The sequence below is a fragment of the Vibrio sp. 947 genome, from assembly GCF_033339115.1.
Taxonomy (GTDB): domain Bacteria; phylum Pseudomonadota; class Gammaproteobacteria; order Enterobacterales; family Vibrionaceae; genus Vibrio; species Vibrio alginolyticus.
In genome coordinates this window covers 227,399-283,326 of the sequence record NZ_JAWOTX010000001.1, presented here as the reverse complement: position 1 = coordinate 283,326, position 55,928 = coordinate 227,399, and the positions used below count along the sequence as shown (strand labels likewise).

Here is a 55,928-nt window from a genome sequence, read left to right as displayed (position 1 = left end):
TTTTGTGGACAATTCGGTCTACTTTGAGGTGTTTATGAATAATTTAATTTTATCGTTGGTTGCCGGGCTTGGCGCTACGTTGGCTATTGGCGTATTGTCCTACGCTGAGGTATCACTGACGGAGGTTGTACTCCTGATGGCACCATTTGGTGCTACCGCAGTACTGGTGTTTGGGGTGCCTAGCAGCCCTCTCGCTCAACCAAAAAACGTGATCATTGGTCACTTCATTACGGCATCTATCGGTATTGCGTTTAGCCAGTATGTTGACGTCACGCCGGTCACGCTCGCGATTGCGACGGGGCTAGGTGTGTCTGCGATGCTGATTACGAAGACCACTCATCCACCTGCGGGGGCAAATCCAATTTTGATCATGGCGTCTGGGCAGGGATGGAGTTTTCTCTTCACGCCTGTCCTGATTGGCGCGGTAGTGATTGTTCTGGTCGGTAAAGGGTTACAGTTGCTACAAAGTCAGTACTTAAACCCTCGACTGAATGGTCAGAAGACCTAGTCGGATTGTAGTTAGAGCCGCGAAAGGGAGTGATCTCTTTTGCGGTTTTATCTTTTGTCGGTTTGCAAAAACAAAATCTGATTCTCTCTTGGTATTCAGTCGTATACATCAACATGGTAGTTAAATTGGTACAATGCGATGAACAGAATCCACCCTAAGAAACTATTGCACAGTAAATGGACGGCAATTTCACCTAAAAACAAAGAGAAGCATTTTGTCGTGACGGAAATGGAACTAGATGAAGATGGTAACGTTGTGAGATGTGTCATCGAGGCAGTCATGAGTAAACGCGACCGAGAGATGAACTGGCAAGACCTAAAAGACTCTGAGCAATGGATGCAAGGGTGGAAGTGAGTGACGCTTCGTTGTTGGGCGAATCAAGCAGAAACGTGCGTTGCGAGTAGGCAAAAGTGGTGCTATCTGATACGTTGATAATTCGTTCTAACGCCCACTCAAAGGATTAATTATGATTGATTTCGACAATTCCTCTGTATTTAAGCTTAAGCCGATTGACGTTTCTAATGCCAGAGAAGACTTCCTTAAGTTCTTGATTGATGGTGAGACTATTTTCGCTGCTTTTAAAACAGTTCGTGACCAAGTGGTGTTTACGAACAAGCGAGTGATAGCGGCAAATGTGCAAGGGATTACCGGCTCAAAAGTGGATTACACCTCTTTGCCTTACAGTAAGATCAATGCATTTTCTATCGAGACCTCTGGTACTTTTGATTTGGATTGTGAAATCGAGTTCTTCATGAGTGAGGTGGGAAGAGTGCGTTTTGAAATTAAAGGCTCGTTTGATTTGATTTCTTTCAACCGTATGGTTAGTGAGTATGTACTAGGTTAAGGGATTAGAAATGAGAGCTTCGCTGAGAGACAAAATTATAGAGGTCTGTGACAAAAAGATCGCGAGTAAAGGTGAATTGGTTGGTCTCTCATTTTATGCGTTTTTCGCTAATAAAAATGACGACCCAGAGCTGTTGATGGAAGCGGCTACGTGGTGGATTCAGACTCATCAGCTCGACCACTTCGAAAAAGCAGTAAAAATAAAATCAATGGTCGAGTCGGGGAGCTAAATTAAAAAAAAGAAGTAAAGAAAGCAGACAAATGCTAATAACGTTGCGGACAAAACAGGGTAGATAATGTAAGAGTCCTGCTTGTTGGTTCGTTGAAAACATAGCGAAACAAGTAAGACGTTATAAACAACAAGTAACAAGCTGATCATGGTTCCGCTGTTTAGTGTCATACTTGATAGCTGAGTTAAGAAAAACGCCAATAAAAGGTAATCGAAGACAATGAGCCATAAAAAGGCTTTCTTTAGTAAGTCGCTTTTTCTTTTTTCGGATGATGTTATGTGCATATAGAACTCAACTAAAAAGTCACAGTAACAGAGGCTTTGGTTAGAGAGGTCACCATCAGAGTGGTGACCTTTTAAGATTATAATTCTTGAATTTTTACTTCGCTGGTGGCGGTATCGCCGGAGTAATTGATGACTTCTTGACGAATGACTGGTTGGTTGAATTCAGCCTTATCTTTCGCTTTTTGCAGTTCGCTTTCTTGGTGGTTGCCAAAAAGGGTCTCAAGCACTTTAGCGGCAGGAGTCGTTAAAACAAACAGCTCAATACGACGGTTTTCGCTAGAATCTGGCTCATCAGGATTAAGCAGCGCTCTATCTGACATACCCGTTACCTGCATTACTCTATCATCCGGCATACCGCCTTCAACTAACGTATTTCTTGCTACGTCTGCTCGAGAGGCTGATAACGCCCAGTTAGATTGACGACCAAAACGCTTTTTAAATGGAATTGCATCTGTGTGTCCGCTGATGATCAGAGGGTTGTTAACACGATGAAATACAGGTGCTAGTGCGAGCAGTAAATCTTCAAAAAAAGGAGTAAGTTCTGCACCACCACGGCTGAACATATGCTGTTTGTAATCATCTTGAAGGACGATACGCAAACCTTGTGGTGTCACCGTGACGTTTACATTTCCCTGCGCATTAATTTGGGCAGTCATTTGCTCAATTACTTTCGCTAGTGCGGCAAGTTGCTCTTGAGTATCGAAGTTACCAGGAATCAAAGAATCAATTTCTGGTCCATCCCCATCACCTTTAAAGTAAGAGCTTACCACATGGTTGGAGTTGTGTTTACTTGGCACAGAAGAGTCCTGTGCCAAGTCGATAGGAGAAATACTTTGTGACGTATCAAATGGGTTGCCGTAACTCTTGTCGAATACGCTTGAACTATGCAAGTGGGCAACAATCGCTTTACGCTCTTCTTTGTCTACCACCTGCATAACCCAAAGTACAAGAAACAGCGCCATTAGGGCGATCATGAAGTCAGCAAACGCGACTTTCCACGCGCCGCCATGAGACGACTCATCATGGCTGTATACTTTGGCACGTTTGAACACTACATGCTCTTGTTTTTGCATTATCCCTCCTGTTCAGCTAACCACTTCTCCATTTGGTTGAATGTTGGTTTGATGTCTAGCTGAATATGTTTACGACCAGCGTCAATGGCGAGCAATGTCGGCTTTTTCGCTACGTAGGCAACCAAGGTTGCACGAACGCACTCAAAAGCAGTCATATTACGTTTTACTCGCTGAGCCATGGCGTTACTTAGTGGATCTAAGCCACAGTAACAACCGAAAATACCAATGAATGTACCAACGAGAGCTGCCGCAACGTGATACCCAATCATAGCGATTGAGCCATCAATAGCTTGCATGGTGATAATGATGCCACCAACTGCTGCAAGAATACCGAAGCCAGGTAGTGCTTCTGCTGTACGCTGTAGTGAGCGTGAAGGTAAAAGCATTTCGTTCTGTATTGCTTCGATTTCTTGCTCTAGCAGTCCCTCTAATTCATGAGGCGACATCTGTCCCATTGCCATTAAACGTAAATTGTCAGTAATGAAAGAAATTAGGCGATGATCTTCTGCGATCGTCGGGTAAGCGAGGAACATAGAGCTTTGCTCCGGAGCCTCAATATGAGAATCCAGAAACTTGTATCCGCGGTTTCTCGCTGTCTCTAGCAAGTTGTTGAGTAGTGCCATTAATTCCATGTAGTACTCATGCTCTTCTGTTGGACCTTTAATGGTCGCTGGCACTTGGCGACGCATTTCTTTCAGTACATGAGGCGGATTACCGATGATCAAAGAACCAGCAGCGGCGCCAATAATGATAAGGAATTCGGCTGGCTGCCAGATAGCACCTAAGCTACCACCGGCCCACATATATCCACCGAAGACGCACACCAGGATAGTGAGCACTCCAAAAAACTTTTGCATCTTGTGACTCCTAAGAGGACATTAATTGGTTGAGTTGTTTCAGCGCTTGTTTGTGAAGCTGACATATACGAGGTGGTGTCAGATCCAATACCAGAGCTATTTCGTGTAAGTTGAGTTCATGTTGATAGAACAGAGTCAGGAGCAGTTGATCGCGCTTAGGTAATTTACCCAAAGCACTGTCTAAACTACGACGAATATGTTCATGTTCCATGCCATCGTATTGCCCGCCAATGTAGCTATCACCGCTGCTCTCCATCAGTTGGTCAAGGCTTTGCATCTCGCCTGCGAGAGCGGCATTTTGGCGGTTGTAATAATCTTGCTCATTCGTCCCTAAAGCCTGGATGATTTCGGCATCCGTTGGCATTCGACCTAACGTTCGAGTGAGATCTCGAGTCACGTCGTTGAGCTCGTGGGCTTGTTGACGAGTCTTACGTGAACGCCAATCTAGTCGGCGTAATTCGTCTAAAATAGCTCCCCGAACTCGACAAACGGCGAAAGCAGGAAAGTGAGGATCGTCAACATCGCCATATCGGCGTCCAGCCTCGACTAGAGCGATAAGGCCTATCTGCTGCATATCTTCAATACTACAGTGAGAAGTGGCATGAACGCGCAGCTGGTTAACTACGCGTTTTACCATGACCTGATGACGTTGTAGCAATGCGTTTTCATCAATTGGTCGTGACGGTGTTGTCACTTCCTCTTCTGTGGTGTAAGTGTCTTGTACATTCATGTCTAACATGGTTGTGCTCCGTTATTGCACAACATATTTAGTCAACAAAACATCGTCGATTTCTCGGACGATGTCTGTTTTAGCAAAAGCGAGTAGAAGCGTTTGCTTCACTTCGTCTTGCAGAATATCGATGGCACCCGCTTGCTGTAACTGATCAAACGTTTTGTCGCTAAACAGTTTTAATAGAGAGTTTTGTACCATAGGCATGTATTCATCGATCTCTTTGATACGCTCTGGACGGCGTGTCTCAATTGCCAGTTCTAGCATCACAAAGTGAGTCTGTTTCTTGCCTTTAACGGTCAAAACGACTTTGTCCAAAGGATGGAAGCTAGGACCTTTACTTGTCGGTTGTTCTGTGACCAAAAAAGACAGTGGAGAGTCTTCGATCAGTGAACCAGAGTCAGGTGACTCTTGAGCGTGTTTGTTTAAGTACCAGATTCCGCCCATAATTGTGACGGCCGAAACGAGGGCACTGGTGATGATCATGGCGATAAACAGGGCGATCATTTGTTGTTTGGTCATAACCTTTTTCCTCGAAGATTCACTAAGCTTGAGTGCTTAGCCAGTGTTCTGAATAGTTAGTTGTTGTCGTGGTTTGGAATGCACCAGATTCTCGTGCGGCGAAAATATTGGCGTCTTCTTCGTTTGCATGTGGGTCATTTCGACCTTGGTTTTGATCAGAGCCAACATTGACATCGACATGAACGAAGTTTTGCTCTTGTAACTCAGTACGCAATCGTTCCGAAACTTGCATTAAAGCTTCTCGTGTTGCTGCGGCATTGGCGTTGATGTGGACACTCAATCGGTCACCTTCAACACGTACAAGTAAATCCAATTTCCCTAAGTCTGGTGGGTCTAGGCGGATTTTTGCTTCTTGTACATTTTGTTGAGCTTGGAGCGTCACGCGATCATGTAATACTTGCATCATTTGCTCCCCCCACTTTCCTGCAGTGGTATCAACACGCACCGCTGCCCACTCAGAGCCTTGAGCTTGAACATGACTCGTCGCAACCGGTGAATGTGCAGGTTGTGTTGTAGGAGCTTGTGCTTGAAGTAGAGAGGCGGTTGGTTGCCCTTGAACAGGTTGATTCAAAAGAGTTTGAAACTCAGCACCGGAGATAGGCAAACGCGAACTCGATGAAGTTGGCAGACTTTGCTTCACATCTTGTTTTGATGATGTGTTTAACATAGCGTTAGACGAATCTTGAGTAACAGACTTAACTTCGCTCGCAGTCATTAAAGATGACGCTTTTCCTAGTTTCTCAGCCTGCTTCTCTGCCATGGTAATCATACCCTGGGTTAAAGCTTGAGCTTGCGCTGCAAGATCAGTCGATTCTGTTAACCCTGGTGTACTGGTCAAGTTGGCATCCGGATCTGAAGCTGAGCGGTCATCAGTATCAAAACCATGACTTTGTACTTTGTTTGCGCTGTTCAAAGTAGAGGCCGTAAGGTGAAAACTCGGTACCGCTGACGCAGAGTTAAAGTCTTGCTCACCATTCTGCTTGTTCCCTGATTTAAAACCATGAGAAAAGCCGTGTACCGAGTTCGCTTGCTTGATGTGACCCTCATTGTTAGCTGGCGAATTACCCGAGTGCTGAGTTGAAGAAGGTATGATCATTGAGTTAGCTCCATGGTCATTGCTAATTGATAGGCCATAGCGCGTTCTTGATGGTCATTGACCATGTTCATCTCTTTTTTCAACTCGTTGGTCGACTTCTCTAATACTGCGAAGGCATTAGCGTGCACTGTTTTCGCTCGCTGGATTTCAGGGGCAAGCTTAGGATCTTTCAAAAAAGGCTTGTGACTGATCAAAAGCTCTCGCAACTGCAAGTCGTACCGCTTGAGCGCATGCCAATCGGCCGTTTTTGCGGCGAACTGGATGAGCTGAGATAAATGACGGAATCGCTCTGGCGATACTTTATGCTTGTTGTCCAAAATTCATCCAACCTTCACGAATGTTACCCATTACACGCTCAACGTTAACCAAGCGATTTGCATCGTTTTGCACGCTAGCGTAATAAAGTTCGACTTGGCAGAAGTCATACAGCTGGCGTAGGTTTTCCGCAATTTCACCGCCGTTTTCATCATCTAAAGCACTTGTTAGTCCAATCAAGATGTTCATGCATTTGTTGATTCCATTCCCTTTCTCGGCCAAACGATTTGCGGCTAGGTGGCCGCGAATACGTTCAACTTCATCGAGTAGGCCATCGATTAACATGATGACCAATTGGTGTGGATTTGCTGCTGCCGCTTGAGCGTCGAGATCGACTTGTTGGTACGAATCGTAACCAGAATCCATAAGCATGAATATTTCTCCTAAATTTGGAACCAAATGTCTTATTTTTGAGCATTAAACATGGACATGGTTTGGTTCATTTGGGTCATAATTGAATTCATTTGAGTGAATTGTTTGAGATAGCGGTTGTACGACATTTCGTACTTACGCTCTAAATTGGTTTGTTTATCTTTGATTCGGTCTAAGCTTGACTGTATTGCGTCTTTACGCGTGCTGAAGGTACCTGATGAGAACTTCAAGAAAGGCTCTACCATCGCGTCAAGAGAATCTAGCAAAGCGTCATCCCCATTAAACAACGCCTCTAAGCCTGCGCTATTTGTTTGTTGAGCTTCTTTGAACTTTTCTTGATCAACTTTCATTTTACCGTTGCGGTCTAGGCTCACGCCGATTTCGCTTAGGCGCATACCATTGTGTTCACCTCGGATTAACCCCGTTAACTGACTCTCAATAGAACGCAATGTCGAGTCGCTAGCGAGCACGCCGCGTTTCTGATCTTCGCCGCCAATTTGGGTGTACTGATCGATAGTCGAAACAAGGGCATTGTAGGTTTCCACAAACTTATCTAGTTGTTCTTTAGTGCCTTCGCTATCAGCTCCAATTTTTAAACCGATTGGCGAATCTCCCGCGGCTTGCGGTTTAGATACGGTAATGTCAACACCGTCGATGACACCTTCAAAAGTATTACTTGCGTTGGTTAGTTTCAGGCCTGAGTCTTTTGCACCTAGCCACATAACCGCATCTTGCGGAGCGTTGATTTGCTTGAGGTTGGTGAAGGCGTCTTCAAACCACGCTTGGCCAGTACCCGATGCAGATACGTTGATCTTATTTTCGACACCAGTCTCAGTGCTCGATAGCATAAAGTGTGTTTGACCATTCGAGCGAACTAGAGTGGCGTTAACGCCAGGGTTATCCGTGTGATTGTTAATCGCACTGGCTAAATCGCTGATCGTTGCAGTGCCGTCACCATTAACATCAACGGAGGACAAGTCTAGAGTCATTGTTTCACCGTTGATGGTGAATTCTAAAGATCCAGTTGTTGGTACTTCTGTCGTTGCCTCAAGGTCTGCAGGCATACCTGTAGATACTTGATGCGCCGTTGCCACTTTTTCTACAAAAATCTGATAGTTACCCGTTAGCGCTTTAGCATCCGCGTTTGCAGTAAAGTTACCTTCTTGAGAGAGTGTCGCACTGTTTTTGATGATGCTGTTTGTGCTGTTATTCATCTCTTTCATTGCAGTACGAAAATCACGTAGTGCGCTTTCAACTTTATTAAAAGCTGACAGTTGTGACTGGTACACATTAGCTTGCGCTTGGTAACGGTTTTTGAATGGGTTTGTGTCCAATTGTGCGAATTGGGTTGCCATTTTTACTGGGTCTAAAGAACTCATGAGGTGTGCTCCTCTCATCTCTTATTGGCTTGAATACTTTGAATGCTACGCCTTAGTTTAATTATCAGTGGCAAGATACGTGCCGTATATTAAATTCAATTAAAACAAAGGTTTAAAGCTATTTTGTTTTCTTGGGAGGAAGTGGTGTTTCCACCTTGTTTGTTCCGCCTTCCTCCATGGAAAAAGTAATTTCCTTATAAGAAAAGGCGACCTAAACAAAGAAAATATTTAATTGTATTGACGGTTCTAATTAGGAGAGATGTTTTAATTGGACGTTATATTCAGCCTTTACTTCAGCTTGATTCAGATAATTCTTACAGAGTGCATTAATTGCGTTCTGATATTATTTTTGATAGTGCGAAGTGCAAGTGTTCTCACTAAAAATTAAATTTTTTACGTTTCAAAGAATGTCAGTTATGAATGAATTTGCGTTGCGATTGATGAAATGTGCTCGTGCATATGAAGAGTTCATTAACAAAAAACTATTAAGTAAACAGAGCATCAATTCTGATGAGATAGCTAGTATCTTAAAGGAAGCTAAGTTCAATTTTCCTGAACTTAGAGATAGTAAAATAGGAAGCAAATTAGAGACGATAGAATTAGAACTGTTTAATAAGGTTTTATTTAATATTATGTTGAAATTCGGATTCAGAGTGCCTGAATCTCACAAAGATAATACGAGCTCTATTTATATTCGTAGATAAAAATAAAGCCTTCCATAGGAAGGCTTTATAATTAAGACGATTTAAATTAAGCGCACTATTAACTAAGTAATTAGCGTAGTAGTGACATTGCCATGCTTGGAAGCTGGTTAGTTTGAGACAGAACAGTTGTACCTGCTTGCATCAACATTTGGTTCTTAGTCATGTTTGAAGACTCTACTGCAAAGTCTGTATCCATGATACGACCTTTAGATGCTGTAACGTTTTCTACCATGTTACCAAGGTTAGCCATAGTGTGCTCAAGACGGTTGATGTTCGCACCGAAGTCTGCACGAGAGCTACCAATTTTTTCTACTAGACCGTCAGCGCCGCTGATTTTGTCTAGTGCTGCTTTTGCTTTAGTCGCGTCATCGATACCATCTGTAATTGCTGCATCAGCAAGGATAGTAGTGATTTCACCGATACCTGCGCTTGCGCTTACAGTCAATGTTTCAGCAGAAGATGCACCGATTTGGAATGTTACGTCACCTGCACCGAAGCCGCCGCCTTTAAGAAGGTTTTGACCACCGAACTTAGTGTTGTCTACGATGTTGTTTAGTTCTGCAGTAAGCTGTGTGAACTCTTTGTTAAGAGACGCACGGTCTGTTGCACTGTTTGAACCGTTCAACGATTGTGTAGCAAGGTCGTTCATACGGTAAACGATGTTTGTCATTTCATCCATCGCACCTTCAGCAGTTTGCATCATAGAGATGCCGTCTTGTGCGTTACGCATTGCTACTGACATGCCGCGTGTTTGCGCTTCTAGACGGTTAGCAATTTGAAGACCAGCAGCGTCATCAGCAGCTGAGTTCACACGGTAGCCTGTGCTTAGACGTTCCATTGCTGTATTTAGAAGTCCGCTTGTTGTGTTCATTGTGTTTTGAGTTACAAGCGAAGCGTAGTTAGTGTGCATTGATAAAGCCATCTTAGTCTCCTTAGTTAGTCACTATATCTTTCAGGCCTCGGGATATTCCCTTGTCACTAACTAGAGGCGGTCGGTCGGCTTTAATGATTAATTTGAAAATTAAAAAATTTCTAAAAAAGATAAAAATTGATGATTTTTAGTGATTTGTATTCCATGAAAACCGGGAAAATCATCATATAAGCCTAAATTTTTTAGTTAAGTTAAAGAAACTATTGCCCAATGATCTTGTGGTTATCCGTTATAAATAAAAAAACAGCACGAATAAATCGTGCTGTTTTAAATATAAATGGTTGAGTTTCAACTATTCCTCATCAAAAGACTGAAAGGAGAGAGAGGTTGGGATATCGCTGAAATAACCAAAATAATAACTGGCACCCAATAAACGATACCGGTTAAGTTCCGTTTGACTCGCTACACGTCCGGCAACCCAAGTATATTTATGCTTTCTTAAGAACTTAGCAATAGGTAGGAAAGCGTGTCTTTCTTCTTTATCTTCTAGTGTGACTGACAATTTGATCATATCGGGACTAAAGTCTGCGACGCGCTCGAAGTTCACTTGCGATGTCGCGACTTCAAACCAAAGTGAATATGCATTCTCTTTTAACTTTTTGGTGAGTGTGGCGACTTTATCACGATCACATAACGTTTCATCAGCTTGAAGAGAAGGAATCACATGTTGAAAAGCAGAAGAGTGGAATTGAATCGTCTGTTCGAGAAAATAAACCCCAGGCTCCCACAGTAATGCATCCACGCGAATCGGCACGACAACATTACTAATCAAGTCGTGATGAAAGGCTTCTAACTGAAATTGTGTTTGTCTTAGTGCAAGGTAAAGACTGAACAAATCCAGGCAGTACTGCATTTGTTCAGAGAGTTTGAATTGATAGACACTTTGTTCTCCACGCATACCAAATCTCAACGTCAGGTGTTGGAATTCTACTTCCCCTGATTGAGCTTCCCTAATTGCTTGGCATGCGTGTTGGACATCATTGTGTTTTAAAGCATCAAAGACTAATTGATCGTCATCCGTGACGATGTGTTGTACTGCGAGACCAACCAAATGTTCGTACATCGCATGTGTTGAAATAAGATTAACCAAGGTTTCCTACCACATTGATTTGTTTGTTTTCTGGGATTTCGTTGTAAGACAATACTGCTAGCCCTTGTGTAAATGTGCGAGCGTAACGCGCTAGAAGAGGGCGCAGCTGTGGCATAACGAGAAGGATCGGAGGTAGCCCCTGTTGTTTAAGCTGTTGTCTGATCAATGGCAAGTTTTGTTGGAACTGACCAAGAATGTTTGGCTCAATTGGGAAGCTATCTAGTGTTACCGTACCAGAGGATTGTGCTTGTTGCAGTGAAGTTAGTAGCATTTGTTCTAACTCATCAGACAGTGCGTAGACATTTAATTCGTTCTTTTGTCCTGCAATTAAGTTAACAAGCGTACGCTTTAGTGCACAGCGTACATCAGATGCAAGTAGGATCGGGTCCTTTGTATTTTCCGCGGATTCCAACATTGTGTTGGCAATCGTGCGAATATCTTTTAGTGGCACTTGGTCCAATAAAAGCTGACGATATACTTTCAGCTGCTGCGCTGGATTAAGTGCTGCTGCTAATGCTTCTGCTAGTTTCGGGGCTTGTTGTGTCAAACGCTGGGTTATTGCTTCCACATCGTCGTGCGTAAACAACTCTGCAAGGTTTGTCTTCATGATTTTACTAATATGAGTGGCAATAACAGTGCCATCATCGACAACTTGGTAACCCATATTAAGTGCTTTTGCTTTATCTTGATGCTCAATCCACACAGCTGGCAACTGATAAGCAGGATCGCTACCCAAAATGCCATCTACCTCACCGTAAGTTTCGCCAACCGCTATCGCCATTAAACGCTCTGGTTCAATAAAGCCTTGCTCAATGACTTCGCCATTTAGAGAAATTGTGTATTGGTTTGGCTTGAGGCTCAGGTTGTCACGAATACGAACTTCAGGTAATAAAAAGCCAACTTGTTCAGAAAGGTTTCGACGCACACCGCGGATACGTTGTGATAAAGGAGCCCCTTGTTCTTTGTTGACTAGATGGACGAGTCGGTAACCAAGCGCAAGTGATAATGTTTGGACGTGAGGAATATCATCCCATGTCAGCGGTGTATCATCGTCTTGCATCGCTTGTGAAAGTGCTTCGACCTCTTCAATCTGGGAGTCTTGCACTGGCTTCTTGGTTTGACGCCACCCTGCGAACGCTAATGCGCCAGCAAACGCAAAAAAGGCTAGGTGTGGCATACCCGGTACCATACCGATTACCGCCATAATACCTGCGACAGTAAATAGCGTTGCAGGAGTTGCCAGTAATTGCTTTTGCATGGTTTCCGACATGCCATTATCGCTATCATTAATTCGCGTAACGATAATCGCGGCAGCCGTTGCCAATAGTAGTGAAGGAATTTGAGCAACTAGACCATCACCGATTGTGAGTAGGGCATAAGTTTTAAAGGCGTCAGACGCAGCGAGTCCATGCTCGAAGACACCAATACTGATACCACCAATGATATTGATAAACAGAATCAACAAACCTGCGATGGCATCGCCACGCACAAACTTTGATGCACCATCCATCGAACCATGAAAATCGGCTTCGTTGGCGACTTCTTTACGGCGTAAGCGAGCCGTTTCCTGATCGATAAGGCCAGCGTTTAAGTCGGCATCAATTGCCATTTGTTTGCCTGGTAAAGCATCCAACGTAAAGCGGGCTGAAACCTCAGAAATACGTTCACCACCTTTGGTGATTACGACGAAGTTGATGATCATCAAGATGACGAACACCACCATACCAACGACGTAGTTACCGCCAATGACGACTTCACCGAATGCTTGAATGACCTTACCCGCTGCGTCACCACCATTATGTCCTTCTAGGAGTACAATTCGCGTAGAAGCCACGTTCAATGTGAGACGTAATAATGTTGCGACCAGCAAAATAGTTGGAAAAACAGAGAAATCTAATGGTCGCTTTGCGGTTGTGCTGACCAGCAATACTAGGATTGCTAAGACGATATTAAAGGTAAACAGCGCATCCAGTAGCAGAGGAGGCAAAGGAAGAATCACCATTGCTAATATCATTAGCAAGACGATTGGAATGCCAACGTAGCCTTTGGTTGATGTTTGAAGTTGTTTTAACCGGTTAAGCATACTTTCGTGTCCTTGGATAAACGCGGGTTAATCAGTGCTGCAAATGTTTTGGAATCGAAAAATGAGGTAAAGGAATTGGCTCTTTTCCCTCACCTTTACGAAAGGCTTTCAATTGCAAAACGTAAGTAAGGATATGTGCCACTGCGATGTACAGTTGGCTTGGGATTGCTTGTTCAATCGCCGTCGTGTGATAAATCGAACGTGTAAGTGGCGGGGAGTTAATGATTTCCACTTTGTTTTCTCGGGCGATACGTTGAATGTGCATAGCAGTTTCGTCTACGCCTTTTGCGACGACAAAGGGCGCGTCAGAAAGCGAAGGCTCGTATTTCAGTGCGACTGCGTAGTGCGTTGGGTTTGTGATGATCACGTCAGCCGTCGGCACCATTTTATCGATCTTACGGCGCGCAAACTGTTGCTGTATTTGACGAATACGTTGTTTTACTTCCGGACGACCTTCATTATTTTTAAATTCCTCTTTCAATTCTTGTTTCGTCATGCGGAGTTCTTTTAGGTGTTCCCAACGCTGATAAGGAATGTCGATAACCCCAAATAACAACAAGGCGAAGCCCATTAAGAGTAAGCCTTCAAACAGAATTGACATTACTAGAGAAAAACCTTGGCTGAGTGGGAGGTTTTGCATGCCAAGTAATGGCTGTAAGTGGTTGTCTAAATAGCCATATAAGATGCCGAAGATCACGGCTACTTTGAACGTCGACTTTAAGAGCTCAACCACTGAGCGGGTCGAAAAAATGCGCTTTATCCCGCTCAAAGGATTAATTTTGCTCAGCTTTGGCATCACGTTCGCGGGACGGAACATCCAACCGCCTAACACAAGGCTACTACCACAGGTCACGATAATAATGACGGTAAACAATGGTAATAGCATGTCGATGATGACCGCTAAACTTTGTCCCAATTGCTCGACAAGTTGTTTAGGGTTTTCTAGGTCGGCTCGTGTCAGCATCATGTTGTAGCGAAAGATCCCCGACATGCTTTCCCAAATACTATTAAGCTGAGAGTAAAAGTAGAGCGCCACCGCTAGAAATATCACCGCAGTAGTAAACTCTTTCGCGCGAGGAATTTGTCCTTCCTGGCGGGCTTTCTTTACCTTCTGCGGTGAGGCTTTTTCAGTTTTGTCTTGAGAAGATTGATCGCTCATGCTCCCCCCAACATAAAGTTACTCAAGTGTCTAATGGTGTCGTGAACGAGCGCCGTGTAGCGACCAGGAACACCAGAAACTGAGATTAATACGCTGAATAGACCCAGCAGCATCGTCATAGGAAAACCTAACGCATAGACATTAAGTGATGGTGCGGCTCGGTTCATTACACCAAAACTGATGTTGGCTAGAAGCATGGAAACAATAGCGGGCAAAGCCAAAGCGAGTGAAGAGGCAAACATCCAACCGAAAATATTGACAACACCTTGCAGAGAAAGCGATGTGATACCAGATCCGACTGGCCAAACAACAAAGCTTTGAATCACGATATCTATGACGAGTAAGTGTCCTTCTAGCGCAAGAAACAGCAAGGTTGAGAAAATCAGAAATATGCGTCCCAAAATGGCGACAGAAAGCCCGTTAATAGGATCATTCATCATCGCCATACCTAAGCCCATTTGTAGAGAAATCACCTGACCAAGCATGGTGAAAACGTTAAAGAGCATGTGCAAAATTAACCCAAACATTACCCCCCAAATAGCTTGCTCAAAAGCAAGGAACAGGGAAGTCATAGAGAATAACTCGACTTGTGGCATGGGTGGCATTAACGGTCCAGTAATGACAACGATCGAGAGGGCCAGTAAAGTACGAACCCAAACAGGAATAATTGCATCACCGAAGAAAGGCATTGAAATAAATACGGCTCCCACACGAAAAAACGGCCACCAGAGTTGACCGAGTATCGCCGAGAGCTCTGCAAATGTGATGGCCATTAGCCAATCATCCCTGGTATGTTGTGGAACAAGAAATCAAACAGTTCCATGATCTTACGGAGCATCCAGTGACCTGCAAAAATCACCATTAACAAGGTAACGAGCAAACGTGGCAAAAAGCTGAGTGTTTGCTCGTTGATTTGTGTGGCAGCCTGAAATACGGCGATACACAAACCGACAATTAAGCCTGGAACAACCAATACGGCAACCATCAAAATGATCAGCCATACTGCATCGGAAAATAACGTTACGGTTAGTTCTGGGGTCATAACAGCTCCTAGTTAACCGAAGCTGGCAGATAAGGTGCCAACTGTCATTGCCCAACCATCCACGAGTACAAATACCACCAACTTAAAGGGAAGTGAGACAATCAAAGGTGATAGCATCATCATACCCATTGCCATCAGGACACTGGCGACAACCAAGTCGATGACCAAAAACGGGATGAAAAGCATAAAACCAATTTGGAAGGCGGTTTTCAGTTCACTAATGACAAATGCAGGCAAGACAACGGCAAATGAAATATCCTCAACGTTTTGGTCGAGAGGCTCATTGGCAATACGTAACATTTGTTCAAGAGAGCTTTGGTGCGTCTGTGCCAACATGAACTCTCTCACTGGTTTCTCTGCAACAGAAAAAGCCTGTATTAGCGTGATTTCGCCGTTGTCGTATGGCTGAAACGCATTTTCATAAATATCGCTCCAGACAGGGCGCATAATCAGCAACGTCAATGCGAGAGCGATCCCGACCAACACTCTGTTAGGTGGGCTTTGTTGAAGACCAAGAGCTTGGCGCAAAATCGCAAGGACAACGACAATTCGAGTAAAGCTCGTCGCCATCAAAATAAATGCTGGAAGAAAACTGAGCGCCGTCATCAACAACAGAATTTGCAGTTTAACGCTGTATTCTTGTTGTGTGTCGCCATCAGAAACGGACAAGATAGTTAAGCCGTTGTCAGCCGCCATTGTTGGGAAAGCAAACAAAAGTGACACCAATACCAAAAGAGGTAACCAACGGTGCCAAGCGCTCAGATTTTTCATTGTGATGCCTACCTAAGATTATTGACCAACGCCACTCAATGCAGAGTCATGTACATCGATCAGACGAAGTCCATACTTATCATTGACAACGACAACTTCAGCGTGGCCCATAAGAGAACCGTTTACTTTCACGTCTAAAGGCTCGCCATTGAGCTTTTCCAACTCGATAACCGTGCCTTCACCCGCTTTCATTAAGTCCCCAAGTGGGATCTCCTTACTCGCAACTTCCAGCGTGACTGTGACAGGAATGCTTTTGAAAAAGCTAAGGTCACGTTCCGCAGTGGCTGGTTCTTGTTGGAGCGTATCTTCGGCTTCAAAGTCTTCTAATTGAAAATCATCAAAGTTCAGTTCTTCTGCGTCGAATGCATTAGTTTCTAGCGCTTCGCTCATCGCTGCGGTTCCTTATCAGGGTTAAAGATCAAAACAAGTTGGCCGTCTTGCTCGGCAATACGACCTGTAAATAGAGATTGGTTGCCAATGCTTACTGGAACCGTGTTAAGAAGCTCAATAGGTAAAATATCGTTGGGTTGTAAGCCAACCACATCACTTAAAGGCATCTTCTTTTTACTTAGAACAACGTTCAGTCGAACGGGGGTCGTCTCTAAAGAACGACAGAAAGGTTGAAACAAATCGGTATCAGGTTGCAGTTCAAGCTGCTCGATCAGCGTTTGAATAAGATGACCATCTAGCTTGAGATGAATTGAGCCTTGATGATCGTCAAACGCAATGTTTAATTGAACGTTAATGCCAATACCTCTAGGGGTCTCATACTCACCCGTGTCCCACATTTCACCAGGAGCAAGCCAACCGATGATGATTCGACTGATGCGCTCTTGTAAACGTAAGTCACTGGCCGTCAGAGTAGCGGCTGAGCGCTCTGCACTTGCACCATAAAATCTATCAGCCAACTTTATGAGCGTGTGAGGGTTACCATGGATGAATACCATGCCGCCTTCCTGATGTTGATAGGTCGACGTTTGTTCTTTGTCCATCTCAACCGATGTAAAGCGGTGCAAGTCTACTGAGGTTAAGCTAGCTTCCACTTTTCCTGTGCTGAGCCAATTTTGTAATTCAGTCGTAAGGTTTGAGCAAGATTCTGAAATTAAATTATCGAGCTTCTCACGAATGATATGAATAGGTTTGCCTAATAATTCTACATCAAGTAGTTGACTATCAGAAATAGGCTCGCTAACTCTATTTTCCATTTATATTTTACCGTGCGTTAACAATCGAAAGTGTTTTAACTTAATGGCGTGTAGTCTACACAGAAATTTTAATGATCTTTTAGCTCCAAACTCTAAGATTGTGACTTTAGTTCACATGTTGCTTTGTTCATATAGTCATAATCTTTTAATGAAATTTAAAAAGAGTTAGTTTTCTTTATAAATCGCTTAATAAATAAAATAACAATGTTGAGCGTTTTAGTTGTTATAGATTTTTTAAATTGCCTTTATGGCGTAACAACAACTTCAAATAAATAAATTATAAGATACTGTTTTTTATGCTTAAAGCTTCCACTGGAGGCTAAGCGTGCTCTCTTGAGCGTTTTGTAACCAATTTTAATATTCAGAATAGGTAATTAAAATGATTAGCTATGCCAGTTCTCTCGGCTTGGTGGCATATTTAATTAAACGGTTTAAGTCATGGGAATGTAAGATATACATGAATTATGTCCGTTTGATAATTTGTAACACAATTATTGTTATCAGTTTTATTCTTTCAAAAGTGTCATATTCAGAAGAAGTCTTAACAATCCCTATGGACCTCTCTAAATGGACATATGAGGGAAATAAATTCAAATGCAACTTGTTGCAATCAAATAATGACTATGGGAAGTTTTATTTCCTAGCGGAACCTAATAATAAATTCTATTTTATTTCCGACATAGAATATGAAAACAATAAATGGAAAACGATTGCTTTAACAACTCAAAATGCTCCTTGGAGTGATGAGCTTTATAGAAAAGAGTTTGACTCCCTTGAATTTACTAAGCCGTCTCAGCGTTTCATCTTTAATAAAGGCGCTGAAGAATTCATGGATTCAATTGCTTCGGGTAGTTGGGTGACGCTGTCACTTAAAGGAAGTAATGCTTCCTCTGTTTCAGAGATTGTGATTCCTACTCTTCAAATTCAAAACGCATTGAAATCATTTAATGCGTGTCGCGCGCGATTGCCTAAATTGTCTTTTTCAGAGGCAAGGGATATGGCGCTCTCATTTGAGTTTGGTCAGAAGACGTTAAGTCGTGGACAGAAAGCAACACTAGAAGCGCTGTATAGCTATGTATCTGTGGATGATCGAGTGACCAAAATCCTCATCGACGGTCACACCGATAACGTTGGTTCAAGTTTAACGAACCTTTCTGTGTCACGTACTCGAGCAGAGCAAGTCACCAATGCTTTGATTGAGCTTGGGGTCGACGAGTCGATGATCGAAACACGAGCTCATGGTTCACGTTACCCAATTGCCAGCAATAACTCGGTTAATGGCCAAGCAAAAAACCGACGTGTCACCCTGCGTTTAGTGAGGGACAACGAGTATACGGCTACGAAACACCACCCAGCTCTACAATCACAAAATCAACAAACGAAAGTTAAGGTTCAATGATGACGAAAACGAAAATTTTGTTGGTTGAGCCAAATGAAGCTCTTGCTCAACCAGTATTGGATGTGTTGCAAAATGCAGGTTACACCGCGAAACACACTCGTACTGGTCGAGGCGCTTTGCTTGAAGAGCGAGCAGAAATCACTTTAGTGAGCTCTACGCTGCCGGATATGTGTGTTCGTGAGTTTGTCGCGTGTCACCAAAAGCAGCGAAATTCGGGTGTTGTTATTGCGATTGTCGATCAAGAACAAGGCATCTTGGCTGCTGAGACGATGAAAGCGGGCGCTACTGATTATCTATTACGCCCATTTGAATCTAATCAGTTGGTTAATCTGCTTAAACGTGTTGAAGCGTTAGGTAAGCCAATGGCCAACATTGTTGCGGAGTCTTGGAGAAGCAAACAAGTTCTGCAATTGGCGCATCGTGCAGCATGTACTAACGCGAGTGTGCTTATTACAGGTGAATCGGGAACGGGTAAAGAAGTGCTGGCGCGATATGTGCATGAGCACTCTCCGCGTATCAATGGTCCATTTGTGGCGGTTAACTGCGCCGCCATTCCAGAGTCAATGTTAGAGGCTGTGCTATTCGGTCATGTAAAAGGCGCGTTCACCGGAGCGACAAATTCTCAAAGCGGTAAGTTTGAAGAAGCAAATGGCGGGACGATTCTGCTTGACGAGATTGGTGAAATGTCACCTGCGGTTCAAGCGAAATTGTTACGCGTCCTTCAAGAGCGTGAAGTAGAACGTGTTGGTAGCCATAAAGCCGTTCAGCTCGATATTCGTGTTATTGCGGCAACCAACAAAGACTTACGTGAGGAAGTTCAAAAAGGCACGTTCCGTGAAGATCTTTATTATCGATTAGATGTGCTGCCTCTGCACTGGCCGCCTTTGCGTGAAAGAAAAGAGGACATTCTACCAATTAGCCAATTCTTTATTGAAAAGTATCAAGATAGCAGCCGCTGTCACCTATCCCAAGATGCGATTAGTGCGCTGAGTCAGTATCACTGGCCGGGCAATATTCGTGAGTTGGAAAATGTCATTCAACGCGCTTTGGTCATGCGTCATGGTGATTACATTACAGCCCATGACCTGATGCTGCCTATTGAGCTTGTCGCGTCAGTTCCTACAGCAGAGCCAACTGCAAGTTTTGGTCATGTAGAAGCGAAGAAGCAAGCTGAATATCAGTTTATTTTGGAAAAGTTACGTCAGTTTGGTGGAAACCGAACGAAAACCGCAAACGCGCTTGGAGTCTCTACTCGAGCGCTACGCTACAAGCTCGCAGCAATGCGAGAACATGGTATTGATTTACAGTCGGCACTAGGCTCGGCTGCCTAATAGGAGAAAAAATAGATGGCAAGTCAACCTACTCATGCGGTCTCGGCAGAGCAACTTATGTTGTCAAAAATGCAGGCGATGCAGGCACAAGTGCAGCCGCCAGAGTTTATCGTGAGTGCAAATCCTTTAGATCAACAATCACTAAACGCACCTTTATCGTTCTCACAAGCGATGACAAATGTGTTGGATACAGTGAATCAACATCAATCAGTGGCTAGTCAAAAAATGACGGCCGTAGAAACAGGAAAAAGTGATGACCTAGTTGGTGCAATGGTCGCGAGCCAAAAAGCCAGCTTGTCCTTTAATGCTTTGATGCAAGTGCGCAACAAAGTCGTGACCTCATTTGAAGATATTATGAAGATGCCGGTGTAATTCATGTCAGAACTAACCCCCCAAGTCGCCGGAAACACAGCTATGGCTACCGGCACAGCACAGACATTTTCTACTGCCAACGGCATGGACGATGTGACAACGAAGCTGAAGCAAATCTGGTCTAGCAGTCAGAGAAACTTAGTGCTATCTGCGGTGTTAGCTGCGATTGTTGCAGCGATTATTGTGGTTGCACTATGGAGTTCCTCGCAGAGCTTTCGTCCGCTCTATAGCCAGCAAGAGCGTTTTGATATCGGCGAAATTGTGTCGGTATTAGAAAGCGAAGGCGTAAGCTACCGCATGCAAGAGCAAAATGGACAAGTTCTTGTACCAGAAGGTGAGGTTGCGAAGGTGCGCATGTTGCTTGCATCAAAAGGTGTTAAAGCTAAGCTGCCGACAGGTTTGGATTCGCTCAAGGAAGATAGCTCTCTTGGTACGAGCCAATTTATGGAAACAGCGCGTTATCGTCATGGTTTAGAAGGTGAGTTAGTACGTACTATCATGTCTTTGAACTCAGTAGCGAACGCGCGTGTTCATTTAGCAATACCTCGTCAAACTCTATTCGTCCGCCAAAACAGTGAGAATCCTTCAGCATCTGTCATGCTTGAGCTCAAACCTGGTGAAGACTTAAAGCCTGAACAAGTTGAAGCGATCATTAACCTAGTGGTCGGCAGTGTCACGGCAATGAAGCCAGAATTTGTTTCTGTCATTGACCAGTATGGCCGTCTTCTTAGTGCGGATGTCGCTTCTGCGGAAGCTGGTAAAGTAAATGCGAAATATCTTGAATACCAGAAGAGTGTTGAAAAACAGATCATCCAACGCGCAGCAGATATGCTTACGCCGATTGTGGGGCCGAGTAACTTCCGAGTACAAGTCGCTGCCGATCTGGACTTTAGCCAAGTTGAAGAAACACAAGAAATTTTGGATAACGCACCGGTTGTGCGTAATGAGCACACCATTCATAACAACTCGGTTGATCAAATTGCGTTGGGTGTTCCTGGTTCTCTAAGTAACCAACCGCCAGTGACAGGATCTGGTGAAGTGGAAACGAACGATAGCCAAAACACGAATGCGCGATCTGAAGTGAATCGTCAATATGCTGTAGGGAGCAGTGTTCGTCGTACTCAATACCAACAAGGCCAAATAGAAAAGCTTAGTGTATCGGTTCTGTTGAACTCCAAAGCTTCGCCAGATGGTGTGGCGTGGAGTGAAGCCGATAAAGAGCAAATCTCAAACATGATCATGGATGCTGTTGGTATCTCTGCCACACGTGGTGACAGCTTAAGTTTAATGAGTTTCAACTTCACCCCAATTGAAATTGATGCTCCTCCTGCACTGCCGTGGTGGCAAGACCCTACAGTACAGCAGCCAATACGCTACGTTATTGGTGGCTTGTTAGGCTTGGCGATGATCTTCTTCGTACTGCGTCCATTAATCATGCACCTAACTGGCGTTGATAAACCTGTGCCTGAGCTAAATTTTGCTGAGCCTCAGGAAGAACCTGACTACGAAAACTTGCAAACGCGTGAAGAGCGCGAGCATGAAGAAGTACTTGATCGCCGCCTATCTGAAAAAGGCATCTCAGCCTCTTCAGGTTTAGATGTAAACAGCGACATGCTACCACCAGCAGGTTCGCCATTAGAAATTCAATTGAAACACCTACAGCTTATTGCTAATGAAGAGCCAGAGCGCGTAGCCGAAATACTGAAACAATGGGTAAACATCAATGAACACAGTTCTATCAAAGCAGACGCTTAGTTATGTTGAACAAACCGCGCTCGTGCTATTAGGCATGGGCGAGGATGCCGCAGCGAAGGTTTTGCAACACTTTAGCCGTGATGAAACCCAGCGTGTGACTCGTGCAATGGCGAAGTTAAATGGCATTAAGAGCGATTCTGCTCGTGGTGTTATTCAAACTTTCTTTGAAGATTTCCGTGAGCACAGCGGTATTCGAGGAGCCTCTAAGGAATACCTATCTAATACATTGCGCAAAGCGTTGGGTAACGATTTGGCAAAAGGGTTATTAAATACCTTATATGGCGATGAAATTCGCAACAATATGCAGCGCTTACAGTGGGTGGAAGCAGAAACTCTCGCTCGTTTCATTGTGAATGAGCACCCACAAATGCAAGCAATTTTTCTAGCGTATTTGCCAGCGGACAGCTCTTCAGCGGTATTGAAGCACTTGCCACAAGATTACCATGACGAAATATTGTTCCGTATTGCTCAATTGCAAGATATCGATCATCAAGTTGCCGTTGATTTGCATGAACTCGTTGAGCGTTGCATCGAAAAAGTATCCGCAAGTCAAAGCACGCCGTTATCAGGTGTTAAGCAAGCAGCAGATATCATTAACCGCTTTGAAGGTGACCGTGGTTCATTGATGGAAATGCTGAAGTTGCATGATGAAGATGTTGTTAATGCAATCGAAGAAAACATGTTCGACTTTATGGTTCTTGGCCGACAACGCGAAGAAACTATGGACATGTTGGTGCAGCAAATCCCGCTAGAGTTGTGGGCAGTTGCGCTAAAAGGTTCCGATATTACCTTACAACAAGCTATTAAGCGTTCAATGCCGCAACGTATGGTGAAAGCGCTAGAAGATGACATGGACGCACGCGGCGCTGTTGCGTTAAGTCGAGTTCAAAAAGCACGTCAAGACATCATGCAAATGGTACGTGAGCTGGATGAATCTGGTGAAGTTCAGCTGCTTCTCTATGAAGAGCCAACGGTGGAGTAAGGTCATGCTAGAGACAAAATCAAGTACTATGCGATTGCCTCCGAGCGGGTATCGTTTACACCGTTTTCCGCCTTTAGCGCAACCTAAGACTATCGAAGACGAATTCGGGCTAGATAACCAAGGCTGGCAAGAACCTCAAATAGATATCCAACAGCAACTTGAAGAAGGTTTTCAACAAGGTTTGCAACAAGGACATGAGGAAGGCTTACGCCAAGGTATCGAACAGGGCAAGCAACAAGGTCTGTTGGAAGGCCAAAAAGAAGGTTTCCAAAAAGGCTTTGTTTCCGGTGAGCAGTCTGGAAAGCAAGGCTTTTTGGAGGCGGCGAAGCCTGTCAATGAACTTTTTCACGCCCTTTCTCGTTGGCAAGATGAAAAAGAACAGCAACAACGCCATATGATTTGTGAACTGGTACAAAAGGTAGCTCAGCAAGTGATTCGTGCCGAGCTCACTTTAATGCCTCAGCAGATCCTAGCTTTGGTGGACGAGACATTGTCTGCCATGCCTGGTAAAGCGGAAACAGTAACTGTGCATTTAAATCCGCAAGATTTAGAGCGCATTACTCACATCAATGCTGATTTGCCGCAATCTTGGAAACTGGTCCCTAATACGGAGCTTCCTATTGGTGGCTGTCAGTTAGTGACTGATGACGCAGAAGCGGATGCGAGCTGCGACTCTCGTTTGGAAGCCTGTATGGACAATGTAAAGCAACACCTTTTGGATGAAGTCAGTATTCCACAGGTAGAGTCTGAGCATGAGTAATACCCTAAGCCATGAACTATTAAGTGAGCGTTTGAGCGAAGCCTTGGCTTCGCTCGATTCAATCCCTGTTGCTCGCGTAACAGGGCGATTGATAAAAGTAAACGGCTTAATGTTACAAGCCGTAGGGTGTCGGTTTAAGCTTGAGCAGCGTTGTCTCGTAGAAACCGCGGAAGGCGATATGATCGAAGCGCAAGTTGTGGGCTTTGAACACACTATTGCTTACCTCATGCCTATCCGCCGTTTAGGCGGTCTGTTTGCAGGTGCAAAAGTCATCCCTCTTGATGGTGACAGTACCGTGCAGCTAAGCTCTCAGTGGTTAGGACGCGTACTGAATGGTTTAGGTGAGCCGTTAGATGACGGGGCACCGCTTAAGGGGGGAGAGCGAGTTTCACTTGAACCAAAACCGATTAACCCACTGAAGCGACGCCCAGTTGATACACCACTCAACGTAGGCGTGCGTGCGATTAATGGACTATTGACGGTAGGCAAAGGCCAACGTATTGGTTTGATGGCTGGCAGTGGCGTCGGTAAAAGTGTGTTAATGGGGATGATCACCAAAAACACGGAGGCCGATGTAATTGTGGTCGGGCTTATCGGTGAGCGAGGCAGAGAAGTACGTGAGTTTATCGAGAGAAACTTAACCCCAGAAGCGCGCAAGAAAGCGATCATTATCGCGGCTCCTGCTGATGAATCCCCGCTAATGAGGTTAAGAGCGACACTACTTTGTCATCGCGTTTCAGAGTATTTCCGAGACCAAGGCAAAGACGTTCTACTACTGATGGACTCTCTAACCCGATACGCCATGGCACAGCGCGAAATCGCTCTTTCGCTCGGTGAGCCTCCAGCTTCTCGTGGTTATCCGCCCTCAGTCTTCAGCGTGTTACCTCAACTCCTAGAGCGAGCGGGTAACAGTGAAAATCAACATGGTAGCTTAACGGCAATTTATACCGTATTGGCAGAAGGGGACGACCAACAAGATCCTGTCGTGGATTCCGCGCGCGCCATCTTAGATGGGCATGTCGTTTTATCGCGTCAACTGGCTGAGCAAGGGCATTATCCCGCGATAGATATCAACGCGTCTATTAGCCGTTGTATGAATACTTGTACGCAGGACGCACACAGCACGATTGCGAATAACTTCCGTCAAATGTACTCCAACTACCTTCAGGTTAAAGAGTTACTGCCATTAGGGGGTTATCAACCAGGACAAGATCCTGAGTTAGATCAATCTGTTGCTATGTATCCAAATTTGCGTGCATATCTACAACAAGCTGCCAACGAGTCTGTAGATTACCCAACCAGTTTGACCGAGCTCGCGCAGCTTTTTCAAAGTGCTTAATCAAATGGGAGTGACAAGGCTGAAATGAAATCCAAGTTAAAAGCCGTAGGCAAGTTACAGCAAATGGAAGAAAAACAGCGTGACCGTGTGGGTCAACAACTTGATGCCATGCGTCAGCGTCACTCCCATCTTTCAATGCAATTGGAACAGTTGTCGGCGTTGAAAGGCCACGCTGGACAATCAACCCGAACCGGCCCGACGCTGACGAGCGCGGCTTTGATGAACTTTAATCGTGTTGACCAAATGCTACAAAGAATGCTTCGTCACCACGAGCAAGAGCAAGCCGTTATGCAAGCGGAATGTGCATCTGTACAGAAAACGCTAGAACACAAGCACGCACGCGTTCAAGGGTTAGAAAAAGTGCTTGAACGTTGGCGTACTAAGCAGAACTATGAAAAAGCGAAAAAAGAGCAAAAGATGATTGAAGACATCATTAACTCTCGCGTTAAGCGCAAGATATTATGATGTCTTGTTGACGCTACTAGGAGCGCGAATAATTTCTGCGGTGTCTTAGCCAACCAAACCAGCCTCCAAGCATGATCAACCCTGATCCGAGAGCACCGCCGCCACTGCTGCCGTTGTTACCAAAGCCAGATGTGTTGGTATCGACAGGCTCAAAGCCAGAGTCCCCTTCGCTATGATAATCTTCCGAACTTGCTAAGAGGGCGTTATAACTGGTTTTTACACCTGAGCTGGTTTGGGTCTCAATCCATGTTGCATAGTTCAAAATCTCGGTAAACACACTTGGAATCGCAGCGGATTCGCAAACTGAAGAACCGTAGCTCACAATGCCAATTTGCTGATACATGCCATTATTGTCTTGATAGGTGAGAGGACCGCCTGAGTCACCACGACAGATGCCAGTGTAGCTTCGTTCAGGAAATCCATTCGCACATAAACTTTCCTGAGCGTTAAACCCTGTTACCAACGAAGCGCATTGGGTGTCGGTAAGGGGTTTTACTTCTGCCCAGCGTAAATAGTTAGGGGAGCTTTCATCATTGGTTGAGGTCTGACCTAAACCGAATATCTGATAAACTGACTTGCTGCTGTAGTCTCCAAAGTCTTGCGGTAAAGTGATGGATTGGACGTTATCGGTGATAGGTCTAGTCAATTCAAGGACAGCGATGTCATTAATCCATAAATCGCTAGGCACATAATCAGGATGAATCGTGATAGAGCGAACATCTTTGAATTCTTCAACAAACACGTCATTCATCGTAGGGTTTTTGACTAGCACTCGTAGATCGTTGATTGTCCAGCCATCAGTAAAAACGCTTGGTTCTACGCAGTGGGCCGCAGTTAAAATGAAGCGGTCGTTTACAATGGTTCCCCCACAAATATTGGCAAACTGATTAGCGCCAGTTTTATGTAGAATAAGACGTGCAAAAAAAGGAAGTTGGTTTTGGGTAGCCTGCTGACCCCCAATAATTGCCGTGGAGATCCCTTGTTCTGAAAGGCGGTTATCATTTTCTACTTCAGCGGTCGTACTCAAAGATACTGCAAAACAGAGTGCGCTTAGCCATATTTGATACTGCTTCATAAACCATCCTTGGATGAAAAGTGCTCTTCTAACTTTATACTAGTTTTTCAGTGAATGTGCTTAACAAAAGTTTCTAATAGTTGAATGATTGTTGTAGCCAAGATCGCAACAGATGAAACGATTCAAGCTTTAGCTTGTGTGGCGGGCATACAAAGTAAAGCTGTTGATGAGGATTAATGACGGGTTCACCCAGCTCGATTAGCTGACCATATTTGATGTCATCCTTCACAAACAAGCGATGAGTGACCAATAACCCCAAACGACGAGTTGTGGCCTGGACGGCTTGTATCGACATGTTAAAAGTGATTGGTTTTTTATTTTTAGGTCGCTGGATACCCGTCGCGTCCTGCCACACGTTCCAGTCATTTTTTCTTCGCTCGTTAGTAACTTCAATGATGGGATATTGCTTTAAGAGTTGAGTGATGTTTGAGTCCTTTGTCTTCGCTATCAATTCAGGACTGCACACCAAAACCAGTTCATCTTCACTGAGCTTTTCGCAGTAGTAATCCTGCCATTCTTCGGGATTTCCATGCACCAAGGCCGCGTCGATACCTTCTTGTTCTAAATTGAATCTGCCAGACAGGTTTGATAAACGAACGTCTAATTGAGGAGCAAACCCTTGTAAATCTGACATTCGAGGAATCCACCAGTGAAGAGCCAATGAATTCACCATATTGAGCGTAACACGCTGCAAGTTCTGATCTTGGATGAGTGCTTCCGTTGCATCGACAATTTGCTCTAAAGCGGGTGCCACCTTCCTGTAATACTTTTTACCGTCCGCGTTGAGTTGAACTTGTCTGCCTATGCGATCAAATAGAGGCTTGTTGACTTGACTCTCCAGCGATTTAATTGCCTGACTTACGGCTGAGTGGCTCACACTTAATATCTGTGCTGCTTCTGTCATGCTGCCAGACTCAGCTACTGCAACAAATGCGTAGATGGACTTTAAGGGGACTAGTTTCCGCATAATTTAAAAACCGTAGCTGGTGATAGATAAGTTAAACTGTAAGTTTTTCTTACATCAATGGTTAATATTACTCGCTATTTACGATAAGTGATGTCTTTTAAAATGCTCCATATATTAAGGAGTATTGAATGAATGCTGTAAATAAATCTATCCTTTTCATGTTGATGTCTACGTTAAGCTTATCTGTTACTGGACTGTTAGCAAAGCAGTTGTCAGGCGAACTTTCCGTCACACTATTTAGCTTCTTACGTTTTTTAGTGCCTGCGCTTATCTTGCTTATCTTACTTCGTGTGAAAAACCTTACCTTTCCTAAAGCGGGCACGCTAAAGCCTATTTTATTGCGTGCTCTTTGTATCGGTTTGTCACAACTTTGCTTTATCGCGTCATTACAAACGTTAACGCTCGTTGAGGGGGTCGTTTTGTTTGCTACTGGCCCATTATTTATTCCCTTGGTTGAAAAGCTGTTCATGAGGGGGCGCATTCGTGTTTCAACATTGGCGGCTTTAGCAATGGCGTTCACTGGTGTGGTTATGTTGGCGGGCGGTGGAAGTGAGATTACATGGCGAGCGGATTTATTGCTCGGCTTGGCTGGTGGACTCTTCAATTCTGGTTCTCAGCTTACGTTATATAAAGTGAGTAAAACAAATATGTCGCCGCTAGAAATCAACTTTTGGGCGTTTGGTTTTGCTGCCGTATTTCTGTTGCCGCTAACTTTGTTTAACGACTTCGACGTGTTACTTAATATGAGTGTTATGGCGCCTGAGATTTCTTCAAATACGCTGTGGATCGGTATGATGTCTCTGATGATCATTAACACCCAAGTTTTTCGCTCCAAAGCATATAAACTGGCAAGCAGTGGCTCTCAACTTGCGCCACTCATTTTTACTAACTTATTGTTCACTGCGGTTTGGCAGAGCCTGTTTTTTGAAGACCGAATGAGTCAAAGTCAAATTGTTGGGATGAGTTTAATAGTGCTCGCAATCATACTGAACACATGTTGGGTTCGTTTTACGGCGCATCGCAGTGGTGGTTTACAAGCGAGAACTTCTTAGTCTGTCGGAAAATGAAGGGGGCAGGTAGATAAATTGGTCGTGTGGTTTGATTTTTCTTGAGTATGGGCTAGCGTCAAGAAAGGTTCAGGGAGAGAAATCATGCTTACGCTAAATTATTACGTCGAAATTTCGGCGACACCGCAACGAGTGTGGGAAGTGCTAACCGATGTTGAGTTGTATAAACGTTGGGCACAAGCCTTTTCACCGCAGTCTCAATTTGAAGGAGCTTGGGAAGAAGGAGGTGGCATCACTTTTTTTGATCCAGATATGGGCGGGACAAGGGCGATCATAGATACGGTGCTACCGCTTCAAAAACTTGAATTTCATCATGTTGCCATTTTTAATCCGGATAATCGTCAACAACTCGATGCTGACCTAGCATCTAGGTGGATCGGATCGCGAGAGATCTACCAGATCGATACCAACAACGATCGTTTACTACTCAATGTTACCATTCATACTCACAATGACTTTGTTTCCATGTTTAATCACGGATGGGAAAAAGCTTTACCCTTGATAAAAGCCATTAGTGAAGAGCAAGTTTAGGGTTCTTGCTTATCTTGAGCTGACGATGCGTTGCCTGAAGGTATACAATAGCACGCAAGATAGCGCACCTAAGAGAGTGGATGATGGAATTTAAAGTTGATACCCATACACATACGTACGCCAGTGGTCACGCGTACAGTACCTTGATTGAAAATGCAAAGTTGGCAAAAGAGAACGGGCTGGATATGTTCTGCACGACCGATCACGCAGAATTAATGCCGGGTGCGCCTCATTACTGGTTCTTCTCTAACCAGAAAATTCTGCCTCGTTTTCTTGAAGGCGTTGCGATTATTCGCGGCGTTGAATCTAACATTATGAATACCGAAGGCGACATTGATATTCCACTGAGTGTGGACCGCAACTTAGATTGGGTGATCGCGAGTTTTCATGAACCCGTTTTTCGTCCAGCAAACAAGCAAACTCACACGGAAGCACTTGTTAATGTCATTCAGAGTGGTCGTATTGATGCGCTCGGTCATCTTGGTAATCCAAATTTCGACTTTGATTTTCAGACCGTTTTAGCGTGCGCGAAAGAGCACAATGTCGCGATTGAAATTAATAACACCACGCTGAAAGGTAACAGCCGAGTAGGCAGCGTAGACCGTTGCCACGAGATTGCACAAATCGGGAAAGATCTCGGTGTTTTCTTCACCACGGGCAGTGACGCGCACTTCTGTCACGATGTTGGTAATCTGGAGTTGGTTGGAGAGTTAATGGACAAAGTGGGTATTGATAGCAAGAAAGTGATTACTCGCACCGCTCAGCAGTTTTTGTCTTTCTTAGCTTTGAGAGGCCGTAAACCAATTGCAGAATATGACAGCATTCTCAACGCATAAACTTGATTACATTTAAGGTATGCACCTGACGCCAGATTGCTTTACACTGCGACCCGGAAATACTCAAATAAGCTAGTTTTTCGCCTTTTATGGCGTAGGTTATTTGGGTGAATAAAGCCGACACAGAATTCGGCACTATAAATGGAGAAGTGAAAAATGTTACGTCCTTTAGTCCTAGGGTGTGCGATTGCGTTTGGCTCAACATACGCAATGGCAGAAGCGGTTGATTTAAAACAAAACATGAAACAGATGAAGATGGAATTCAAACAGGCGGCAGAAGCATCTGATGTCGAAACCATGAAATCTGCGATTGATAGCTTGCAAGCGATTGTTGAACAATCTAAGCGTGGTAATTACCCACCAGAGAAGTTTGATACTTACTTAGAAGGCTTTAACAAACTGACGGTAACGCTAGATAAGATTGAAGCGGATCTTGATGCGGGCAAGCTACAAGAAGCAAAAGCTCAACTGCGTGAAATCGATAGTCTTCGTGAAGAGTACCACGACAAGCGCAATCCAAGCATTTGGAGCAAGTTGTTCGGCTAATTATCTACTGAGCGGAGCATTTGCTCGTGGCAGTGGGTTACGCGTTATTTCTAAGTAATGAATGAACACATTATCAGCCTGCCATTTCGGCGGGCTTTTTTGCGCCTGTCAATCGATGCATTCAAGAAAACCTGTGAGGTAGCAAGCACTTATTGATCCTGTTTTTGAGCTACCACTCAGAATTGGTTACGCTGTGTGAAATTTGTTAAGTCACCGTTATGCGTAGATTAATTCCTTTTTACCGCTCAATGTTATTTGCTAGTGCTCTCAGTTGGGTGCTAGTGACGCTGATGCCTGTTATCAATGCTCATGGTAACAGCATGGGCGTGTGGGCGACGCTATGTACGCTTAACGGTTTTGAATTGGTTCAAATAGAAGAGGGCGACAATTCGGTTAGCCACAAAGGTAAGCCTTGTCCGTTTAGCCACTTCTCGACTTTTCATCACGATACACTTCCAACGACACCGATACTTTCAAGACAGAGCTTGGTGACTTCTGACAGCTACGCTTATTTGGCTCTAAGTGTGCGATTTGAAACACCAGTTCCTAGAGCGCCGCCGGTTTCCCTTTTCTCATAACGAAAACAATTACACGATACCCAAGTAACCTCGAGATGCTTGGTTCAGCGAGAATGACTTGGTTTGTAGACGCGGCGGCGATTTAAAGGTCTAGTGGGTCTAGATCAAGATATCGACAACAAAGTATACAAGCCAAGGCAACTCGCCCTTCGGGAGCGTGTCATTGCTCCGATTGCTGCTTCAAACAACTTGGAAAGAGTGGTCTATTACACAGCGTTGTTTTCTTTGCACTCGAATCAATGACAACGCTCTGAATCCAGCATCTTGAAGTCACTTGGGTATATAGTCAGCAACACTGCCACTTCGAGCAGTGGTACTCCCAAATCTAAGTCAAATAACGCCGCATACGAATGTGTATGTGCAGGATGCGTTTGGCTGAATTTGGGTGTTCAACAATGAAAAAAGGAAAATACACATGTTGAGAAACTCGGCAAAGCCTCAACTCAAGGAAGCCTCACGCGCAAAATCCATCTACTTTATGACGTGGCGATGGCACTTTTACGCAGGTTTGTTCGTCATTCCATTTATGCTGATGCTTTCCCTAACGGGGTTGGTGATGTTGTTTGATGATGAAATCGAACTGGCTCGATACGAAGCGACATTACAGGTTTCACCACAAGAGCAAATGGTTCCTGTCTCTGCACAATTAGAAACCGTAAAGCAGGCGTATCCCGATTTTAATGTCACCCAATTTGTACCTGCCAAAACGGCCGATATTGCCAACCGATTCTCGATTCAAAACCAAGAAGGCAGCTCTCTGATTGTTGCAGTAAATCCTTACACAGGAGACGTACAAGGCACCATTAACCGTGGTGATAGCATCTATGAACTGATGAACAGCATTCACGGCACCTTGCTCATCGGCGACCTAGGTGACCGCTTAATTGAAATCGCCGCAAGTTTGGGGATTTTGCTGTTGGTGTCTGGTTTGTACCTTTGGTTACCTAGAGACAACGCCAGCCGCGCCGGCTTTTTGAAAATCCGCTTTAACAATGGCCCTCGAATTTTGATTCGTGACCTGCATGCGAATTTAGGTGGTGTGCTGTCGATTGTGCTGTTGTTCTTTTTGATTTCAGGATTGTCGTGGGCAGGGATCTGGGGTGCGAAAATGGTACAAGCTTGGAATACCTTCCCAACCTATTACACATGGGGTGAGAAACCGGAATCCACACTGACACACAAAGATCTTAACCATGGTGCTTCAGAAGAGATGCCATGGAACTTAGAGCTTGCTGCTGTGCCTGAATCGAAAGATAAGCCCGCTCATGATCATGCCAACATGAAGGAAGAGATGGCATACGCAGGCAGCCATGATGCGCTCTCCATTGATGATATCATCCTCAAGGCTGAAATGTTGGGCTTCACTGGTTATAAGTTGTTTTTGCCGCGCTCTGAGACGGGCGTTTACACCGTTGCAGCTAACTCTATGGGCGGCGACATTTCCGACCCAAGACAAGATCGCACCAGCCACTTTGACCAATATTCCGGTCGCTTGTTGGTGGATGTAACGTGGCAAGATTACAGCCTATTTGCCAAGTTCATGGCGGCAGGTGTGTCATTGCATCAAGGTGATGTCAGTGTGCTTAACAAAGTGCTCAACGTGGTGTTCTGTTTGGCGTTCATCTTAATCTCAATTACAGGTGTGGTGATGTGGTGGATTCGTAGACCAAGTCGCAGTGCTGCATTGGGCGCGCCACCTAAGTTTCAGCAAGACGGTATTTGGAAGCTTGGCTTAGTAACGTTGGTGATATTGTGCTTGGCGTTCCCGATGGGTGGTTTGGCAATTGTTACGGTTCTCGCACTGGATTGGCTGTTGTTTAACCGCGTCGAGAAGCTGAAAACGGCGTTGAATTAGTAAAGACAAAGAATGGAATAGTAAAAGAGCCAGCGAAGTGCTGGCTCTTTTTATTTCTGGTAAATCTCAAGCGGCAAGCCATCTGGGTCTTGGAAGAAGGTAAAGGCTTTGCCTGTGAATTCGTCAATACGAATTGGTTCAACTTCAACGTCATTCGATTCTAGGTAGGCTTTTACTTGCTCAACATCATCAACCAAAAACGCGAGATGTCGTAGCCCTTGTGCTTCAGGAAAGCTCGGTCTATTGGGTGCCCCCGGAAAGCTAAACAGTTCCACTTGGCTGCCGTCAGGTAAAGCGAGGTCAAGCTTGTAGGAGTCTCTGGTTTCACGATAGTTTTCAGCAATGACTTTTAATCCCAACACTTCAGTGTAAAAGCGTTTTGACCTTGGGTAATCGCTGCAAATGATCGCGACGTGATGAATGGCATTAAACATGGTTAGCCTCTTCAAACATGGCTCGTATCCTCAAGCATGGTTAGTATCGTCGGAGACTAAATGCTCCTTAACGAAGTCGATAAACACGCGCAGACGAGCGGGCATGTATTTGGTTTGCGCATACTGCATCGCGATAGCGCCATGGTAGTTACTCTTGATCATCCAATCCGGTAGTACCTCCACCACTTCACCTTGCTCTAACGCGTCTTTGATCACGAAGTCATGGAAGATCCCAATTCCCAAGCCAGACTTAACCCCGTTCAAGCGCATTTGAGAATGGTTGACGGCGTACCGTCCACTCACGGCAATGGAATGAAAGGCTTCTTCTTTAAAGAACGACCAGATGTTGTCTTTGTCGTTCTCGGCAAGGTAAATACAATCGTGCTGCTCAAGCTCGGTTGGGTGCTCAGGCATACCATGTTTGGCTAGGTAGTCTGGAGAGGCACATAAAACGAGATTGGTCTTGCTGATCTCTTTGAGTACCAGATTCTCATCGGGTTTGTCGGTGAGCTTAAAGGCGACATCAATACCTTGGCGGAAAAGATCGATCTCACCATCTGCTGCACGCAGCTTAAGCTGAATATTTGGATAACGTTCTAGGAATGGCAACACAAACGGTTGAAGCACCGAATTAAGAAATGCTTCAGGGGCTGCCACTGTGAGTGCGCCTGTTGGCTCGGCATGATCTTCCGCAGATAGCTCAACGGCTTGCTGCGCGGCATTTACCATTGCTATGCTTTGGTCGTAAACCTTTTGCCCTGCTTGAGTGATGATCAACTTACGAGTTGTGCGCTCAAACAGTTTCACCGAGAGGGCTTGCTCTAATCGTGTGATCAACTTACTTAAAGCCGATGGCGTTACGCCGAGTTGTTTAGCAGCAGCGGTAAAACTGCCTTCGTTTACCACCAAGATAAACGAAGCAAGATCAGGAAGTAGGGCAATGAGTTTTGGATTAACCATAATTGTTCAGTTCTGCGCAGCGGAATAACGATATTGTCTGGTACGGTTTGACGAGGTTCAAGTGTCACCGTCTCGCTTTAACGATGTTTTGCCAAAAATGCATTGAGTGCAGGCAAGCCAGATTCACCAGTATGGTATTGTTGCCAACAGTGATAAATGGCCGTTTCGTGGTCTGCAATCAACTCGATAGCTTCTCGCTCAGCGATTGAATACTGCTGTGAAGCTTTCACTGCTTCATGCCACTCTCGATACTTGACCTCATAAGGTTCTACCCATTTCAGAAGAGTCGCCACCAACTCTTGCCATGGTAAACCAATCCACTTGGTTGCATCTGCCAAGCCTTTATCTAGCATCTCTTGGTATCGACTTTCGATATCCATGCCATTTGTCAGCAGTACAGGTTTGAGCTTTTCTGCGGTGAGTTCTTCCACTTCAATCAAGGTTTGCCACAGCGTTTGTTGTTCACTTTGGGCGTAATGGCTCAAGTAGTGGTTGAAAAAAGCGATGCCGTAGATTTCGCCATAGTAGGCAGACAGAACGTTATGAATCATGGTGAAAATCGTGATTTAAACAGAGAATACCGCATTGTAGGAGGGGAAAGCGCGAAGTGTAAATACCTGATTAAGAGTAAAAAAGTGCCGCTGACAGAATTCGAACAGAACTTGTGAGAATTTTATGAGAATTCGATGAAGTTGCTGATAGATTTGCTCGTCATTCTTAGAGGCAAGAACGCAAAACGTTCGAAACGTAATGCTTAACCTACTCAAGTCACGAACAAAGAAGTAAAGCCGTACACATGGGCTTGGGTAGTTCAACCCTCATTAAAGGATGGAATCACAATGAAAAAACGTACCCAACTCGGACTCGTCATGACTTCAGTCGCTATGGCACTAGGCTCTGCATCAGTGAATGCGGCGGAATTGGAAATCACCGTGACAAACGCAACCAAAGGCATCTACTTTACGCCACTTATTGTTGCTGCACATGGCTCTGACCTTCAAATGTTCAGAACGGGTCAAGCAGCGACTCCGGAACTAGAAGCAATGGCAGAAGGCGGTGATATCTCTGGTCTTGCTAGTGTGATTGGTAACGCTGGTGGTGCGGTGGTTGAGAACCCTGCTGGTGGCATTTTGAATCCGGGTGTTGCAACCACCTTCACCTTAGACAGTGGCGACCACGGTTATCTTTCTCTGAGCGCGATGTTGTTGCCAACCAATGACGGTTTTGTCGGCCTAGATAGCTGGAAGATTCCAACGGAAGCGGGTACATACCGAGCAACGCTAAGAAGTTACGATGCCGGTACAGAAGCGAACGATGAACTTGCGTCTAGCATGCCAAACCCACCTTTCATTACCTTTGGTACTGGCGGCACAGGCGTTGAAGCAACGGTAACTAACGACAAAGTTCACGTGCATCCGGGTAACCTTGGTGATAGCGATCCAACCGGCGGCATCAGTGACCTAGACAGCAGCAGCCATCGTTGGTTAAACCCAGTTGCAACCATCACAATCGTTGTGAAGTAAGGGGGATGTATGAAATACAGAATCTTACTAGTAGCAGCTTCAGTCGGCTTGCTCGCCGGTTGTCCAAGCGATGATGATAACGACGTAGTGAAATCGTACCGTTACACCGTCAACGTGGCGAACTTGACTGCGAATCAACCTATGTCTCCGCTTGCTGTACTCACTCACAATGGTGACTACCAATTGTTTGAAATTGGACAAGCGGCATCTGTTGAACTTGAGCACCTTGCCGAAGGCGGGAGTAACGCTGAGCTGATTGAGTTGATGAACAGCAATGACAGTGTTTACCAAGGTATTTCGGGCAATGGATTGGTGTTGCCTGGCGCATCGGACGAAGTCACCATCACGGTTGACCCTAGTCGTTACGGTTACTTGTCTGTGGCGTCTATGTTCGTGAATACCAACGATGCATTTGTTGGTGAAACGGGGCTATCGCTCAAATCGCTCGCAGTGGGTGAAAGCTACGAAATGAGCATGAACGTTTGGGATTCCGGCACAGAGCTGAACGATGAACTTGCTACAACCATTCCGGGCCCAGCAGGTGGTGGTGAGGGTTTCAATGCCGCTCGTAATGACAGCAATGACGTTGTTGCATTCCATGCGGGTGTTGTTAGCCAAGATGACGGATTAGCAAACTCAGCACTTTCTGCGAACCATCGTTTCTTGAACCCAGGTGCGAAAGTCACCATCACTCGAGTCGAGTAACACAGGCTCCGATGACGTCTCCTTTCCAAAGCGCTTGTAGCCGAGCGCTTTATCCCTCGTGGCGTCATCGGAACCTTTTTTGAAAGAATTTCTAATTTGTTCCGGTCATGTGCAAAGTGAGGATACTCGAAGGCAAGGAAAGGACCATGGAACAACAGGCAATCAATTTAGTCGCGAACATCTTGTTGGTGGAAGATGACGATGATTTGGCAGAACTGGTTCAGATGCATCTCAAGTTTCAAGGACACCAAGTGTCGCGGGCCACAAATGTCGCCGATGCTAAAACGCAATACCAGCAACAACCCTTTGATTTATTGATCCTTGACCGAGGTTTACCAGATGGTGATGGTCTAGACATCTGTCATTATTTGCGTCAGCAACAAGATTGGAGTCCAGTGCTCATGCTGACAGCCAGAGACGGTGAAATGGACAAGGTTGACGGTTTAGAAGCGGGCGTTGATGACTACATCACTAAGCCATTTAGCGTATTAGAATTCCAAGCACGAGTGCGAAACGTGTTACGCAGAGTCAGCCAAACCGCAGAAGCCAAATTAGTAGATGAAGTCCTCGAAGATGCGATGGATTTTGGTCCGCTGAGAATTATTCCGGAGTTGCACCAAGTATCCCTAAACGACAAGGATGTCACTCTTACCGCGACAGAGTTTACTTTGCTGCAGTTTCTCGCGACTCGCCCGGGCAGAGTCTACAGTAAAGATGAATTGCTCGATCACGTTTGGAACACCAGTCATTCTGGTTATCACCATACGGTGTGTAGCACCATAAATCGTTTACGCAGCAAGTTGTCGTTGTCTGACTCTGATCATCACTTCATTCAAACCGTGTGGGGTGTTGGATATAAGTTTCAGCCAAGACACTAATGCAAGAAAGTAAGTCAAAACATCAAGCCAGACAGTAAGTCGGTAGTTGTTTTCACCGTCATTTTTCAATCATCACGGGTGTTTCAAAAACACCGCTGTTTAAGGAGGCGATAGGATGAGCTTCAAATCTCGCTTAGTGGTATTTACTAGCTTGTGGTTCTGCCTCGCGGCGGTGGTGATTGCACTGACTTACAATTGGCAAAAAGAAACCATCGAGTTACGCACTAAGCAAAGCCTACATAAAGAGCTAGCCAGCCACATGCGTGATGATAATCCGCTGATGATCGGGACGGATTACAACCCTAAAGCGCTCAAGTCGATTTTTCACACGCTCATGCTGATCGGTCCTGACTTTGAAATCTACTTCCTCGATAGCCAAGGCAATATCACCACTCATGCAGCACCGGAAGGGGCGGAGATCATGGGTAAGGTGGATCTCAATCCCATTAAGCAATTCTTAAATGACCAGCCTTTTCCTATTTTGGGTGAAGACCCACGTAATCGTGGTGAACACAAAGTCTTTTCTGTCGCAGCGATAGAGGAATTAGGCTCTACGGTCGGTTATCTCTACGTGGTGATTGGCAGTACCCGACATGACGCCATTGCCAATGCTCAAGTCGATACTCCTTATATCGCGCTGGCAGGATTGGTCTTAGTCTCCATCTTAGGCTTTGCTCTTGGGGCTTATGTGCTGGTGAAACGTAGCCTATTGAACCCGATTGAGCGTGTGACCAAGCAACTTCAGCAGCAAGCCGAACATGATTTCCGCCTGCAACCTGATTTTACTCACCAAGTGCCGGAGCTCGTGCCGATTGCGCACTCTTATCAGATGATGGCGAAACACATTCAGCAACAGTTTTTACAGTTGGAGTATCAATCGTCTCATCGTCGTCAAAGCTTGTTGCAGCTTAGTCATGATTTAAAAACGCCGTTATCGAGCGTGCTGGGCTATTTGGAAACGTGGCGTTTGCAACATCCGGAATCTGATCCTTTGATTGACGTCGCTTTCCGAAATTGTGAGAAGCTCTCAACTCAATTGCATTCTTTGTTAGACGCCGCGCGCAAAGAAGCTCCAATGCCAAACTACGAGTACCGCCCCGTAGATCTTGGCGCGTTGATGGCAGAATGTGCCGAAACGATGCAGAGCCAGTTTTCTCGTAAAGAAGTGGTGTTGAAAGTGGATATCGATAACGAAATCCAAACCGTGGGTGATAAAGGACTCTTAGAGCGGTTGGTGTTGAACCTGCTTGAAAATGCATTGCGCCACAGCCCAATCGGCTCGGAAGTGCATTGCCAAGCGCATTTGAGTGAGGATAAGTCGCGCATCCACTTTACCTTCGTCAATCACATCGAGGAAGAAGCGGAGGGCGGTTCTTTGGGGATCGGGACGAAGATTGTCCAATCGATCTTAATGCTTCACCACAGCTACCTTGAGACCAATGCAACATCCTCTCAATATCAACAGAAGTTCACACTTCTCGCAATCTAAAGAGAAGTGTGAGACATAAGTTAATGTTTATTCAATAACACCACATACGACGCGAGCGCCGCCACCACCTAGCTTACTTGGGTGATCGGAGTGATTGTCACCACCTGCATGGATCATTAACGCTCGACCTTTTAAATCCGATAATTTTAGGCGAGGCGCGACAACTGGCTGATTGGCATTGCCGTCCATGTCCACATAGAGTGGAGGCAAGTCGCCTAAATGATTGTCATCGGTCCAAGGATAGCCATGCTTCCCTGTGTTGTTAGGATCATAATGGCCACCTGCTGCGCCGCCTAATACGGTTTTGTCATCCTTTTCTATGCTATCGCAAGATGGATTAGTGTGAACATGGAAACCGTGCACACCTGCTGACAAACCTGATAATTGAGGCGTAAAAACAACGCCATAATCACTTTGTGAAATCTCAATGGTACCAGCGCTCTCATTGGTGTTGAGAGCAGTCATTTCTACCGTTTTTGCTAGCGCGTTAGGGGCGGCGACAAGAGCGGATGCAACTGAAATGCATAGCAATCCTTTTAACATGGGACCTCCTTCTTTTAGGGTGTACGCTCAAGCACATATTAGTGAAAACCTGTTTTACTTATGTCTGTTGAGCGGTGAGTTTATGTCATAGAGTGATGTGTATCACTTTATGGTCTTAAACTGATATCTCGATCCGAAATCAGCTTTCTTTTATTTAGTCTTAACATGTTGAGATCGTTAAGATATAAAAAGAATAGACGCCAATCTTAAAATAGCCTGAATATTTTTAAATTAACGCAAAGTTAAATTTTTAATGACTTTATAACAAAGCTCATAATTGTTTTATAAAGAATTTGGTGGAATTGTCCGCAATAAAGAATAATCAAATTAACGAATATATTAATGTGAACATTGTTGTTTATAGATTTGTGGTCAAACTGTTGCTTGTATCATCAAATAAGATAAAAAATTGGAACTAAAGTCACTTAATGGCAGAGGAAAAAATTAAACTCTGATTGTAATGGGTAATAATGTTTTAGTAACAGATAGTTACGCACTTAAAATTAATAATATGGCTAATTTCCGACAAGGATTGAAAAAGATGAAAGACAAGGAATCTATTCAGACTAATAGCAGCCGCCGTAATTTTCTGAAAGGCGCAACAGGAGCTGTTGTTGCTGGTGTGAGTGCTTCCGCTTTCTCAGGCGTAGCTCAAGCACGAGAACAGAAAATTGATTGGAGCAGCCGCGGGCTAGGTAGAAAACACGATAAGCGCTTCTGGCGTAAAGTGCGAAGACAGTTCGTTTTGGAAAAACGAACCACTTACATGAACATTGGTACAACAGGTTCAATGCCAAAACATGTTCTTGAAGATTACGAGTATAACAACAAGCTGGTGGCTAAATATCCTTGGGACATGAAAGGCAAATTTGGCTCTTGGCCTTATGTTTCAGAGATGGTTAAAGACGTCGCACCAGGTTTTGGTGCTAACCCAGAAGAGATCATTCTCAGCCGCAACACTACTGATGGCTTATGCTCGATCATTAATGGCTTACACTTTGAACCAGGTGATGTGATTCTAACGACACACCATGAACATATTGCTGCAACATCACCTATGAACGTAGCGAAACATCGTTTTGGTGTGGATGTGGTAGAAATTCAACTACCAGTATTTACTGGTACCGAAAACGTTTCTGAGCAAGATTACATTCAAGCGTTCCGAGACGCGCTTGATGCGAATCAAAACGTTCGCCTAATTGTTTTCTCTCATATCACATACAAAACAGGAACCGCGCTACCAGCAAAAGCCATTTGTGCTTTAGCAAAAGAGTATGGTGTACCTACTCTTGTTGATGGCGCGCATACGGTCGGTATGTTTGACCTTGATTTCCACGATATGGATTGTGATTTCTATGCAGGATCTGGTCATAAGTGGCAGTGTGGTCCGGGCGCGACAGGTATTCTGTATGTTCGTGATAACGGTAACCGTTTGAATGAGTATTGGAGTGACCGAGAGAACCCGTTATGGTTGATCAACTCCTCACTTTCTCATGCTGATTACCTGGGTAAACAGCTGCAAATGCAATACATTGGTAACGATAACTATCCTGCGAAACAAGCACTAGTTGATAGTTGCAAAATGTGGGATGAGATTGGTCGAGACCGTATCGAAGAGCGAGTTGTAAGCCTTGGTAGTTTATGTAAAACCTTGCTTCAAGAGTACTTACCACAAGCCAAAATGTATTCACCAAACGTGGAAGGCTTAACCAGTGGCTTAACGACGGTTAACCCGTTCTCCGATGTAACTAATGAAGAGATACTGACGGAATTCCGAGATCGTTTACGTGAAGAGTATGGTTACATCATCCGTACGACTAGCTTTAAGCTGCATAAGGATGATGACTTTGATACTTACGCGCTGCGTATCTCTACGCATTTGTTCCATGACGAACAAGATGTGGAAGGGCTCGTAGTGGCGATGACGAATTTGTATTACTCGTCGTTCTAACATCGTTGTTTATCACTCAAGCGCCCATTATTGGGCGCTTTGTGAAAGGTAAGGATATTATTATGTCAGTCATAACATTCAAAAGAACTTTAGCGACGGTGGCGCTCATGGTTACCTCTGTTGCGTCGTCTGCCGCTTGGTCAGACGATTTACAACAAATCCGTGAACGCGGTGTACTGCGTCACATTGGTGTCCCGTACGCTAACTTTGTCTCCTATATTGAACAAGGTGAAGTGGAAACTTTGACTGGCTTGGATGTAGAGATAATAAAAGGTTTTGCCAAGTCGTTAGGTGTTCAGTACCAGTATGTTCCAGCACAGTGGAGCGACGTGGTTGGTAAGTTGACAGGGCAAAATGTGCAATATCACAACAAGCAGGCTGTTGTCGGAGAAAGTGTTCCAATTGAAGGCGATTTGATCGCAAATGGCGTTACTATTCTTGATTGGCGTTCTGAGGTTGTCGATTTTTCACAAGATTATTTTCCTTCAGGTGTATGGTTGGTTTCCAGATCCGACTCTAGTCTGAGCCCGATTAAACCAAGTGGGTCGGTCGATGAAGATGTTAAAAACGTCAAGCAGCTGATCGATGGTCGCGAAGTGTTAGCTTTAGAACATTCTTGCTTGGATCCTAACCTTTATGACTTATATGACACAGGTGCAAAAGTTATATTACCTGATGGGGCGCGTCTCCTTAATGAGATGGTTCCAGCGATAATGAAAAATGATGCGGAAAGCACATTATTAGATGTTGCGGATACGCTAATTGCCCTCGAAAAATGGCCGGGTGAAATAAAAGTCATTGGCCCTATATCTGAGAATCAAAAAATGGCTGTTGCATTCCGTAAAAATTCCCCTGAATTACGCAAAGCATTTGATCGTTATTTAGACTCGATAAAACAAGACGGTTCATACGAAAAACTAGTAAAAAAATACTATCCATCTATTTACTACTTTTATAACGATTACTTTATAGAAGATAAAAAGAAACTCCGATGAATAAGGCCGTTAAAAAATTTTCCAGTAAAAGATTTATTACAATAAGCGCAATATTAGTTTCAATTTACTTAGCTATGCTTATTACTGTGACTAGCGTAGGTCAAAATAAGTTAAAAGAATCTCAATACAGAGAACTAGATTTAAAAGTAAAAAGTTATGCAAGCACACTCGATAATTTATTTACCATAGCGAGTGAAGATGTTGATAATCTAGCTACAGATAAAACAATACAAACATTCTTTGGTAATTTAGCTTCTGGCATGTCAATGGAGTATGGATTAGGAGCCAGTCTAATTAATTTAAAGCGTCGCTTCGATGAGAAGATAGACAGTAAGCTAATTAATAGCAGCCAAATCTATAAGAAGCTCACGCTGGTAGGCAGTGATGGAGTCACCATTGTCACCACTGGATCTGAAAACCTTGCCGAGCACAAAATGGACATACAAACCTTAATGACTCAACACGGGCATCCCGAAGAGGTTTGTGCGACGCGATACAATGATGACGTTCGCATTCAAGTCATTAAGCAAGTTAAGTTCTCCGGAAAGCCTGTTGCTTTTTTAATTGCCGATCTTAATAAGAATATTGTTATTGACCAACTTACTAACCAAGAACACGAAGATAGTTATAGCCGAATGGTGCTAAAAATAAAAGACGTGGAAATGGTTGTATGGGATACCATAAATAAAACACCTTCTCACAATAAGGATGAGAACTATTTCGTTTCTGAGGCTGTAGACGGAAAAATTTACTTTGAAGTGCCTGTGGATAAACATCACTTTAAATTGATGGCGTGGTTCGAGCCTTTGAGTGAACGAGATATATTTACATCACGGCTCTTTATTATTGGTTTGAGTATTCTGGCCGTTATGATCGTCATTGCTTTATGTTATGCATTCATCACGAACAATAATAGGATTGAATTGAAAATTAAGCTTGAGGAAGAAAAAAAGCGTAAAGATATTCTTTCTCAACAGAATAAAAAATTAACGAACGAAATTGAACGTCGAAAAGCGTCTGAAAAAGAACTCGCCTTCCAAGCTAAATATGACACATTAACTAATTTGCCTAATCGTAGTTATGGTTCCGAGCGATTGGCTTTGGAGTTAATTAGGGCATCGCGTAGTGGGTCTAAAGTTTTGGTGATGTTCATCGACTTAGACCACTTCAAGCAGATTAACGATTCAATGGGACACTTTGTTGGGGATGAAATCCTTAAACTCAGTGCTCAGCGACTGTATCAAGTCGCGAGAAAAACAGACTTATTGGCGAGAATTGGTGGGGATGAGTTTTTACTCGTCATCCCTGATTTGCCTGATAATGATACTGCAAAGCGAGTTGCTTCAAGTGTACTTTCGGCGTTTAACGATCCGTTTGTTTGGAACAACCATGAATTCTTCTTGAGTAGTAGCGTCGGAATGTCTGTGTTTCCGGATGACGGAGACAACGCTGAGCAGCTTCTTGCATGTGCAGATATGGCAATGTATCGGGCGAAACAAGATGGGCGTGATGGCTTTTGTTTTTATAACCATAATATGAACCAAGATTTGCAACGCTATTTGGATCTGGAAAATCGTCTGAGAAGTGCGATCTCCAATCAGTTGTTAGAGCTGTATTATCAGCCAATTATTGAGCTGAGTAGTGGTAAAATCGTAGGGGCAGAAGCGCTAATGCGTTGGAATGATGACAAGTACGGATTCGTAAACCCTGAAGAGTTTATCTCTATTGCAGAGAAAAATGGTTTAATTCATCAAATTGGTGAGTTTGCTATTCAACAAGCGTGTCGACAAGCGGCACAATGGCAAAGTCTGACTCCGTTGTTTGTTTCTGTAAACTTTTCTAGTGTTCAATTTAGGTACTGCGAGCGCTTACTTACGTTTATTAAACACAGCCTTGAGGAGTCTGGTCTTCCGTCAGATAAGTTCGATATTGAAGTGACAGAAAGTCTCCTCTTTAATCACGATTCTGAGCTATTAGACATGCTTAATAACTTACGAGCGTTAGGCACCAAACTTACTATTGATGATTTTGGTACTGGTTATTCTGCGCTGAGTTACTTGCAGAAGTTTCCGTTCGACCGCTTAAAGATTGATCGTAGCTTTATGCAAAATATGTTCGAGAACGACTCAGACCGCGAGCTTGTGAACGTAATCATAGCAATGGCGAAAGCGCTGGATCTTAAGATCGTCGCAGAAGGCATCGAAGAACAGCGTCATGTGGATTACCTGAAAAACCTAAACTGTGAGTTCGGACAAGGTTTCCACTATAGCCGACCATTACCTGCTAAGGACTTTGAAACACTTTTGGCTAAGCCTACCTGGCTATAATTCCTTTTATAACAACCTTATAGAAAAGCATTAATCGAACTTGTGCCTAGGATTCATTAATGCTTTTCCACCTTAAGGTATAATCCTTCCTCCTTCCTTGAATTACACTACAATTAATTGATGAGTGATAGCCCGTGACGCCCGTCACATAAAGGCTAAGCCTAATTCTAAACGAGTAAATACTCGCCAAAATAACTAGGAAGGAATTTCAAATGTCTTCTGCATTCTACCAACAGATTCAGCAGCAAATCGAAGAAGTAAAGGCGGAAGGCCTTTACAAATCAGAGCGTGTCATCATGTCCCAACAGCAAGCGGCTGTTAAAATCTCTACTGGTGAAGAAGTACTAAACTTCTGTGCGAACAACTACCTTGGTCTTGCTAACCACCCGGCACTTATCGAAGCGGGTAAAGCAGGCATGGACGAGCACGGCTTTGGTATGGCTTCAGTACGTTTTATCTGTGGTACGCAAGACATCCACAAAGAGCTTGAACAGAAGCTTTCTAAGTTCCTAGGTAAAGAAGATACGATTCTTTACACATCATGTTTCGACGCAAACGCGGGCCTATTTGAAACTATTCTAGGCAAAGAAGACGCAATCATCTCTGACGCTTTAAACCACGCGTCAATCATCGACGGTGTTCGTCTATGTAAAGCAATGCGTTTCCGCTACTCAAACAACAACATGGAAGAGCTAGAGCAACAACTGATCGCTGCGAAAGAAGCAGGTGCTCGCCACATTCTTATCGTAACGGACGGTGTGTTCTCAATGGACGGCGTAGTAGCAAACCTTCCGGCTATCTGTGACCTAGCAGAGAAGTACGGCGCGTTGACTATGGTTGATGACTCTCACGCTGTTGGCTTCATGGGCAAAACAGGTGCAGGTACGCACGAGCACCACAACGTAGTTGACCGTATCGACATCATCACTGGTACGCTAGGCAAAGCAATGGGCGGCGCTTCAGGCGGTTACACATCTGGTAAAGCGGAAGTGATTGACTGGCTACGTCAGCGTTCTCGTCCATACCTATTCTCTAACTCTGTTGCACCAGCAATCGTAAGCGCTTCTATCCGCGTTCTAGATCTACTAGAAGAGAGCGGTGACCTACGTGATCGTCTATGGGAAAACGCAGCACACTTCCGTACTCGTATGGAAGACGCTGGTTTCACAATGGGTGGTGCTGACCACGCAATCATTCCGATCATGCTTGGTGACGCAAAAGTAGCAGCAGAATTCGCAGAGCGTGCGCTGGAGAAAGGCATCTACGTAATCGGCTTCTCATTCCCTGTAGTACCAAAAGGTCAAGCACGTATCCGTACTCAAATGTCTGCGGCGCACTCTCGCGAGCAGCTAGACCGTGCAATCGACGCGTTCATCCAAGTTGGTAAGGACATGGGTCTTATTTAAGATTCTAGGCCTTAGACAATAGGGCCTTTAATTAAGGTTACATTATGAAAATTAAAGCATTATCAAAGCTAAAGCCTGAAGAAGGCATCTGGATGACTGAGGTTGATAAACCAGAAGTTGGCCATAACGACATTCTGATCAAAATTAAGAAAACCGCTATCTGTGGTACAGACGTACACATCTACAACTGGGACGAATGGTCACAAAAGACAATTCCAGTGCCTATGGTTGTTGGTCACGAATACGTGGGTGAAGTGGTTGCGATTGGTCAGGAAGTTCGTGGCTTTGAAATCGGTGACCGCGTATCTGGCGAAGGTCACATCACGTGTGGTCACTGTCGTAACTGTCGTGGCGGCCGTACTCACCTATGTCGCAACACGATTGGTGTGGGCGTTAACCGTGAAGGTGCATTCGCTGAATACCTAGTGATCCCAGCGTTCAACGCGTTCAAGATCCCTGAAGGCATCTCTGACGATCTAGCGTCTATCTTTGACCCGTTTGGTAACGCAGTACACACAGCACTTTCTTTCGACCTAGTAGGCGAAGACGTGCTTATCACAGGTGCTGGCCCAATCGGTATCATGGCAGCAGCGGTTGCTAAACACGTTGGTGCTCGCCACGTAGTGATCACAGACGTGAACGAATACCGTCTAGAACTTGCTCGTAAGATGGGTGTAACACGCGCAGTAAACGTGGCTGAAGAGAAGCTAGAAGACGTAATGGCTGAGCTAGGCATGACAGAAGGCTTCGACGTTGGTCTAGAAATGTCTGGTAACCCAGCAGCATTCAACTCAATGCTAACCACAATGAACCACGGTGGTCGCATTGCACTACTAGGTATTCCACCGTCAGACATGGGTATCGACTGGAACCAAGTTATCTTCAAAGGCTTGGTGATCAAAGGTATCTACGGTCGCGAAATGTTCGAAACTTGGTACAAGATGGCTTCACTGATCCAATCTGGTCTGGATCTATCGCCAATCATCACGCACCACTACAAGATTGATGACTTCCAAGAAGGCTTCGATGTAATGCGCAGCGGTATGTCAGGCAAAGTTATTCTTGATTGGGAATAACTTATTCAAGTAAGAAATGCGCTCCTTTTTGGGGCGCATTTTTGTTTCATGAAGATTCTTGTTTCGGGAAGAAATGGTCGCCAATCTTTTCTAAACTTCTCGTGTCGTTCTGCTACTTTTTTTAGATTTTTTCCACTCAACTTCACCCTACCTTCTAACTCATTGTCGATTCTGTATTTGGAACAAGATAATAACCATTTGTTTTTAGTGGTTATTTTTTAGCATTACATGCTTAAAAATCGTCACTTTTAAGTTTAATATTTTTATTTGCTGTTCGTCTTTATCCTTATCCTGCTTCTTTTTATTGTTTTACATTTTATATGCATTTGGTTTGTCATAATTGAGCTATAACTAATAAAAAGGTTACCGATATACAGTGGAATGTAAAAATGGAGCTTTATATGAAAAGATTTTATCTGATGATGCCTCTGCTCTTAACCTCATTTAGTTGGCAAGCGAGTGGAGCGTCAGTGAGCGGTACGATTGATGTTTCAATTAACCTTGTACAAGGTTGTGTGATTAATGGAAACAATGCGGTAGATGCAGCTTCTGGCGTTGGCTTTGGCTCACTCGCCTTTGGAGACGTGCCTGCAATCTTCAGTGAACAAGATGGTGTGGTAAATGGTGGTAGTGCGACGGGTATTGAAGTGCTTTGTAGTAACGGTGTGACACCGACGTTTACATTGGGCACCGGATTGTATGATGCAAGTGCGACCGTTGGTACCTACGCGATGTCAAATGGCGCGCAATTTATTGATTATACGTTGTTTACCGACTCAGACCGAAGCACACAAATTATACAAGGCGGGACGGTAGCTCTGTCTGAATTTACTAGTGCAACATCGCAAACTATTGAGCTTTTTGCGAAAGCTTACGGTACGAGCAGCATTGCCGGCACATACTCCGATACCATCAGTGTGACGCTAAGCTGGTAAAACGTGACGCTGGTTGTTAGGGGCTTTTCACTTGTCGCGATGAGTTTGTGCTCTTTAACTGTGCTGGCTGATGCGACACAAACTTTTCAGGTGTCTGCCACCGTAGATACAGGTTGTTTGATTAACGGCGCAGTACAAGAAGAAAGCGCAACCCAAGCTGGGCAAATAGGCACGTTAGATTTTGGTGAGCATTCTTCAGTTTACGCGACGGAAGTACAAGGCAGCATCACTTACAGTTCATCACTCACATTAAGTTGTACTCCGGGTATTACGATGAATGTTTCCGTAAATGGCGGGATGAATGCATCGGACGGTGTACGTAAGCTAAAGCACAGTGAAGAAGCGACAACGGTAGATTACTTTTTGTTTCAGGATCTAAATTATACGCAGGTGCTTGATATTGACACGCAATATTCCGTCGATACCGACCAAGACCCAGATAATATTCAGTTTCCTATCTGGGCAAAGGCGACAATAAATGGGAATGAAATGGCTGGAATTTATATGGATACGCTTACGCTGACATTAGAGTGGTAAGTGAACTTTGGAGGGGTGAAATGGAATTCATACTCAAAAAACTATTATTAATAACCTTCCTTTTTGTTTTTTTCTCAAATGCCAATGCTAACTCATTATTAATTTGGCCGATTTACCCCAAAATATCAGAGGAGAGTAATGCAACATCACTTTGGATGGTAAATAAAGGCAGTGTTGATTCTTATTTACAGGTGAGAATTTTTAAGTGGGAACAAAACGAAGGAGAAGATAGTTATTCAAGTCAAAGCCAGTTAATTGCAACCCCTCCGTTTGTCAAAATTGAACCAGGTGAAAAGCAGTTAATCCGCATCATCAACCAAGATGAGGCCTCTGCGGGTAAGGAGTATGCATACCGAGTGATCATAGATGAATTACCGCCAACTCAAAACCCTCAAACAGAATTGACGGAAAATGAACTCGCTGTCAAAGTCCGAATGCGTTACTCGATACCTTTGTTTATTTACGGGAAAGGGCTGACTGATACTCAAAAACCAAACCGTGACAGTGAATTATGGGGTGATTTACAGGCACAGTTTATTAAGAAAAATAATCAGCGTTTTGTTCACATTAAAAATTCAGGAAAACACCATGTTCGCTTAGTGAATTTACAGTTGAATCTACCAAATAAAGACCCTGTCGTTATTTCCGATGGACTAGCTGGCTATATTCTTCCTGAACAGTATAAGGTTTGGTCTATTCCCCATAGTAATGTCAGCCCCTTGAGTTTGAGCGCGAATATTGGAGGTAAACGTTACCAAATACCATTGAAGCAATAATGAATAGATTTAATACAATGAATGCTTTCTTTTGGTTGGTATTACTTAGCGTAACGTGGAGCAGTATTGGTCTTTGTGCAAATTCAGCAAACCACTTCTCTGAGCTACCGAGTCCTGAAAATTTCTCATTAGAAAAGTTTGAGAATATTAGCCTCAATCTGGAGTTGGTGATCAATCAAAGAGCAACAGGGCTTGTTGCGAAAGTTGAGCGAGTTGGCGATCAGTTCTTTTTGCTCCGGGAGGACCTCATTTCAGTTGGGGTTACCGCCAAGTCGTTGCCTGGAACTGAAGAGAGACTTGAGGTTACGTCTATCCCAGGAGTTAACGTGCGTTACTTGCAATCGTCATTGCAACTTACAATTGACGTACCGCCTAATTGGTTACCGATGCAGAGCTTATCAGCGCAGGATATGGGGCGATTTTCCCCGGCTCAGTTTGGGCGTGGTGGCCTGCTTAACTACAACGTATTTGGTGTGTACGAGAACGAAAGCCGACAAAAGGAGGTTTCTATAAATCATGAAGTCAGAGCCTTTTCTGAGTTTGGCGTTTTTTCTACTACCGGGATATTTAAATCTAACTTTCATCGCGATGTTCAGTCCCAGCAAAGCAGCCAGTACACTCGTTTTGATACGAGTTACGAGTACGTCAATCAAGAGAAGCGAATTCGTATGGAGGTAGGGGACTATATTGTTCGCCCTTTATCTTGGAGCCAACCAGTAAGACTGGCGGGTATTCAGTTATCACATGATTTCTCTATGCGTCCGGATGTCGTGACGACGCCGTTACCTGCATTTTACGGTGAAGTCACAGCGCCCACTACGTTAGATTTGTTTATCAATGGCTTTAAAACTGACTCAATGAATGTTGGGCCCGGTCCTTTCATTATTAACGATATTCCAATGCTCTCTGGTGCTGGGGAAGCAACGGTAATTGCAACGGATGCTCAGGGTAAGCAAACGGTCATGACCAGCCCATTTTTTCTCTCTTCCGATCTACTCAAGACCGGATTTACATCTTACAGTGCGAGTATTGGTGCGATCAGAGAAAATTTCGGTAATGCATCTAACGACTATGGAGACGGTGGCGTGGTTACCGCTCTGCGTCATGGCATGACTGATTGGTTAACATTAGAAGCTCAAGCTGAAGCAAAAGATGACCTGATCGTTGCGGGGCTGGGCTTTGTCACCAATGCTTTCAACTTGGGTACGGTGGATGCCTCGTTTCGTGTGAGTAATTTTCAGGATCAATCTACCTCATATGCGCTAGGTTATAGTTATCAGTCTCGGCTGTTTAGCTTCGCTGCTCGAACTCAAGTAGAACAAGCCGACTTTTATACCTTATCTCATTTACCAAATTATGAAATGCTCGATGAAGGCAAGGACGCTTCACTCGCGTCGCGTCATCTATCACAAATCAATATGGGAGTCCGTTTGGGAGATTAGGGCTCACTTTCTGGTGGGTACTTTGATATTCAACAATCCGACTCAGATTCACGTACCCTAAATCTTACTTATAGCTACGCTCTGCCTTTTAATATCAATATGTCCCTTTCTTACAACCATAGTATTGGTGGTCAGAGTGTTACGCTGGCGCAATTCTCTCTACCTTTCAGTTCTTTGGGGGGAAGTTCGGGGCTAACGCTGAAAAGAGAGGACGATGGCGATGTGCGAGGGCGAGTGGGTTATAGCCGCCTTGCGCCAATACGAGGTGGGTGGGGCGTCAATTTAGCGCATGATATTAACGAACACCCAGAAAACCGTAAACAGGCTGATTTGACCTACCGTGCGTCATGGGCGCAGTTCAGAGCGGGGTTAAATGGCACCAGTGGCGACTATGATTATTTTGCGGAAATGGCAGGTTCGGTCTCTACGTTGGATGGAGAAATATTCCCGGCGAATGAAGTGTATGACAGCTTCGCTGTGGTGAGCACCAGTGGTTTTGAAGGTATTCCGGTTAAATATGAAAATCAAATTGTCGGAGTGACAGACGATGAAGGTTACTTACTTGTTCCTTGGGCTACGGCGTATTACACCGCCAAATATGAAATCGATCCACTTAATTTACCTGCCAATGCTGCGTTTTCTGCAACAGAGCAGTTTGCTTCGATACATTCGGGCTACGGCTACCTGTTAGAGTTCCCAATAGAGCTACAAATTGCACTGAGCATGACGGTGGCAGACGAAAATCATTTGTTCCTTCCGATTGGTACATATGGCCGCTCAGAAACGGGCTTAACAAGCCAAATTGGTTGGGATGGTTTTACGTACTTTGAAGGCGTTGACCCAGGCCGCTATATTCAGTTTTATCCTCAAGGACAGTCGCCATGTAAAGTGTTTATTGAGGGGTTGTATCAGCGTGACAGTCAAAAAATACAAACATTGCCTGAGCAGGTTTGTATCAAAGCCGAAGAAGAGACCGCACTATGATTTTGCGCAGCTGGTTTGCTAGCCTACTTCTCTTTTTCTCGTGCTCGACAATGGCTTGTCAGCTCACGGCGGCAGCACCTTTAATCTTGTTTGGCAATGTTTCTTCGTTTACTGTTTCAAGCTCTCAGCAGCAAAGCTCAGTTCAGCCTCATGCGGGGATTACGTGTGACTTTTCTACACTTGTGTCTTTGTTAAGTGGCGACTACGTATCAGCAACGTTTAACAGTATAAATAATGGTTTGCTATTAAATGAGGATGATCCGAGTTCGGAGCTCAGCTATCAGATTTTTGGCGATCCAGGTCTTTCACAAGAGTATGTATTCGGCCAAACTTACAATTTTTTTGAAATCGGGTTACTCGATTTACTCGGGTTGTTTGGCACTCAAGCCGAGTTTCCGCTCTATGCTCGGACGGGAGTGGGTAGTAATCTTTCCGCTGGGACTTATAAAGACCAAATCACCGTATCCTGGATTTGGGATTACTGTAAGGGTATCGGGGTTCTAGGAGTATGCATTGGCCGCGCCAATGGCAGCGCTCAAAGCGTGATTACGGTTGAGTTGGAAGTGACCCCTGATTGTATGATCACGGCGCCAGATATTGATTTTGGTTCGTCCCCATTAGTGGCCGGTTTTGAGCCAGTCAGTCAGGTTATATCGTTAACTTGTACCAAGAATAGTTCCTTCTCCATTGGCTTGAATGACGGCCTAAATGCGTCCGGCGGTCAGCGGCGAATGATTTCTAGTGGTCACTATTTGGAGTATGAAATCTATAAGTCATCATCGATGGATCGCTGGGGAGGAACCAGTTCTGAACGTCGTGAACACAGTGACGTCGATACTGGCGGCTCTATTCCTGATGGTATCACTCCACAGAATTATAATTATCGCGCGCAGATACTAACCAGCCAAACGACCCCTCCTGCAGGTACTTACACCGACTCAATAATCGTTGACGTTCAATTTTGAGCATCATGTCAATTACATCATTAGAGGCTTCTATTCCAAAAATCTTTTGTAATCATAGTTTTCACTCTGTCACTGCTTAATTTTGTGAGATTAGTATGGCTTTATTCTCACGGAATTTAACTTTCAGAAATAAGGAAAATGATGAAGAAGTCACTAACAACATTAGGTTTGGCACTGGTATTTACAGGAACAGCTTATGCAGCAAGCTGGGGCTACGAGGGAAACCATGGACCTGCTCATTGGGGTGAGTTTGCATCTGAGTGCGCAAAAGGTCAAAACCAGAGCCCAATCAACATTGAATCGGCGACCGAAGCGAAGCTAGAAAAATTGAATTTCGACTACGAAGGTAAGGCAATTTCACTGCTGAACAACGGTCACACTTTACAGACTGGTTTAGAAGGTAAAAACACACTCACCATTGATGGTAAAGAGTTTACGTTGAAACAGTTCCACTTCCATACGCCATCTGAAAACCATGTGGACGGTAAAGAATACCCTCTAGAAGCACACTTTGTGCATGCCGACAAAGTAGGTCATCTAGCTGTTGTCGCGGTGTTCTTTAAACTGGGTGACGCGAACCCAGATCTAGCTAAGATGCTAGCTAACATTCCAACTAAAGATCAAGATGTTACCATCAAGGTTCCATTTGATGCTGATGCCCTTATCCCAAGTGATAAAGACTACTACCGCTTTAACGGCTCACTAACGACACCGCCATGCTCTGAAGGTGTACGTTGGTTGGTGATGAAAGAAGCACAAACTATTTCTCCTGAGCAGATAAAATCTTTTTCGGAAGTAATGGGGAAAAACAATCGCCCAATCCAACCGCTGAATGCACGTATGGTGTTAACGCAACAATAACCACTTCATGCGAAGAAAAATAAAAAGCCCGCTTAAACACAGCGGGCTTGATTATTTGGGTATTGGTGAGAACTAGAAGCCGTGATCTTCTTGCTCTTCCGCTTTTACCATTTGTATAGGATCAAGCTTAAGCGTCTGAGTAGGGAACGCGATATCTGCATCGTGTTCTTTAATGATGTTGATTACCTTAAGCAGTATGTCCTGCTTAACCTCATGGTATCTCACCCAATTCACGGTTTTAGTAAAGGTATAGATAAAGAAGTGCAATGATGATGGACCGAATGTATCGAAGTTGACGATAAGTGTTTGGCGTGCATCAATGTCTTTGTGATTTTTCAGCATTTCTTTTACCGCGGTGATAATTTGCGGCATTTTTTCAGCATCGTCGTAACGAAGTCCAATTTTTTCGTAGATACGTCGGTTCAGCATGCGAGATGGGTTTTCTACGACAATGCTGCTAAACACTGAGTTTGGCACATACAGTGGACGCTTATCGAAAGTTCGGATAATGGTCATACGCCAGCCAATGCGTTCTACCGTCCCCTCTATTTGTCGGTCTGGAGAACGGATCCAATCGCCAACTTTAAATGGACGATCGAAGTAGATCATAAGACCTCCAAAAAAGTTAGACAGCAAATCCTTCGCCGCTAAACCGACGATCAAACCACCAACACCACCGAAGGTAAGTAGGCCCGATAGTGACAGACCAAATGCCTGCATTACGGTTAGAATTCCGACGGTAATAAAGAACAGGCGCGCGACCTTAGCTATCGCTTGTACTGTTGTTTCATCTCGGTTCTTTTGTTCGAGAACATGCTCTTCAACATTGGTAATGAGCCGCATAACGGTCCATACGAAGATGCTGATGATTAAAATCAGTTTCAGCGTACTTAACCAGTTTATTTTATCGTTGAGCTCGCTCTCTAATATGATGCCGATAGAGACGGTTGCAGGCCAACACCAAATGAGTGTACTGACTGGCGCTTTTAGCGCATCAAGCAACATGTCATCCCAGTGGAAGGGCGTTTTCTCTACGAGCGCAGCGAGGCGAGAGCGAATCAGCCGCCAAGCTATCCAAGCTATAAAGCTAGCGAGCGTAATGAAAAGGACGCTTCCACTCCAATTTTGATGAGACGTTTCAATGTAGCTTTGTAATTCGGTAAACCACTGTGGCATATGTAACTTATTTCTAGTGAACCATGGAAGGAAAGGTAGCAGATATTACTCCTTCACCCCAGTGATTTCCTTTAAATCATTTACTTATGTCTAAACCGCCGAGATGGACTTTTCCTTCCAATGACAAGAGAGTTACCTTTACGTTTTGCTGAGCGACCGCCTCATGCATGTTCAGAGGTACGCTACCAATGATTGAGGGTTGATATTTGGACGATCAATTATAACTTCTCTGACTTATCGCTAACATTTATCTTAAGTAAGTGTGAGAGTGTATTGACTCTTGAATTAGCGGAGGCAGATATGGAATTTACAGAGCTGGATCGAAACGCGCTCTACGACATCTGGATGTCACAAAAAGCCAAAATGCACATCACTCAAATGGAAATGGCGAAGCGCCTTGGTTTGAGTCTACACGAGTTTTCTGGCTTGTTACGTGGTAATTCTCCACTGACGCTAGGTTTTGTAAAACAGCTATGCGAGCAGCTACATGTACGTCCTGGTCAGGTGATTCCGTCTTTGACGGAGCGTGATCTATCTGCATCTGGTACCGTTTATTTACAAAATCGTGTGACGGTGGATGGCGATATCAGTAACGTGTTTATCGACGGAAACCAAGTCGTGATCGAGTACGTTCACCAAGTTAGCTAGCTTGCTCGTCAAATTATCGGGTTGAAGAGCAATAAAAAACGAGCCACTGTTGGCTCGTTTTTTCGTTTCTGTTTTGCTCGATTGCAAAGATTATGGGATTTTCACTAGCGAATCGCGTGAAAGATCCGCGATAGACTTAGCACCAGTCAGCGTCATTGCTACACGCATTTCTTTATCGTACAGATCCAGTAGGTTTTCAACGCCTGCTCCGCCTTGTGCTGCCAATGCGTACACAAATGAACGGCCAAGAAGCGTACAGTCTGCA

60 protein-coding genes and 1 pseudogene (1 of these 61 cut by a window edge) are annotated in these 55,928 nt (G+C 44.4%); 35 read left to right on the top strand and 26 right to left on the bottom strand.

The window, feature by feature from the left end; all coding sequences use genetic code 11:
• Positions 1-34: 34 nt before the first annotated feature.
• From R7Q39_RS01270 to R7Q39_RS01255, 4 genes are all read left to right on the top strand, one after another.
• On the top strand, positions 35-508 hold the full coding sequence (locus R7Q39_RS01270; RefSeq protein WP_005374998.1) for an HPP family protein: 474 nt from the start codon (positions 35-37) through the stop codon (positions 506-508).
• Between the two features lie 138 nt (positions 509-646).
• Positions 647-862: a TIGR02450 family Trp-rich protein gene (locus tag R7Q39_RS01265; RefSeq protein ID WP_005374999.1), complete on the top strand. Its 216-nt coding sequence runs from the start codon at positions 647-649 to the stop codon at positions 860-862.
• Between the two features lie 112 nt (positions 863-974).
• Complete coding sequence (locus R7Q39_RS01260) at positions 975-1,352, top strand: PH domain-containing protein (protein ID WP_005386881.1); 378 nt, start codon at positions 975-977, stop codon at positions 1,350-1,352.
• A 10-nt stretch (positions 1,353-1,362) separates the two neighbouring features.
• Complete coding sequence (locus tag R7Q39_RS01255) at positions 1,363-1,581, top strand: DUF6500 family protein (RefSeq protein ID WP_017634431.1); 219 nt, start codon at positions 1,363-1,365, stop codon at positions 1,579-1,581.
• On the opposite strand, the gene R7Q39_RS01250 is transcribed toward R7Q39_RS01255, so the two are convergent.
• From R7Q39_RS01250 to fliD, 9 genes are all read right to left on the bottom strand, one after another.
• The gene (locus R7Q39_RS01250; protein WP_005375002.1) at positions 1,578-1,865 is read right to left on the bottom strand and encodes a hypothetical protein; all 288 of its coding nucleotides are present in this window, start codon (positions 1,863-1,865) and stop codon (positions 1,578-1,580) included. The genes R7Q39_RS01255 and R7Q39_RS01250 overlap by 4 nt on opposite strands.
• 77 nt (positions 1,866-1,942) lie before the next feature.
• Positions 1,943-2,938 (bottom strand): flagellar motor protein MotB, encoded by a 996-nt coding sequence (locus tag R7Q39_RS01245; RefSeq protein ID WP_005375003.1) that lies wholly within the window; start codon positions 2,936-2,938, stop codon positions 1,943-1,945.
• Positions 2,938-3,795 (bottom strand): flagellar motor stator protein MotA, encoded by an 858-nt coding sequence (gene motA, locus R7Q39_RS01240; RefSeq protein WP_005375006.1) that lies wholly within the window; start codon positions 3,793-3,795, stop codon positions 2,938-2,940. The genes R7Q39_RS01245 and motA overlap by 1 nt, the downstream gene beginning before the upstream one ends.
• Before the next feature lie 10 nt (positions 3,796-3,805).
• Positions 3,806-4,534 (bottom strand): FliA/WhiG family RNA polymerase sigma factor, encoded by a 729-nt coding sequence (locus R7Q39_RS01235; RefSeq protein ID WP_005375008.1) that lies wholly within the window; start codon positions 4,532-4,534, stop codon positions 3,806-3,808.
• Positions 4,535-4,546: 12 nt separating this feature from the next.
• The gene (gene fliL / locus R7Q39_RS01230; protein WP_005375011.1) at positions 4,547-5,047 is read right to left on the bottom strand and encodes a flagellar basal body-associated protein FliL; all 501 of its coding nucleotides are present in this window, start codon (positions 5,045-5,047) and stop codon (positions 4,547-4,549) included.
• 22 nt (positions 5,048-5,069) lie between these two features.
• The gene (locus tag R7Q39_RS01225) at positions 5,070-6,143 is read right to left on the bottom strand and encodes a flagellar hook-length control protein FliK (protein ID WP_065275489.1); all 1,074 of its coding nucleotides are present in this window, start codon (positions 6,141-6,143) and stop codon (positions 5,070-5,072) included.
• On the bottom strand, positions 6,140-6,460 hold the full coding sequence (locus tag R7Q39_RS01220) for a hypothetical protein (protein WP_005375013.1): 321 nt from the start codon (positions 6,458-6,460) through the stop codon (positions 6,140-6,142). The genes R7Q39_RS01225 and R7Q39_RS01220 overlap by 4 nt, the downstream gene beginning before the upstream one ends.
• The gene (gene fliS, locus R7Q39_RS01215) at positions 6,444-6,830 is read right to left on the bottom strand and encodes a flagellar export chaperone FliS (RefSeq protein WP_005375014.1); all 387 of its coding nucleotides are present in this window, start codon (positions 6,828-6,830) and stop codon (positions 6,444-6,446) included. Before fliS ends, R7Q39_RS01220 begins: the two co-directional genes overlap by 17 nt.
• A gap of 32 nt (positions 6,831-6,862) precedes the next feature.
• Positions 6,863-8,209, bottom strand: coding sequence for a flagellar filament capping protein FliD (gene fliD / locus R7Q39_RS01210; protein ID WP_005375015.1), 1,347 nt, complete (start codon positions 8,207-8,209; stop codon positions 6,863-6,865).
• Between the two features lie 416 nt (positions 8,210-8,625).
• Here fliD and R7Q39_RS01205 point away from each other — a divergent pair, with 416 nt between their 5' ends.
• Positions 8,626-8,913 (top strand): hypothetical protein, encoded by a 288-nt coding sequence (locus tag R7Q39_RS01205; RefSeq protein WP_005375016.1) that lies wholly within the window; start codon positions 8,626-8,628, stop codon positions 8,911-8,913.
• A gap of 70 nt (positions 8,914-8,983) precedes the next feature.
• Here R7Q39_RS01205 and lafA read toward each other — a convergent pair whose 3' ends face one another.
• The 9 genes from lafA to R7Q39_RS01160 form a co-directional block, all read right to left on the bottom strand.
• Positions 8,984-9,835, bottom strand: a complete 852-nt coding sequence (lafA, locus tag R7Q39_RS01200) for a lateral flagellin LafA (RefSeq protein WP_005375019.1) — start codon at positions 9,833-9,835, stop codon at positions 8,984-8,986.
• A gap of 301 nt (positions 9,836-10,136) precedes the next feature.
• Positions 10,137-10,907: an EAL domain-containing protein gene (locus R7Q39_RS01195; protein ID WP_005375023.1), complete on the bottom strand. Its 771-nt coding sequence runs from the start codon at positions 10,905-10,907 to the stop codon at positions 10,137-10,139.
• 19 nt (positions 10,908-10,926) lie between these two features.
• Positions 10,927-13,017: a flagellar biosynthesis protein FlhA gene (gene flhA, locus R7Q39_RS01190; RefSeq protein ID WP_005375024.1), complete on the bottom strand. Its 2,091-nt coding sequence runs from the start codon at positions 13,015-13,017 to the stop codon at positions 10,927-10,929.
• Positions 13,018-13,048: 31 nt separating this feature from the next.
• Complete coding sequence (flhB, locus tag R7Q39_RS01185; RefSeq protein WP_005375025.1) at positions 13,049-14,176, bottom strand: flagellar biosynthesis protein FlhB; 1,128 nt, start codon at positions 14,174-14,176, stop codon at positions 13,049-13,051.
• On the bottom strand, positions 14,173-14,949 hold the full coding sequence (gene fliR, locus R7Q39_RS01180; RefSeq protein WP_005375027.1) for a flagellar biosynthetic protein FliR: 777 nt from the start codon (positions 14,947-14,949) through the stop codon (positions 14,173-14,175). Before fliR ends, flhB begins: the two co-directional genes overlap by 4 nt.
• The gene (gene fliQ, locus R7Q39_RS01175) at positions 14,949-15,218 is read right to left on the bottom strand and encodes a flagellar biosynthesis protein FliQ (protein ID WP_005375036.1); all 270 of its coding nucleotides are present in this window, start codon (positions 15,216-15,218) and stop codon (positions 14,949-14,951) included. Before fliQ ends, fliR begins: the two co-directional genes overlap by 1 nt.
• 12 nt (positions 15,219-15,230) lie before the next feature.
• A complete protein-coding gene (gene fliP, locus R7Q39_RS01170; RefSeq protein WP_005375037.1) occupies positions 15,231-15,989 on the bottom strand; it encodes a flagellar type III secretion system pore protein FliP in 759 nt (252 codons plus the stop codon).
• Between the two features lie 18 nt (positions 15,990-16,007).
• The gene (gene fliN, locus R7Q39_RS01165) at positions 16,008-16,379 is read right to left on the bottom strand and encodes a flagellar motor switch protein FliN (RefSeq protein WP_005375038.1); all 372 of its coding nucleotides are present in this window, start codon (positions 16,377-16,379) and stop codon (positions 16,008-16,010) included.
• Positions 16,376-17,194 carry a FliM/FliN family flagellar motor switch protein gene (locus tag R7Q39_RS01160; protein WP_005375039.1) on the bottom strand — a complete coding sequence of 273 codons (819 nt, stop codon included), beginning with the start codon at positions 17,192-17,194 and terminating at the stop codon, positions 16,376-16,378. Before R7Q39_RS01160 ends, fliN begins: the two co-directional genes overlap by 4 nt.
• Before the next feature lie 379 nt (positions 17,195-17,573).
• Between R7Q39_RS01160 and R7Q39_RS01155 the strand changes: the two genes are divergently transcribed.
• From R7Q39_RS01155 to fliJ, 8 genes are read left to right on the top strand one after another with little or no spacing between them, the layout of a single operon-like run.
• On the top strand, positions 17,574-18,593 hold the full coding sequence (locus R7Q39_RS01155; protein ID WP_025768594.1) for an OmpA family protein: 1,020 nt from the start codon (positions 17,574-17,576) through the stop codon (positions 18,591-18,593).
• On the top strand, positions 18,593-19,924 hold the full coding sequence (locus R7Q39_RS01150; protein ID WP_017820535.1) for a sigma-54 interaction domain-containing protein: 1,332 nt from the start codon (positions 18,593-18,595) through the stop codon (positions 19,922-19,924). Before R7Q39_RS01155 ends, R7Q39_RS01150 begins: the two co-directional genes overlap by 1 nt.
• 15 nt (positions 19,925-19,939) lie before the next feature.
• A complete protein-coding gene (gene fliE, locus R7Q39_RS01145; RefSeq protein ID WP_005375045.1) occupies positions 19,940-20,296 on the top strand; it encodes a flagellar hook-basal body complex protein FliE in 357 nt (118 codons plus the stop codon).
• Between the two features lie 3 nt (positions 20,297-20,299).
• Entirely contained in the window at positions 20,300-22,051 is a 1,752-nt protein-coding gene (gene fliF / locus R7Q39_RS01140) for a flagellar basal-body MS-ring/collar protein FliF (RefSeq protein ID WP_005384024.1), read from the top strand.
• Positions 22,020-23,033, top strand: coding sequence for a flagellar motor switch protein FliG (locus R7Q39_RS01135; RefSeq protein ID WP_005375048.1), 1,014 nt, complete (start codon positions 22,020-22,022; stop codon positions 23,031-23,033). Before fliF ends, R7Q39_RS01135 begins: the two co-directional genes overlap by 32 nt.
• A gap of 4 nt (positions 23,034-23,037) precedes the next feature.
• Positions 23,038-23,793: a flagellar assembly protein FliH gene (gene fliH / locus R7Q39_RS01130; protein ID WP_005375050.1), complete on the top strand. Its 756-nt coding sequence runs from the start codon at positions 23,038-23,040 to the stop codon at positions 23,791-23,793.
• Positions 23,786-25,132: a flagellar protein export ATPase FliI gene (fliI, locus tag R7Q39_RS01125; RefSeq protein WP_053350026.1), complete on the top strand. Its 1,347-nt coding sequence runs from the start codon at positions 23,786-23,788 to the stop codon at positions 25,130-25,132. The genes fliH and fliI overlap by 8 nt, the downstream gene beginning before the upstream one ends.
• A gap of 24 nt (positions 25,133-25,156) precedes the next feature.
• A complete protein-coding gene (fliJ, locus tag R7Q39_RS01120) occupies positions 25,157-25,597 on the top strand; it encodes a flagellar export protein FliJ (protein WP_005384016.1) in 441 nt (146 codons plus the stop codon).
• A gap of 16 nt (positions 25,598-25,613) precedes the next feature.
• Here the strand turns inward: fliJ and R7Q39_RS01115 are convergent, their stop codons facing one another.
• Entirely contained in the window at positions 25,614-26,672 is a 1,059-nt protein-coding gene (locus tag R7Q39_RS01115) for a S1 family peptidase (RefSeq protein WP_206958283.1), read from the bottom strand.
• Positions 26,673-26,745: 73 nt separating this feature from the next.
• Entirely contained in the window at positions 26,746-27,639 is an 894-nt protein-coding gene (locus tag R7Q39_RS01110) for a LysR substrate-binding domain-containing protein (RefSeq protein ID WP_053307935.1), read from the bottom strand.
• A 128-nt stretch (positions 27,640-27,767) separates the two neighbouring features.
• Between R7Q39_RS01110 and R7Q39_RS01105 the strand changes: the two genes are divergently transcribed.
• The 6 genes from R7Q39_RS01105 to R7Q39_RS01080 all read left to right on the top strand — a co-directional run bounded on the left by R7Q39_RS01105 (position 27,768) and on the right by R7Q39_RS01080 (position 33,052).
• Complete coding sequence (locus R7Q39_RS01105; RefSeq protein ID WP_025768592.1) at positions 27,768-28,691, top strand: DMT family transporter; 924 nt, start codon at positions 27,768-27,770, stop codon at positions 28,689-28,691.
• Between the two features lie 99 nt (positions 28,692-28,790).
• On the top strand, positions 28,791-29,237 hold the full coding sequence (locus R7Q39_RS01100; RefSeq protein ID WP_025768591.1) for an SRPBCC family protein: 447 nt from the start codon (positions 28,791-28,793) through the stop codon (positions 29,235-29,237).
• An 83-nt stretch (positions 29,238-29,320) separates the two neighbouring features.
• A complete protein-coding gene (locus tag R7Q39_RS01095) occupies positions 29,321-30,073 on the top strand; it encodes a phosphatase (RefSeq protein ID WP_042521750.1) in 753 nt (250 codons plus the stop codon).
• A 156-nt stretch (positions 30,074-30,229) separates the two neighbouring features.
• Complete coding sequence (locus R7Q39_RS01090; protein ID WP_021035869.1) at positions 30,230-30,619, top strand: cytochrome b562; 390 nt, start codon at positions 30,230-30,232, stop codon at positions 30,617-30,619.
• A 218-nt stretch (positions 30,620-30,837) separates the two neighbouring features.
• Positions 30,838-31,197: a hypothetical protein gene (locus R7Q39_RS01085; RefSeq protein WP_080276971.1), complete on the top strand. Its 360-nt coding sequence runs from the start codon at positions 30,838-30,840 to the stop codon at positions 31,195-31,197.
• 415 nt (positions 31,198-31,612) lie between these two features.
• Complete coding sequence (locus R7Q39_RS01080; RefSeq protein ID WP_169629142.1) at positions 31,613-33,052, top strand: PepSY-associated TM helix domain-containing protein; 1,440 nt, start codon at positions 31,613-31,615, stop codon at positions 33,050-33,052.
• 50 nt (positions 33,053-33,102) lie between these two features.
• On the opposite strand, the gene R7Q39_RS01075 is transcribed toward R7Q39_RS01080, so the two are convergent.
• From R7Q39_RS01075 to R7Q39_RS01065, 3 genes are all read right to left on the bottom strand, one after another.
• Positions 33,103-33,486 carry a VOC family protein gene (locus tag R7Q39_RS01075; protein WP_237305712.1) on the bottom strand — a complete coding sequence of 128 codons (384 nt, stop codon included), beginning with the start codon at positions 33,484-33,486 and terminating at the stop codon, positions 33,103-33,105.
• A gap of 30 nt (positions 33,487-33,516) precedes the next feature.
• Positions 33,517-34,446 carry a LysR family transcriptional regulator gene (locus R7Q39_RS01070; RefSeq protein ID WP_005384005.1) on the bottom strand — a complete coding sequence of 310 codons (930 nt, stop codon included), beginning with the start codon at positions 34,444-34,446 and terminating at the stop codon, positions 33,517-33,519.
• 77 nt (positions 34,447-34,523) lie between these two features.
• On the bottom strand, positions 34,524-34,997 hold the full coding sequence (locus R7Q39_RS01065; RefSeq protein WP_318075669.1) for a hypothetical protein: 474 nt from the start codon (positions 34,995-34,997) through the stop codon (positions 34,524-34,526).
• Positions 34,998-35,285: 288 nt separating this feature from the next.
• Between R7Q39_RS01065 and R7Q39_RS01060 the strand changes: the two genes are divergently transcribed.
• The 4 genes from R7Q39_RS01060 (at position 35,286) to R7Q39_RS01045 (ending at position 39,041) form a co-directional block, all read left to right on the top strand.
• The gene (locus tag R7Q39_RS01060; RefSeq protein WP_005384002.1) at positions 35,286-35,969 is read left to right on the top strand and encodes a spondin domain-containing protein; all 684 of its coding nucleotides are present in this window, start codon (positions 35,286-35,288) and stop codon (positions 35,967-35,969) included.
• A 9-nt stretch (positions 35,970-35,978) separates the two neighbouring features.
• Positions 35,979-36,674, top strand: a complete 696-nt coding sequence (locus tag R7Q39_RS01055; RefSeq protein WP_318075668.1) for a spondin domain-containing protein — start codon at positions 35,979-35,981, stop codon at positions 36,672-36,674.
• Between the two features lie 146 nt (positions 36,675-36,820).
• Positions 36,821-37,552, top strand: coding sequence for a response regulator transcription factor (locus R7Q39_RS01050; protein WP_171370763.1), 732 nt, complete (start codon positions 36,821-36,823; stop codon positions 37,550-37,552).
• Positions 37,553-37,667: 115 nt separating this feature from the next.
• The gene (locus R7Q39_RS01045; RefSeq protein WP_085569382.1) at positions 37,668-39,041 is read left to right on the top strand and encodes a sensor histidine kinase; all 1,374 of its coding nucleotides are present in this window, start codon (positions 37,668-37,670) and stop codon (positions 39,039-39,041) included.
• Between the two features lie 27 nt (positions 39,042-39,068).
• Here R7Q39_RS01045 and R7Q39_RS01040 read toward each other — a convergent pair whose 3' ends face one another.
• Entirely contained in the window at positions 39,069-39,584 is a 516-nt protein-coding gene (locus R7Q39_RS01040; RefSeq protein WP_005375091.1) for a superoxide dismutase family protein, read from the bottom strand.
• 541 nt (positions 39,585-40,125) lie between these two features.
• Here R7Q39_RS01040 and R7Q39_RS01035 point away from each other — a divergent pair.
• The 11 genes and pseudogenes from R7Q39_RS01035 (at position 40,126) to R7Q39_RS00985 (ending at position 53,839) form a co-directional block, all read left to right on the top strand.
• Positions 40,126-41,535, top strand: a complete 1,410-nt coding sequence (locus R7Q39_RS01035) for an aminotransferase class V-fold PLP-dependent enzyme (RefSeq protein ID WP_318075667.1) — start codon at positions 40,126-40,128, stop codon at positions 41,533-41,535.
• 62 nt (positions 41,536-41,597) lie between these two features.
• Positions 41,598-42,530, top strand: a complete 933-nt coding sequence (locus R7Q39_RS01030; protein WP_017820522.1) for a transporter substrate-binding domain-containing protein — start codon at positions 41,598-41,600, stop codon at positions 42,528-42,530.
• Positions 42,527-44,857, top strand: coding sequence for a putative bifunctional diguanylate cyclase/phosphodiesterase (locus R7Q39_RS01025; protein WP_085569381.1), 2,331 nt, complete (start codon positions 42,527-42,529; stop codon positions 44,855-44,857). The genes R7Q39_RS01030 and R7Q39_RS01025 overlap by 4 nt, the downstream gene beginning before the upstream one ends.
• A 212-nt stretch (positions 44,858-45,069) precedes the next feature.
• Positions 45,070-46,263, top strand: coding sequence for a glycine C-acetyltransferase (locus tag R7Q39_RS01020; RefSeq protein ID WP_171345512.1), 1,194 nt, complete (start codon positions 45,070-45,072; stop codon positions 46,261-46,263).
• Positions 46,264-46,307: 44 nt separating this feature from the next.
• Positions 46,308-47,339: an L-threonine 3-dehydrogenase gene (gene tdh / locus R7Q39_RS01015; RefSeq protein ID WP_005383983.1), complete on the top strand. Its 1,032-nt coding sequence runs from the start codon at positions 46,308-46,310 to the stop codon at positions 47,337-47,339.
• A gap of 389 nt (positions 47,340-47,728) precedes the next feature.
• A complete protein-coding gene (locus tag R7Q39_RS01010; protein ID WP_005375099.1) occupies positions 47,729-48,274 on the top strand; it encodes a spore coat U domain-containing protein in 546 nt (181 codons plus the stop codon).
• 39 nt (positions 48,275-48,313) lie between these two features.
• Entirely contained in the window at positions 48,314-48,811 is a 498-nt protein-coding gene (locus R7Q39_RS01005) for a spore coat U domain-containing protein (RefSeq protein WP_017820521.1), read from the top strand.
• 20 nt (positions 48,812-48,831) lie between these two features.
• Positions 48,832-49,587, top strand: a complete 756-nt coding sequence (locus tag R7Q39_RS01000) for a molecular chaperone (protein WP_318075666.1) — start codon at positions 48,832-48,834, stop codon at positions 49,585-49,587.
• Positions 49,588-49,604: 17 nt separating this feature from the next.
• Positions 49,605-52,013, top strand: a pseudogene (locus tag R7Q39_RS00995) (fimbria/pilus outer membrane usher protein).
• Complete coding sequence (locus tag R7Q39_RS00990; protein WP_318075665.1) at positions 52,010-52,978, top strand: spore coat protein U domain-containing protein; 969 nt, start codon at positions 52,010-52,012, stop codon at positions 52,976-52,978. Before R7Q39_RS00995 ends, R7Q39_RS00990 begins: the two are co-directional and overlap by 4 nt.
• Before the next feature lie 141 nt (positions 52,979-53,119).
• Complete coding sequence (locus R7Q39_RS00985; protein WP_005375106.1) at positions 53,120-53,839, top strand: carbonic anhydrase; 720 nt, start codon at positions 53,120-53,122, stop codon at positions 53,837-53,839.
• A gap of 72 nt (positions 53,840-53,911) precedes the next feature.
• On the opposite strand, the gene R7Q39_RS00980 is transcribed toward R7Q39_RS00985, so the two are convergent.
• Positions 53,912-55,015, bottom strand: a complete 1,104-nt coding sequence (locus tag R7Q39_RS00980; protein ID WP_005375107.1) for a mechanosensitive ion channel family protein — start codon at positions 55,013-55,015, stop codon at positions 53,912-53,914.
• Positions 55,016-55,315: 300 nt separating this feature from the next.
• On the opposite strand from R7Q39_RS00980, the gene R7Q39_RS00975 reads away from it, so the two are divergent.
• On the top strand, positions 55,316-55,663 hold the full coding sequence (locus tag R7Q39_RS00975; RefSeq protein WP_005375109.1) for a helix-turn-helix domain-containing protein: 348 nt from the start codon (positions 55,316-55,318) through the stop codon (positions 55,661-55,663).
• Positions 55,664-55,753: 90 nt separating this feature from the next.
• On the opposite strand, the gene lldD is transcribed toward R7Q39_RS00975, so the two are convergent.
• A protein-coding gene (gene lldD, locus R7Q39_RS00970) for an FMN-dependent L-lactate dehydrogenase LldD (RefSeq protein WP_005383962.1) crosses the window boundary here: on the bottom strand, positions 55,754-55,928 show its final stretch. It continues 965 nt past the right edge of the window; the window shows 175 of its 1,140 coding nt (coding positions 966-1,140); its start codon lies beyond the right edge, outside the window; it ends in the stop codon at positions 55,754-55,756.

What these genes read in the sequence shown, in the direction of transcription:
- R7Q39_RS01055 (WP_318075668.1), top strand. Translation starts at nt 35,979, where the DNA reads ATGAAATACAGAATCTTACTAGTAGCAGCTTCAGTCGGCTTGCTCGCC.
- fliE (WP_005375045.1), top strand. Translation starts at nt 19,940, where the DNA reads ATGGCAAGTCAACCTACTCATGCGGTCTCGGCAGAGCAACTTATGTTG.
- R7Q39_RS01010 (WP_005375099.1), top strand. Translation starts at nt 47,729, where the DNA reads ATGGAGCTTTATATGAAAAGATTTTATCTGATGATGCCTCTGCTCTTA.
- fliI (WP_053350026.1), top strand. Translation starts at nt 23,786, where the DNA reads ATGAGTAATACCCTAAGCCATGAACTATTAAGTGAGCGTTTGAGCGAA.
- R7Q39_RS00985 (WP_005375106.1), top strand. Translation starts at nt 53,120, where the DNA reads ATGAAGAAGTCACTAACAACATTAGGTTTGGCACTGGTATTTACAGGA.
- fliJ (WP_005384016.1), top strand. Translation starts at nt 25,157, where the DNA reads ATGAAATCCAAGTTAAAAGCCGTAGGCAAGTTACAGCAAATGGAAGAA.
- R7Q39_RS01075 (WP_237305712.1), bottom strand. Translation starts at nt 33,486, where the DNA reads ATGTTTAATGCCATTCATCACGTCGCGATCATTTGCAGCGATTACCCA.
- R7Q39_RS01005 (WP_017820521.1), top strand. Translation starts at nt 48,314, where the DNA reads ATGAGTTTGTGCTCTTTAACTGTGCTGGCTGATGCGACACAAACTTTT.
- R7Q39_RS01115 (WP_206958283.1), bottom strand. Translation starts at nt 26,672, where the DNA reads ATGAAGCAGTATCAAATATGGCTAAGCGCACTCTGTTTTGCAGTATCT.
- R7Q39_RS01080 (WP_169629142.1), top strand. Translation starts at nt 31,613, where the DNA reads ATGTTGAGAAACTCGGCAAAGCCTCAACTCAAGGAAGCCTCACGCGCA.
- R7Q39_RS01020 (WP_171345512.1), top strand. Translation starts at nt 45,070, where the DNA reads ATGTCTTCTGCATTCTACCAACAGATTCAGCAGCAAATCGAAGAAGTA.
- R7Q39_RS01065 (WP_318075669.1), bottom strand. Translation starts at nt 34,997, where the DNA reads ATGATTCATAACGTTCTGTCTGCCTACTATGGCGAAATCTACGGCATC.
- R7Q39_RS01245 (WP_005375003.1), bottom strand. Translation starts at nt 2,938, where the DNA reads ATGCAAAAACAAGAGCATGTAGTGTTCAAACGTGCCAAAGTATACAGC.
- R7Q39_RS01235 (WP_005375008.1), bottom strand. Translation starts at nt 4,534, where the DNA reads ATGTTAGACATGAATGTACAAGACACTTACACCACAGAAGAGGAAGTG.
- R7Q39_RS01155 (WP_025768594.1), top strand. Translation starts at nt 17,574, where the DNA reads ATGATTAGCTATGCCAGTTCTCTCGGCTTGGTGGCATATTTAATTAAA.
- motA (WP_005375006.1), bottom strand. Translation starts at nt 3,795, where the DNA reads ATGCAAAAGTTTTTTGGAGTGCTCACTATCCTGGTGTGCGTCTTCGGT.
- R7Q39_RS01000 (WP_318075666.1), top strand. Translation starts at nt 48,832, where the DNA reads ATGGAATTCATACTCAAAAAACTATTATTAATAACCTTCCTTTTTGTT.
- R7Q39_RS00980 (WP_005375107.1), bottom strand. Translation starts at nt 55,015, where the DNA reads ATGCCACAGTGGTTTACCGAATTACAAAGCTACATTGAAACGTCTCAT.
- R7Q39_RS01090 (WP_021035869.1), top strand. Translation starts at nt 30,230, where the DNA reads ATGTTACGTCCTTTAGTCCTAGGGTGTGCGATTGCGTTTGGCTCAACA.
- R7Q39_RS01040 (WP_005375091.1), bottom strand. Translation starts at nt 39,584, where the DNA reads ATGTTAAAAGGATTGCTATGCATTTCAGTTGCATCCGCTCTTGTCGCC.
- fliR (WP_005375027.1), bottom strand. Translation starts at nt 14,949, where the DNA reads ATGGCCATCACATTTGCAGAGCTCTCGGCGATACTCGGTCAACTCTGG.
- flhA (WP_005375024.1), bottom strand. Translation starts at nt 13,017, where the DNA reads ATGCTTAACCGGTTAAAACAACTTCAAACATCAACCAAAGGCTACGTT.
- fliS (WP_005375014.1), bottom strand. Translation starts at nt 6,830, where the DNA reads ATGCTTATGGATTCTGGTTACGATTCGTACCAACAAGTCGATCTCGAC.
- R7Q39_RS01070 (WP_005384005.1), bottom strand. Translation starts at nt 34,446, where the DNA reads ATGGTTAATCCAAAACTCATTGCCCTACTTCCTGATCTTGCTTCGTTT.
- R7Q39_RS01265 (WP_005374999.1), top strand. Translation starts at nt 647, where the DNA reads ATGAACAGAATCCACCCTAAGAAACTATTGCACAGTAAATGGACGGCA.
- fliN (WP_005375038.1), bottom strand. Translation starts at nt 16,379, where the DNA reads ATGAGCGAAGCGCTAGAAACTAATGCATTCGACGCAGAAGAACTGAAC.
- R7Q39_RS01110 (WP_053307935.1), bottom strand. Translation starts at nt 27,639, where the DNA reads ATGCGGAAACTAGTCCCCTTAAAGTCCATCTACGCATTTGTTGCAGTA.
- R7Q39_RS01085 (WP_080276971.1), top strand. Translation starts at nt 30,838, where the DNA reads ATGCGTAGATTAATTCCTTTTTACCGCTCAATGTTATTTGCTAGTGCT.
- R7Q39_RS01160 (WP_005375039.1), bottom strand. Translation starts at nt 17,194, where the DNA reads ATGGAAAATAGAGTTAGCGAGCCTATTTCTGATAGTCAACTACTTGAT.
- R7Q39_RS01105 (WP_025768592.1), top strand. Translation starts at nt 27,768, where the DNA reads ATGAATGCTGTAAATAAATCTATCCTTTTCATGTTGATGTCTACGTTA.
- tdh (WP_005383983.1), top strand. Translation starts at nt 46,308, where the DNA reads ATGAAAATTAAAGCATTATCAAAGCTAAAGCCTGAAGAAGGCATCTGG.
- lafA (WP_005375019.1), bottom strand. Translation starts at nt 9,835, where the DNA reads ATGGCTTTATCAATGCACACTAACTACGCTTCGCTTGTAACTCAAAAC.
- R7Q39_RS01225 (WP_065275489.1), bottom strand. Translation starts at nt 6,143, where the DNA reads ATGATCATACCTTCTTCAACTCAGCACTCGGGTAATTCGCCAGCTAAC.
- fliQ (WP_005375036.1), bottom strand. Translation starts at nt 15,218, where the DNA reads ATGACCCCAGAACTAACCGTAACGTTATTTTCCGATGCAGTATGGCTG.
- R7Q39_RS01030 (WP_017820522.1), top strand. Translation starts at nt 41,598, where the DNA reads ATGTCAGTCATAACATTCAAAAGAACTTTAGCGACGGTGGCGCTCATG.
- R7Q39_RS01135 (WP_005375048.1), top strand. Translation starts at nt 22,020, where the DNA reads ATGAACACAGTTCTATCAAAGCAGACGCTTAGTTATGTTGAACAAACC.
- R7Q39_RS01035 (WP_318075667.1), top strand. Translation starts at nt 40,126, where the DNA reads ATGAAAGACAAGGAATCTATTCAGACTAATAGCAGCCGCCGTAATTTT.
- R7Q39_RS01100 (WP_025768591.1), top strand. Translation starts at nt 28,791, where the DNA reads ATGCTTACGCTAAATTATTACGTCGAAATTTCGGCGACACCGCAACGA.
- fliF (WP_005384024.1), top strand. Translation starts at nt 20,300, where the DNA reads ATGTCAGAACTAACCCCCCAAGTCGCCGGAAACACAGCTATGGCTACC.
- R7Q39_RS01270 (WP_005374998.1), top strand. Translation starts at nt 35, where the DNA reads ATGAATAATTTAATTTTATCGTTGGTTGCCGGGCTTGGCGCTACGTTG.
- fliL (WP_005375011.1), bottom strand. Translation starts at nt 5,047, where the DNA reads ATGACCAAACAACAAATGATCGCCCTGTTTATCGCCATGATCATCACC.
- R7Q39_RS01025 (WP_085569381.1), top strand. Translation starts at nt 42,527, where the DNA reads ATGAATAAGGCCGTTAAAAAATTTTCCAGTAAAAGATTTATTACAATA.
- fliP (WP_005375037.1), bottom strand. Translation starts at nt 15,989, where the DNA reads ATGAAAAATCTGAGCGCTTGGCACCGTTGGTTACCTCTTTTGGTATTG.
- fliD (WP_005375015.1), bottom strand. Translation starts at nt 8,209, where the DNA reads ATGAGTTCTTTAGACCCAGTAAAAATGGCAACCCAATTCGCACAATTG.
- R7Q39_RS01195 (WP_005375023.1), bottom strand. Translation starts at nt 10,907, where the DNA reads ATGTACGAACATTTGGTTGGTCTCGCAGTACAACACATCGTCACGGAT.
- R7Q39_RS01150 (WP_017820535.1), top strand. Translation starts at nt 18,593, where the DNA reads ATGACGAAAACGAAAATTTTGTTGGTTGAGCCAAATGAAGCTCTTGCT.
- R7Q39_RS01050 (WP_171370763.1), top strand. Translation starts at nt 36,821, where the DNA reads ATGGAACAACAGGCAATCAATTTAGTCGCGAACATCTTGTTGGTGGAA.
- R7Q39_RS01095 (WP_042521750.1), top strand. Translation starts at nt 29,321, where the DNA reads ATGGAATTTAAAGTTGATACCCATACACATACGTACGCCAGTGGTCAC.
- R7Q39_RS01250 (WP_005375002.1), bottom strand. Translation starts at nt 1,865, where the DNA reads ATGCACATAACATCATCCGAAAAAAGAAAAAGCGACTTACTAAAGAAA.
- R7Q39_RS00975 (WP_005375109.1), top strand. Translation starts at nt 55,316, where the DNA reads ATGGAATTTACAGAGCTGGATCGAAACGCGCTCTACGACATCTGGATG.
- fliH (WP_005375050.1), top strand. Translation starts at nt 23,038, where the DNA reads ATGCTAGAGACAAAATCAAGTACTATGCGATTGCCTCCGAGCGGGTAT.
- R7Q39_RS00990 (WP_318075665.1), top strand. Translation starts at nt 52,010, where the DNA reads ATGATTTTGCGCAGCTGGTTTGCTAGCCTACTTCTCTTTTTCTCGTGC.
- R7Q39_RS01045 (WP_085569382.1), top strand. Translation starts at nt 37,668, where the DNA reads ATGAGCTTCAAATCTCGCTTAGTGGTATTTACTAGCTTGTGGTTCTGC.
- R7Q39_RS01205 (WP_005375016.1), top strand. Translation starts at nt 8,626, where the DNA reads ATGAATGAATTTGCGTTGCGATTGATGAAATGTGCTCGTGCATATGAA.
- R7Q39_RS01060 (WP_005384002.1), top strand. Translation starts at nt 35,286, where the DNA reads ATGAAAAAACGTACCCAACTCGGACTCGTCATGACTTCAGTCGCTATG.
- flhB (WP_005375025.1), bottom strand. Translation starts at nt 14,176, where the DNA reads ATGAGCGATCAATCTTCTCAAGACAAAACTGAAAAAGCCTCACCGCAG.
- R7Q39_RS01260 (WP_005386881.1), top strand. Translation starts at nt 975, where the DNA reads ATGATTGATTTCGACAATTCCTCTGTATTTAAGCTTAAGCCGATTGAC.
- R7Q39_RS01255 (WP_017634431.1), top strand. Translation starts at nt 1,363, where the DNA reads ATGAGAGCTTCGCTGAGAGACAAAATTATAGAGGTCTGTGACAAAAAG.